This is a genomic window from Streptomyces sp. GESEQ-4, from assembly GCF_017948455.1.
Lineage (GTDB): Bacteria > Actinomycetota > Actinomycetes > Streptomycetales > Streptomycetaceae > Streptomyces.
In genome coordinates this window covers 113,746-171,416 of sequence record NZ_JAFFSU010000012.1, presented here as the reverse complement: position 1 = coordinate 171,416, position 57,671 = coordinate 113,746, and the positions used below count along the sequence as shown (strand labels likewise).

Genomic DNA, 57,671 nt, shown 5'->3' with positions numbered 1-57,671 from the left:
TCGGCGGATGTCGTCGAGGTGGCCCCCGCGTACGATCACGCCGAGATCACGTCGGTGGCCGCGTCCCACACGGCGTACGAACTGACCACGATCATGTCCCGCCAGATTGCAGAGGCCCGCGCGCAGTGACTCACGACCACGACCTGGTGCTCCGTCCGACCGAGGCGCAGATCTCGGCCGCGCTGAATCCTCCCCCCGGCCGCAACGGCGGAGACCTGGTCGTGGAGACGCTGGCGGCGCTCGGCACGACGACGGTGTTCGGGCTGCCCGGCCAGCACGCGCTCGGCATGTTCGACGCGCTGCGGCGCAGCGACCTGCGGTACATCGGGCTGCGGGTGGAGAACAACGCCGGGTTCGCGGCCGACGCGTACGGCCGGATCACGGGCGAGGCGGCACCGCTGCTGCTGTCGACGGGACCGGGCGCGCTGACGTCACTGGCGGCGCTCCAGGAGGCGGCGGCGGCCTCGGCCCCCGTCCTCGCGATCAGCAGCCAGATCCCGACGGCGGGGCTGGGCGGCGGTCGCCACGGCTATCTGCATGAACTCCCGGACCAGGCCGCCTCGTTCAGGGGCGTGGTCAAGTCCGTCCACACCGTCCGTACGCAGTCACAGATCCCGTCCGCGATCGAGGCGGCCTGGAAGTCGGCACTGACGGCACCGCACGGCCCGGTGTGGGTGGAGATCCCGCAGGACGTGCTGCTGGCCGAGACCTCGATCCCGGTGGTGACGGGCGGCGACGCCTTCCCCGACGAACTGCCGCCGCGCCCCGAACTGACGGCGGTGGCAGCCGACTTGCTGTCGAAGGCGGCCCGCCCGGCGATCATCGCGGGCGGGGGAGTCGTACGGGCGGACGCGAGCGGCAAGCTGAGGCGGCTCGCGGAGCTGCTCCAGGCCCCGGTGGTCACCACGCCCGGCGGCAAGGGCGCGTTCCCCTGGAAGCACCCGCTGTCGCTCCAGTCGTGGATCGAGGACCGGCACACCACGGACTTCCTGGAGGACGCGGACGTCCTGCTGGTGGTCGGCTCGGGTCTGGGCGAAGTGTCGTCCAACTACCACACGTTCAAGCCGCGCGGCCGGGTCGTCCAGATCGAGGCCGACCTCGGCAAGCTGGAGTCCAACCACCCGGCACTGGGCATCCACGCGGACGCGCGACTCGCGTTGCAGGCGCTGCTGGAGACGGTGGAGGAGCGGCCGGACCCGTCGGCGCCGAAGCGGGTGCGGGCGGTGTTGGAGAAGGTTTCAGAGCGCATCACTGCCCAGGAACTCACCCTGGAGCAGCAGGTGTTGGCGTCGGTGCGGGCGGCGCTCCCCGCCGACTCCCCGTCCTTCTGGGACATGACGATCCTCGCCTACTGGGCCTGGTCCGCCTTCGACGCCAAGGGCCCCAACCTCCTGCACTCCGCCCAGGGCGCCGGCGGCCTCGGCTACGGCTTCCCGGCGGCACTGGGCGCCGCGGCGGCGGACCCTTCGCGTCCGGTGCTGGCGGTGTCGGGCGACGGAGGCGCGCTCTACTCCATCGCCGAGCTGGCCACGGCCAAGCAGTACGACCTGCCGGTCACCTGGCTCATCGTCGACGACGGCGGCTACGGCATCCTGCGCGAATACATGAACGACGCCTTCGGGGAGGCGACGGCGACGGAACTGACCCGGCCGGACTATGTGGCGCTGGCGGAGTCCTTCGGGGTGCCGGGGGTTCGCACGTCCCCCGAGACCCTGGAGGCGGACCTGGCGAAGGCGTTGGGGGCGCCGGGGCCCTCGGTGGTCGTACTTCCGGCTGTGCTGCGGATGTTCGCGCCTACGCATCTGGGCTGACGGCCGTCGGTCATGCCGATGTCCAGAACCCGACGCGCCCCGAACTCCCCCGCCATGCGGACGTAGGCGTCGAGGTCGGAGCGGTCGGGGTCGAGCAGGTCGTAGATCGCGGCGAGCGGAGTTTCCATGGCCCCACTCGGCGTGACGGGATTTACCAGATCGCCTCGACCCACTCCGGGTGGTCGATGAACGGGTTGCGGTTCTTCTGGTAGGTGTCGTAGATGACCTGGTTGCGGCGCTCCTCGAAGGCGTCCGGCGGGTCCTCGTCGTTCCAGGCCTTCAGGACCGAGAGGCGGCCGTGGAGGGGGACGCTGCCGTTCGTGACGGCGTCGTTGGGCTCCAGGTCGGGCCAGCTGTCGTCGCCCTCGTAGCGGACGGCCATGTAGAGGATCATGCGGGCGACGTCGCCCTTGACGGCGTCGCGGGGCTCGAAGGAGTTCGAGTCGGTGAGGCTGCCCCCGGAGTTGGTGAAGCTGCTGCCGCCGTTGTCGAAGTCCTTGTTGCCGCGGATGCTGTTGACCTGGACGTCCTCGGGGCGCAGGTGGTGCAGGTCGGTGCCGGGGCCGGCCGAGGTGCCGAAGTCGCCGTGGGACTGGGCCCAGGTGTGCTCGCGGTTCCAGTTGCCGGTGTTGCCGCCGTTCAGCGTCTTGCTGCGGGAGATGCCGGAGTAGAGCAGCTTGACGTTGCTCGTGTTGTTCGGGTCCTGGTCGGTGACCTTCAGGGCTTCCCAGACGGCCGAGTACGACAGCTTGGTCTGGGGGGTGATGATCGTGTGGAGCGAGTCCTTCAGCGCCGTGCCGGTCTTGCCGATCGCGTCGGCGTAGTACGTGTCGTCGTACGCCGTGGTCGTGGCCGCGGCGGGGGTCGCGGTCAGCGTCGGGGCGGTGAGGCCGACCAGGACGGCCGCGGTAGTCAGAGCCACGGGCTTCCAGTGCCGGATGCGTGTCGCCAGCATGAGGGGGGTCCCATCTACGCGGGTTGAATGGAGGCGGCAAGTGGGAGAGTGACATGGACATGTGGCGGTGTAAATGGACCCCGCGTGTCCATCCGGTGACCTGAAGCGGCAAATCGACGCTTGTCTACGCGAGTTGACGCGCGAAGGCGGCCCCTGGCGGGAAAGCCAGGGGCCGTTGGGTCGGATCGTCAGCCGTTCCTCAGTCGGCCGGTGTCATCGCTGACGATCAGCGCTGACGAACACCAGCCCCAGCGCGAGAACCGCCAGCCCGCACCAGGAGGCGGCCGGCAGGCGTTCGCTTAGGACGGTGACGCCCAGGACCGCGGCGACGGCGGGCTCGGCCAGGGTCAGTGACGTGGCCGTCGAGGCGGGGGTGTGGCGCAGCCCGTAGCCGAAGAGCCGGTAGGCGAGAGCGACGGTGAACAGGGCGAGGTAGCCGGCCACCGCCGCGCCGCGTGTCGTGGTCAGCCACTGCATGTCCATGAGCAGTACGAGCGGCAGGACGAGCAGTCCGGCCGCGCCGAACAGCACGCCCATCACCGCGTCGGAGGCGTGGCCGCGCGTGATGAGCCGGCCGCCGATCAGCGAGTAGACGGCGTACGACAGTCCGGCGCCCGCGGCGAGCGCGACGCCGGTCACGTCCATCGGCGTGGCGTGGCCGGTGAGTTCGGGGCCCAGCACCAGGAGGGTGCAGCCCAGGACGGCCGCCGCCGTGGCGAGCGTCCAGCGTGCGGTGGGACGGGACTGCCCGGTCATCCAGGACAGCAGTCCGGCGAAGACCGGCGCGCTGCCGAGCGCGATCACCGTCGTCACCGCGACGCCGGTGCGGGCCACCGCCGGATAGAAGGTGAGCGGATATCCGGCCACCGCCAGCGCGCCCAGCACCAGCAGCCACCGCTCACGGCGCGTGCAGACGGCGTGCAGGGAGCGGGCGCCGCGGGAGGTCAGGAACAGCAGGATGCCGCCGAGCGTGAGACCGGCGGAGCCGATCGCCGCCGCCGGGGCGCCGGCCGGGGCCAGGGAGGAGGCGGTGCCGGTCGTGCCCCACAGCACGGCCGAGATGAGGATGGGCGCGGGGCCGGTGAGGAGGCGCGCGTCCGGGCGCGCGGGAAGCAGAGTGGTGGTGCGGTTCGGCACGGTCGTGGTCTTCCGTCGTCGATGCGTCTGGGACTGGGTCCGAAACGGGCGCACGACGGGGCCGGGGAAATCAGGAATCAAACCCTCAGCGTCTGCGCCCGGTCAGGCGCAGGGAGGGGGCGTGACGGCGTGCCAGTAGGTACTCACTCGGGGATCGTATCTCGTAGTACAGCCTGGACTTTACGTCCATTCGCTGGACGTTTGCTATAGTTGGTGTTCCGGGTTGGGAGTGACTGAGGGATGGTGCGATGGCCGACGACAGCGCGGACGCGATCCTGGCGGCGTTGCTGCCGGTCATCGAGGGGCTGGCGGAGACGTTCGGGCCGACGTGTGAGGTCGTGCTGCACGACTACCGGCGGGGTGAGCAGTCGGTCGCGGCGGTCTCGGGTGCGGTGACCGGCCGCAAGGTCGGCGGTGCGCTGAGCGAGATCGGGCTGGGCGTGCTGGCGCAGGGGGACGCGGCGACGAACGACATCAACTATGTGACGCGCACGGGGGACGGGCGGATCGTCAAGTCGTCGACCATGCCGTTGCGCGACGGTGCGGGCCATGTGTTCGGGGCGTTGTGCGTCAATGTCGACGTCACCGCTCTGCGGCAGGCCGGCGACCTGCTGACGGCGTTGGCGGGGACGCGGCCCGTACAGGTCACGGACACCACGTTCAGCAACGACTTCGACGACGTGGTCGACGCGCTGATCCGGGCCGAGGAGGTGTCCCGCGGCAAGCCGGTGAGCAGTCTGACCCGGGTGGAGCGGCTGGCCCTCCTCCACGTCCTGGACCGGCGCGGTGTCTTCACGGTTCGGAATGCGGTGCCGCGGATCGCCGAACGGCTCGGGGTGTCCCGTTCGGCGATCTACGCGGATCTCAACGAGTGCCGCAGCGGCGACGCTTCATGAGCCGGTCTCCCCTCCGTCACCGGCCCGTCCTACGGTGGCGCCCATGCGTCTGAGAACCGTACTCGCGACCGCCACCGCCGGCCTGGCGGCGGCCACCTGCCTCACCGTCGCAGGGCCCGCCAACGCGGGCGAGAATCACGCCTGTTCACCCTCCGTCGCCATCCAGGGCTTCTCCGACGCCCTGGACAAGACGACGTACCAGGGCACCTTTGTCGGCAACTTCTCCGCGCTCGCCGTGGACCGGAACGGCGACCTCGCCGCGCTCAGCGACCGCTCGTCGCTGTTCACGCTGGACCGCAGGACCCTCCAGCCGAAGTCCGTCGTCCAGCTCGCCGACGAGAGCGGCACCGCGCTGGACTCCGAGGGCCTCGTGGTGGAACGGGACGGCACCCGGCTCATCAGCTCCGAGACCGAGCCGTCCGTACGCCGCTACTCCCGCGACGGCAAGATCCTCGACCGTCTGCCGGTACCGGCCTCCCTCCAGGTCGCCCCGGCCGGGCGGGCCGTCGCCAACGGCACCTTCGAGGGCCTGACGATGCTCCCCGGCGGGCGCACCCTGCTCGCGTCGATGGAGTACGCGCTGTCCGGCGACACCGCCGGCATCGTCCGCTGGCAGACCTGGAAGCGGCACCACGGCACCTTCGGGCTCGGCGCCCAGTACGCCTACCGGGCCGACACCGGCCTCGGCGTCCCCGAGGTCACCGCGCTGCCCGACGGCCGGTTCCTCGTCCTGGAGCGCGGCTTCACCTCCGGTGTCGGCAACACCGTCCGCCTCTACCTCGCCGACCCGCGCCGCGCGACCGACACCGGCGGCATCGACACGCTGACCGGCCAGGACGGCGTACGGCTGGTCAAGAAGACCCTCCTCGCCGACCTCGTGAACTGCCCGTCACTCGGCGCGACCGCCAAGCAGCCCCAGCCCAACCCCCTCCTCGACAACATCGAGGCCATGACGATCACCGGCTGGACCAAGGGCCACCTGAAGGTACTGCTGGCCAGCGACGACAACCAGAACGCGGCACAGACGACGCGCTTCTACGATCTCCGGGTAAGCACAGCGCCCCGTTAGGGGCGCGGGGAACTGCGCGCTCAGCCCCCACGGCGCCGCACCCGAAGTAGCGACGGAGGGATGAAATCCGCTCGCCGCGGCGTTGGTGCCTTCCGTAGATCCAACAGACGGGGAGGCACCGACGTGGCAGCGCGGCAGGGGCAAGGCTGGGCGCGAAGGCTGTGGGCGTACGCCTGGCGTTACCCCAAGGACGTCGTCCTGGCCCTCGGCGCCTCGCTCGTCGGCATGGCCGTCATGGCGCTGGCCCCGCTGATCACGAAGGTGATCATCGACGACGTGATCGTCGATCACAGCCGGTCCATGGCGGTCTGGGCGGGCGCCCTGATCGGCGCCGCGCTCCTCGTCTACGTCCTCACCTACATCCGCCGCTACTACGGCGGCCGTCTCGCCCTCGACGTCCAGCACGACCTGCGGACCGAGATGTACGGCACGATCACCCGCCTCGACGGCCGCCGGCAGGACGAGCTGTCCACCGGTCAGGTCGTCGGCCGGGCGACCAGCGACCTCCAGCTGATCCAGGGCCTGCTCTTCATGCTCCCGATGACCATCGGGAACTTCATGCTCTTCCTGATCTCCCTGGTCATCATGGCGTGGCTGTCGCTCCCGCTCACGCTGGTCGCCCTCGCGGTCGCGCCCGCGATCTGGTTCATCGCCAAGCGCAGCCGCACCAAGCTGCACCCCGCCACCTGGTACGCCCAGGCTCAGGCGGCGGCCGTCGCGGGCGTCGTCGACGGCGCCGTCAGCGGCGTACGCGTGGTGAAGGGGTTCGGGCAGGAGGACCAGGAGACCGGGAAGCTGCGGGAGGTCGGCCGCAGGCTCTTCGCGGGGCGGCTGCGCACGATCCGGTTCAACTCGAAGTACACCCCCGCCCTCCAGGCCGTCCCCGCCCTCGGCCAGGTCGCGATGCTCGCGCTCGGCGGCTGGCTCGCCGTGCGCGGTCACATCACGCTGGGCACGTTCGTCGCCTTCTCCACCTACCTCGCCCAGCTCGTCGGCCCGGTCCGGATGCTCGCCATGGTCCTCACGTTCGGCCAGCAGGCCCGCGCCGGCACGGAGCGCGTCCTGGAGCTGATCGACACCGAGCCGGCGCTCGAGGACGGCCACAAGACGCTGCCCGCCGACGCGCCCGCCACCGTCGAGTTCGACGACGTCTCCTTCGGATACGAGGATGACCGCCCTGTTCTCGACGGGCTGAGCTTCGAGATCCACCCCGGCGAGACCCTCGCCGTCGTCGGCTCCTCCGGCTCCGGCAAGTCGACGGTCTCGCTGCTGCTGCCCCGGTTCTACGACGTCACCCACGGCGCCGTCCTCATCGGCGGCCACGACGTCCGCGAGCTGACCCTCGACTCGCTGAGGGCCGCGATCGGGCTGGTCCCCGAGGACTCCTTCCTCTTCTCGGAAACGGTCCGCAGCAACATCGCGTACGGCCGTCCCGACGCGACGGACGACGAGATCGAGGCCGCCGCCCGCGCCGCCCAGGCGGACCGGTTCATCAGGGACCTCCCCGACGGCTACGACACCAAGGTCGGCGAGCACGGCCTCACCCTCTCCGGCGGCCAGCGCCAGCGCGTCGCCCTCGCCCGCGCGATCCTCACCGACCCGCGGCTGCTCGTCCTCGACGACGCCACCTCCGCCGTGGACGCCCGCGTCGAGCACGAGATCCACGAGGCCCTGAAGCACGTCATGGAGGGCCGCACCACCCTCCTCATCGCCCACCGCCGCTCCACCCTCAACCTCGCCGACCGCATCGCCGTCCTCGAAAACGGGCGCCTTGCCGACATCGGCACCCATGACGAACTCCAGCAGCGGTCCGCTCTCTACCGCCGGCTCCTCACCGACCCGGACGAACTCGGCGGCGTCTCGCCCGGCCACGCCCAGCCCGCCTGTCCGCAGGAGGACACCTCCGTACGGGACGAACTGGACGCCGAGTTCGACGCCGAGCGCGGCATCACGCCCCGGCTGTGGGCGGGCGAGCGCACCCCGCGCGACCTCGCGATGGACGGCACCCCGGCCACGCCCGAACTCCTCGCCCAGGTCGACGCGTTGCCCCCGGCGACCGACATCCCGGAGATCGACGAGGCACGTGCCGTGCGAGCCGAGGAGAGCTACGGGCTGCGCAGGCTGCTGCGCGGCTTCGGACTGCCCCTCCTCGTCAGCCTCTCCCTCGTCGCCGTGGACGCGGGTATGGGCCTCCTCCTGCCCGTCCTGATCCGGCACGGCATCGACAGCGGTGTCTCGGAGATGGCCCTCGGCGCGGTCTGGGCGGCCTCGCTGCTCGGACTGCTCACCGTGGTGGTCCAGTGGGCGGCGCAGGTCGGCGAGACCCGGATGACCGGGCGCACCGGCGAGCGCGTGCTGTACTCCCTCCGCCTGAAGATCTTCGCCCAGCTCCAGCGGCTCGGACTCGACTACTATGAGCGGGAGTTGACCGGCCGGATCATGACGAGGATGACGACGGACGTCGACGCGTTGTCGACATTCCTCCAGACCGGCCTGGTCACGGCGTTCGTCTCGGTCGTCACGTTCTTCGGCATCATGGTCGCCCTGCTGGTGATCGACGTACAGCTGGCGCTGCTCGTCTTCGCCACCCTCCCGCCGCTGATCCTCGCCACGGTCTTCTTCCGCCGGGCGAGCGTGAAGGCGTACGAACTGGCCCGGGAACGCGTGTCGGTGGTCAACGGCGACCTCCAGGAGTCGGTGTCCGGGCTGCGGATCGTGCAGGCGTTCCGGCGCGAGCGGGACGGCGGACGGCGGTTCGCGGAGCGGAGCGACAGCTACCGGCAGGCCCGTATCCGGGGTCAGTGGCTGATCTCGGTGTACTTCCCCGGCGTGCAACTGCTGTCGTCGGTCGCCGCGGCGGCCGTGCTGATCGTGGGTGCCGGGCGGGTCGACAACGGCACGCTCACCACCGGCGCGCTGGTGGCGTACCTCCTCTACATCGACCTGTTCTTCGCCCCCGTCCAGCAGCTCTCCCAGGTCTTCGACGGCTACCAGCAGGCGACGGTCTCACTGGGCCGCATCCAGGAGCTGCTCCAGGAGCCGACGTCGACGAAGAGCGCCGACGAGCCGCTCGACGTGCTCTCGCTGCGCGGCGAAGTCGCCTTCGAGGACGTGCACTTCGCGTACGGCGGCGAGGAGGAGGCCCTCACCGGGATCAGCCTCGCCATCCCCGCCGGCCAGACCGTCGCCTTCGTCGGCGAGACCGGCGCCGGCAAGTCGACCCTCGTCAAACTGGTGGCCCGCTTCTACGACCCCACCGGGGGCCGCGTCACCGTCGACGGCACCGACCTGCGCGCCCTCGACCTCACGTCGTACCGGCACCGCCTGGGCGTCGTCCCGCAGGAGGCGTACCTCTTCCAGGGCACCGTCCGCGACGCCATCGCCTACGGCCGCCCCGACGCCACCGACGCCGAGGTGGAGGCGGCGGCCCGGGCGGTCGGCGCGCACGACATGATCGCCACGCTCGAGGGCGGCTACCTCCACGAGGTCGCCGAGCGCGGCCGCAACCTCTCCGCCGGCCAACGGCAGCTGATCGCCCTGGCCCGCGCCGAGCTGGTCGACCCGGACATCCTCCTCCTCGACGAGGCGACAGCCGCCCTGGACCTGGCCTCCGAGGCCCTGGTCAACCAGGCCACCGACCGCCTCGCAGGCCGCCGTACGACCCTCGTGGTCGCCCACCGCCTGACCACCGCGGCCCGCGCGGACCGCGTGGTCGTCATGTCCGACGGCCGCGTCGCCGAGGACGGCACCCACGAGGAACTCCTTGCGCGGGGCGGGCAGTACGCGGAGCTGTGGCGGACGTTCGTCGGACAGTCCGAGCCGGAGGAGCCGGTCGGCGCGTCGCGCTGACGGTCGCGCAACCATCCGACGTACGTCCTGCGTCCGTACACCCGTACGCTCTTGGATGGGGTACGGGAGGGACGACTGTGGACCGAGGTGCGATACGCCGGGGGCTGGCGCTCGGCATTGCCGTGCTCACCACCTCCGGGCTGCTCGGGCTGGCGGCACCGGCCGAGGCGCACGCGGCTGCCAAGCCCTGCGCCGGCCGCAAGGTCAGGACACTCACGTTCTCGACCGGCATCGTGCGCGTCTACAAGCAGGACCGCGAGATCTGTGCCGTCACGATCGCCAAGAACCCCGGCCCCGTGCGGACGATGAAGGTCAGCGTGCAGGTGCGGGGCCATCGCCCGGTCGCCTTCACGGACAAGCGCGTCCGCCGCATCAGCACGCCGCTGGTCTACATGGGCCACCGCAGCGTGCGCGTGAAGGGCGCGGTCGGCGGGGGATCGGTCAGCACGGGCTGGGTCCGGTACTGATCCACAGGTCCACAAGTCCACAGGTTTTCTACAGGGTTTTCCCGATCAACCGTCATCTCCCCTGGTGCTCAGGTGACTTGCTCCGCTAGCTTCCGGCGCACATCTGTATTCACCGGGAGGGTGCATGCGCAAGGCGCTCAGATGGTTGCTGGCGCTCACCGTGCTCATAGGCACGCTGAGTACGGCGGGGGCGGCCACCGCCTCCCCCACGCTCGAACCGACTCGCGCGGGGGGACCCCCACCGCCGGAGGCCACCGCCACCACTGACATCAAGGAGAAGCTGCTCTCGGTTCCGGGCATGAGCCTGGTCGAGGAGAAGCCGTACACCGGCTATCGCTTCTTCGTCCTCAACTACACCCAGCCGGTCGACCACCGGCGCCCGTCCAAGGGCACGTTCCAGCAGCGCATCACCCTGCTGCACAAGGACGAGGCCCGCCCGACGGTCTTCTTCACCAGCGGCTACAACGTCTCCACCACGCCCCGCCGCAGCGAGCCGACCCAGATCGTGGACGGCAACCAGATCTCCATGGAGTACCGCTTCTTCACCCCGTCCCGGCCCGACCCGGCCGACTGGACCAAGCTGGACATCTGGCAGGCCGCCAGCGACCAGCACCGCATCTTCAAGGCGCTCAAGCCGATCTACGACCGGAAGTGGCTCTCCACGGGCGGCTCAAAGGGCGGCATGACCGCCACGTACTACGAGCGCTTCTACCCGCGCGACATGGACGGCGTCGTCGCCTACGTCGCCCCCAACGACGTGGTGAACAAGGAGGACTCCGCCTACGACGAGTTCTTCGCCACCGTCGGCACCGAGGAGTGCCGCGACCGGCTGAACGGCGTGCAGCGCGAGGCGCTGGTGCGCCGGGAGCCGATGGAGAAGCGGTACGAGGCCTACGCGGCCGACAACGGCTACACCTTCAACACCATCGGCAGCCTCGACAAGGCCTACGAGGCCACCGTCCTCGACTACGTCTGGGGCTTCTGGCAGTACAGCCTGCTGTCCGACTGCGACACGATCCCGGCGGACGCCAAGAACGCCAGCGACGACGCCATCTGGAACACGCTCGACACCATCGCCGGGTTCTCCTTCTACACGGACCAGGGCCTGGAGCCGTACACGCCGTACTTCTACCAGGCGGGCACCCAGCTGGGCGCGCCGACGATCGTCTTCCCGCACATCGAGAAGAAGTACATCCGCTACGGCTACCTGCCGCCGCGCAACTTCGTGCCGCGTTCGATCCCGATGAAGTTCCAGCCGTACGTCATGAAGGACGTCGACACCTGGGTCCGCCACAACGCGCGGCAGATGCTCTTCGTCTACGGCGAGAACGACCCGTGGGGCGCCGAGCCGTTCCACCTCGGCAAGAAGGCGCGTGACAGTTACGTCTTCACCGCGCCGGGCCTCAACCACGGCGCCAATGTCGCGGGCCTCGTCCCCGACGAGAAGTCCCTCGCCACGGCACGCATCCTGAAGTGGGCGGGCGTCGCGTCCAGCGCCGTCCAGTCGAACCCCGCGGTCGCCAAGCCGCTGGCCAAGTTCGACCGCAAGCTGGACAAGCGCGACATCGAGCGCGAGCCGGCCTTGCGTCCGTAACGCACGAGGAACGCACTAGGAACGCGTGATCAACGCGTGAGATGCGCCCGGCCGTTGCCTCACAGCGGCCGGGCGCATGACGTATGTGTGCTACGTCCGGTACGACAGCCCATGTCCGACCGGATACAGCACCCGCGCCGGATCGTCGGCCCGCTGTACCGGCACCGGTAGCTTCCCGCGCGGCCGCACCCGCCCGGCGATCACCCGGGCCGCGGCGCGCAGCTCGACGTCCGTCCAGGAGTACGACGCCAAGTAGGCCTGGACGTCGGGCAGTTGGGCCACGTCGTAGGGATTGCGGGTGGCGACGGCGACCACCGGCTTCCCGGTCGCCAGCAGCTCCTGGACCAGCGTTTTCTGCGTGCTGCTCGCCGTGACGTTGTACGTCCCGACCACGACGGCGTCCGCCTCGCCCGCCGCGGCGACGGCGGCGCTTATGGCCGCCGAGGTCGGTGCCGTACCGGTCGACAACCTCGTGGCCGAGAAGCCGAGTTCGGTGAGGGCGGCGGCGAGGACGGCGGTGGGCGGTCCGGTGGTGCCGGACGGGGAGGCGGGGTCGGCGCCGACGACGAGGAGCCTCGGGTGCTCGCCGGCGGACAGCGGCAGCAGCCCGCCCTCGTTGACGAGGAGCGTGGTCGTCCGCTCGGCGATGCGGTCGGCGGCGGCGAGGTGGGCCGGGGTGCCGACGTTCCGGTCGACGCCGCCCGGGCTGACGTAGGGCGCGTCGAACAGTCCGAGCTTCGCCTTCAGCCGCAGGATGCGCAGCACCGACTCGTCGAGCCGCGCCTCCGTGAGTTCCCCGTCCTCCACGGCCTGGATGACGGCGTTCCACGCGACGTCCAGCTTCGGCGGGTTGAGGAGCTGGTCCACACCGGCCTTGAGCGCGAGCACCGGCACGCGGTCGTCGCCGTACTTGGTGCGCACGCCTTCCATTCCGAGGGAGTCGGTCACCACGACCCCGTCGTAACCGAGTTCCTCCCGCAGGATGCCGGTGAGGATCGGGCGGGAGAGGGTGGCCGGGTCGCCGGAGTCGTCGAGGGCCGGGAACTGGATGTGCGCGGTCATGATGGAGTCGATGCCCGCGCGGATCGCGGCCCGGAAGGGCCCGGCGTCCAGCTCTTCCCATTCCTCGCGGCTGTGCGTGATGACGGGGAAACCGGTGTGGCTGTCGACGGTGGTGTCCCCGTGCCCCGGGAAGTGCTTGGCGGTCGCCGCGACGCCCGACCGCTGGTACCCGGTGACCTCCGCGGCCACCAGAGCGGCCACCGCACCGGGTTCGGAACCGAAGGAGCGGACGCCGATGACCGGGTTGGCGGGGTTGACGTTGACGTCGGCGACGGGGGAGTAGTTCTGCCGGACGCCGATGGCGCGCAGCTCCTGCCCGGCGATACGGCCGAGGGACCGTGCGTCGGTGCGCGACCCGCCCGCGCCGATGGCCATGGCGCCCGGGAAGAGGGTGGCGGGCTCGCCGACTCGGCACACTATCCCGTGCTCCTGGTCGGTGGAGACGAGGACGGGCAGCCCGCGCGGCTGCCGCAGCGAGGCGCGCTGGATGCCGTTGGACAGGTCGGCGATCTGCTGGGGATCGCGCGTGTTGTGCGCCCAGGTGAAGTAGATGATGCCGCCGACGCGGTACTCGGCGATGAGCTCGGCGGCGTTGCGGACGCCGATCTCCTTGAGGTTGGCGTCGATGTCGGCCTGGTCGGGGGCGGTGGCGGAGTGGCCGTAGACCCGCATGACGAAGAGCTGCCCGACCTTCTCGGGCAGTGTCATACGGGAGATGAGAGAGCGGAGCTTCTTGTCGTCCGCGTAGGCGGGTCCGCCCACGGCGAGAGTGGCGGCGACGCCTGCGGTGGCGGCCAGAACGGTGCGTCTGGAGGGCACGTGCGCTCCTTCCGGAGGTGATCCGCTGAAGGAAACTTCCGAGGAGTCACCAATATCCGGGAAGTTATTGCCAGTCAAGGGACCGCACGCTAAGCGCCCCATAGGGGCGCGGGGCTGTATCAATTTGCGGCTCCGCCGCGCGGGCGCGACCCCAGCCCCCACCGGGCCCGCGGACAAATGATCTTGGGCGATGTTCCGTGGTCCATCCCGTGGACGTGACGGCACCGGAGACGGGGGCCGGGGGACCATGGGGTATGGCTGTTGTCGACATCCCCGGTTCCAAGTCCATCACCGCCCGCGCCCTCTTCCTGGCGGCGGCCGCCGACGGGGTCACCACCCTCGTCCGCCCGCTCCGCTCCGACGACACGGAAGGCTTCGCGGAAGGCCTGGCCCGCCTCGGCTACCGCGTGGGCAGGACCCCGGACACCTGGCAGATCGACGGCCGCCCCGAGGGCCCTTCCGTGGCCGAGGTGGACGTGTACTGCCGCGACGGCGCGACGACGGCCCGCTTCCTGCCGGCCCTGGCGGCGACCGGGCGCGGGACCTACCGCTTCGACGCCTCCGCACAGATGCGCCGCCGCCCCCTGCTGCCCCTGTCCCGCGCCCTGCGCGACCTGGGCGTCGACCTCCGGCACGAGGAGACGGAGGGCCATCACCCTTTGACCGTCCGGGCGTCGGGAGTCGAGGGCGGTGACGTGACGCTGGACGCCGGCCAGTCCTCGCAGTACCTGACGGCCCTGCTGCTGCTCGGCCCGCTCACCCGCAAGGGCCTGCGGATCAAGGTCACGGACCTGGTCTCGGCGCCGTACGTGGAGATCACCCTCGCGATGATGCGGGCGTTCGGCGTCGACGTCGGGCGGGACGGCGACGTCTTCGTGGTCCCGCCGGGCGGCTACCGGGCCACGACCTACGCGATCGAACCGGACGCCTCGACCGCGAGCTACTTCTTCGCCGCGGCGGCCGTCACGGGCGGCGAGGTGACGGTCCCCGGGCTGGGCGCCGGGGCCCTCCAGGGCGACCTGGACTTCGTGGACGTACTGGGCCGGATGGGCGCGCAGGTGACGGTCGGTGCGGAGAGCACGACGGTCAGAGGGACCGGCGCGCTCCGTGGCCTGACGGTCAACATGCGGGACGTCTCGGACACCATGCCGACCCTGGCCGCGATCGCCCCGTTCGCCTCCGGTCCGGTGCGGATCGAGGACGTGGCGAACACGCGGGTGAAGGAGTGCGACCGGCTGGAGGCCTGCGCGGAGAATCTGCGGCGGCTGGGGGTGGAGGTCGAGACCGGCCCGGACTGGATCGGGATTCAGCCGGGGCCGGATATGTCGGGCGCGGAGATCAAGTCGTACGGCGACCACCGCGTCGTCATGTCCTTCGCGGTGACGGGGTTGCGGGTGCCGGGCATTTCGTTCGACGACCCCGGGTGTGTACGGAAGACGTTCCCCGGGTTCCACGAGGCGTTCGCCCTGGGGTTCTCCCCGAGGCGCACCCCGAGGCGCGGTGGTCCGTACCGTCCCTAATGTCTCCGGCGAGGGATGCGGAGCATGCCCGGCAGGGGGCCGGACGGCACGCTTCCCGTACGAGGGAGATGATCGCTGTGGGACCGAACGACGTTGAGATCGTCCGGGTGTTCGCCCGGAACACGACCAGCCCGAGCGCCGACCCGACCCTGAACCCCAAGGAGACGGCCGAGGTCGCGGTGGAGGTCGAGGCGGGGGACGCCATCTTCCGGATCGGGGCGCCGTACGAGGTCGAGGTCACCGTCAAGGACCTCGTCAGCGGCACGAACATCCCGACGACGACGGCCAACCTGGTCAGCGGGCTGCTCAGCCAGGCCCCCTGGGACAAGCAGCAGAGCGTGTTCGTGTTCGGCATCACCGCCGCCGAGCTGAACAAGCACAAGGGGCACCAGTGCGAGGTCTACGCCTCGGTGTACATGGGGCTGCAGGACCCGGACGCGAGCTTCGCGACCAGCCCGCGCTTCCTCATCCAGCGCTGACGCGTCATCGGGTGGCGACCGGGCCGGGCGGCAGTCGCGTCACCAGCCCGACCCGGGAGGAGATGCCGAGCTTCGTGTAGGCATGGCCCAGGTGGTACTCGACCGTCTTCACGCTGAGCAGCAGTTCCCGGGCGACTTGGCGGTTGGTGAGACCGGAGGCGGCGAGCCGGGCGACGGCCAGTTCCTGCGGGGTCAGCACAGGGGCGCGGTCGGGTGACGACGGGGGACACCCGGCCGCGCGGGCCGTTCCGCAGGCGGCGAGTTCGCGGGCGCAGCGCTCCAGGAGGGGAAGCGCGCCCAGTCCCGTCAGGGTCTCGTGCGCGGCCTGTAACGCCTGCGCGGCGGCGGTCCTGCGACCGGTCCGGCGCAGCAGTTCGCCCAACGCGAGCTGGAGCCGGGCCCGTTCGTACGGCGCGGTGCCCCGGGCGGCGTGCGCGAGTCCGGTACCGAACATCTCCTCGGCGGCCCCGGGCTGGTGCCGGGCCGCGAACAGCTCGCCCCGGATCCGGCAGCCGGTGGCCAAGGCGGCCGCGTGACCACGAGCGGTGGCCAGCGCCTCGAAGGCGGTCAGCGCGTGGTCCGCCTCGTCGAGGCGTCCGAGCCCGATGAGCGCCTCGGCCAGCAGATCGCGCCACGGTGTGGACATCGGCTCGCACAGTCCCTCGGCGGCGCCCGCTGCCAGGAGCGGCAGCAGTTCGGCCGCGGCGGTGTCCGGCCGGCCCCGCAGAAGCGCGAGAACGGCGCGCGCCCGCCGGGACTCGGTCATGACGGTCCCCGGCACGACCGGTATGCCGGGCACCTGACTCAGATGCCACTCGGCGCGGTCGTGGTCCCCGTGGGCGGCGAGCACCCACGCGGCCGCCGAGTGCACCGTCGGGTGCAGTTCGTTGCCGGTGTCGTCGGTGAGGGACGCGGCGGAGTCCAGGAGCCGTACGGCCTCCTCCCAGGCGCCCAGCGCGTACTGCGTGAGGCCCAGCTGGAACATCGCGATGATCCGCAGCATCATCGGCCCGTCCCGGCAGATGAACACCGCTTCCCGTAAGTCCCGTTCGGCGTCCGCCAGTTCGCCCGACCACAGCCGCAGCAGACCGCGGCCGCAGAGCAGATCCACGTCGGCGGCGGTGACGAGCGAGGGGTCCGGCAGCTCCGCGGCCACGGCGAGCCCGCGCTCGATGTCACCGCTGAGGCCGTAACCGGTCATCCGGACGTAGCGCAGCATGGTGCTGGAGGCCCGCCGCGCGGACAGCCGCAGGGACCGCTCGGCCCATTCGGCGGCGTCCAGGCCCTGGTTGAGGGACAGCGCCATGAAACTGAGCATTCCGGCGACGCACGCGGCCAGCTCCGGGTCCGTCGTGGGGTCGCAGTTGTTCCAGGCCTCGCGCAGCAGGGGCTCGGCGTGCGTGAGGTCGCCGTCGAAGGGCAGCAGCAGCGCCTGCGCGTACCGATGGGCGGCCGAGCGGCCGTCCCCCGGCAGCTCGTCGAAGACCGCCTGCGCCTCATCGCGCCGGCCCTCCCACAGCAGTGCTTCCATCGCCTCGACGCCGTACCGCTCACGGTCCCGCTCCGTACGGGCCAGCCGGGCGGCGTCGCGCAGCAGCGGGGCGGCGCTGCCCCAGCGCCGGGCGGCGGCCTCGGTGTGGGCTGCGTCCGCGAGCTGTCCGGCCAAGGTGTCGTCCGGGCCCTGCGCGGCATGCACCAGGTGCTGGAGACGGCCGTACGCCGAGTCCGCCTGCCCGGCGGCGGCCCGGTGCAGCGCGTGCCGCAGCACGGGGCCGAGCCTTCGGTAGACGGTGGCGCGCAGCATGGGATGGGGAAAGGACACGCGGGGGCCGCCCGGCTCCGGCGTCTCGTCGAGCAGTCCGGCACCGACCGCCTCCTCGAGGGCGGGCAGCGGATCCTTCAGCTCCGCGAGCCGGGCGGCCCGGTGCAGCGGGCAGGACATGCCGAGCACGCTTGCGGCGGCGGCCAGGGCCTGAGCCTCGGCGGTGCAGTCCGCCAGCCGCTGTTCGATCAGCCGGGCGTACTCCAGCGGCGCGGGCAGCGGGAAGGCCGTCGACATCAGGCGGGCCGGGGGCACCTGTTCGAGCAGCGCCTTCACGTGCAGCGGGTTGCCGTCGGTGTGGTCCAGCAGCCGTACGACGGCGGTCGGCGGCAGCGCACCGCTGCGGGCAGCGGCGAGCTCGCCGACCTCACCCGCGCTCAGTCCGGTCAGCGACAGCCGCAGCGTCCCCTCCCCGGCGAGCAGCCGCCGCAGCCCCTCGGGCAGCGCCGGATCATCGGCCTCCCGTACGACGACGACCGTGAGGACCCGGTCCGCGCGCAGCCGGCGCAGGGCGAAGGCCAGCGCCTGAAGGGACGAGAAGTCCGCCCAGTGCGCATCGTCCACGACGAGGATCAACGGCCTGGCGGTACGGGTCTGGAGTTCGCCGAGTACGTCGAGCAGCCGGGCGCCGGCGGTCGGCGCGTCGGCAGCCGGCGCCCGGGGCGGGACCTGTTCGTGGTGCTCGTCGTGTGCGGCAGGGGAGAGCAACTGGTCGAGCAGCCCGAGCGGAAGTCCGGTCTCGTTCTCCTCCCCGCACGCCTTCAGCACCTCGGCGTCCGGATGCCCGCCGACGAAACGCCCGATCAGCGCGGTCTTCCCGATCCCGGCGGGCCCGTCGACCAACACGGTCCGGGACGCCCCGGCGACCACGTGCGCCAACTGCCCGTCCAGAGCCAAGAGATGACGCCCCCGCCCGACGAACGGCTCGCCCTGATCCCCCATACCGCCCACTCCCCCCACTTCCCCCCGCGGGCCCCGTCGCCCCTGTCACCCTCGCGCACGGGGGAGCACCGCGATAGGGGCCACCTGGACCAATCCGGGGTACCGGGACATGGAGGAGACGGTCGGGCAGCAGGCGTACGTCACCCGGTTCCGCCGGGAAACTCCTTCGACGGATTTGGGTGCGCACGGGAGACTTCCCCCAGATCTTCAATGCCGAATGACCGTCGGTGGATTCGCGAGGGAGCGTGGGGAGTTGGGCTTCCAGCTGGAGGGGCCGGTCCTGGAGGGCGCCCACGTGCGCCTGGAACCGCTGGACCACAGCCACGCGGCCGACTTGGCGGTGGCGGCGGAGGAGGACCGGGGTTCGTACGAGTTCACGTGGGTGCCGAGGGCGGACGAGGTCGGCGCGTACATCGACGCGCAGCTGGCCCGGGCGGCGACGGGCCTCCTGGCACCGTACGCCCAGGTGTCGGTCGCCTCGGGACGCGCGCTCGGTACGACGTCGTACTGGGAGCCACGCTCCTGGCTCTCCGACGACCGCTTGGACGCCATCGAGGTCGGCTTCACCTGGCTGGCGGCGTCGGCCCAGGGCACGGGCGTGAACACGGAGGCCAAGCTCCTCCTCTTCCGGCATGCCTTTGAGGAGTGGAACGTGTCCCGGCTGGACCTGAAAACCGACGCCCGCAACAGCCGCTCCCGCGCGGCGATCGCAGCAACCGGCGCCCACTTCGAGGGCGTACTCAGGAACTGGTCCCGCTCCTGGGCGCCGGGTGAGGATGGCCGCTTGCGCGACTCCGCGATCTATTCGATTACGGCGACGGAGTGGCCGACGTGCAGGGCACGGCTGGAGGGGCGGCTGGCCAGGGTGTCGGCGGTCACTTCTCCGCGATCGTGAGGAAAAGTCGGCCGAGGCACCTTATGCAACGCCCTCCCAGGCGTCGGCTCCGAAGGCGCCCTTCACGTCGGAGGCGATGGTCGTGGGATCCACGGTGGCCTGTAGGGCGTAGACCGTGGTCTTGCGAGCGCCTCGGACGGTGAGATGTACGGGGCTGGCGCCCGGGTGGTCCGCGAGGATGCGCTTGAGTTCCTTCACGGACTGTTCGGTGATGCGGTGGGCGGGGAGCGCGAGCCGAACGGGAGGCCTGCTGCCGTGTTCGGCGGAGGACACGTCCAGTACGGCGAGTTCCCTCCCGAAGATGTTCACCGTTCCGTCCCGGTCTTCGATCTTGCCCTTGACGGAGATCACGTTGTCTTCAACCAGTGCCTGCTGTACGAGCTGGTAGGCGGCGGGGAAGAACAGGACCTCGATGCCGGCGTCACGGTCCGCGAGGTTGACGACGGCCCAGGCGTTGCCTTGTTTGGTCATCTTGAGCTGGATGCCGGTGATCAGTCCGGAGAGCTGGACGTCCCCGGAGGTGCGGCCGGAGGCGAGCAGTTCGGCGATGGAACAGTCCCGCGCCCTGGAGAGGACGTGCTCGGCGCCGTCCAGCGGGTGGGCGGAGACGTAAAGGCCGAGCATTTCGCGTTCGGTCGCCAGGAGCTGTCTGCGGGGCCACTCCGTGTCGTCGATGGGGAAGTCGAGGCCGAAGGCCGGTTCGCCGCCTGCCGCGCCGCCCAGGTCGGCGAAGAGATCGTCCTGCCCGAAGCTTGCCGCCTTCTTCACGGGGATGATCGCGTCGATGGCGTCCTCGTGGATGGCGGTGAGGCCCTTGCGGGAGTGCCGCAGGGAGTCGAAGGTGCCGGCCTTGATCAGGGACTCCACGGCCCGCTTGTTCAGTGCCGGCAGGTCGGCTTTGCCGAGGAAGTCGGAGAACGAAGTGAACTTCCCCTTCCGGCGACGTGCGTCGACGATGGCCTCGATGACGTTGTCACCGACGTTGCGTACGGACTTCAGCCCGAACCGTACGTCGTCGCCGACGGCGGTGAACTCGGAGACGGACTCGTTCACGTCGGGCTGGAGGACGCGGACGCCGTTCTTGCGGGCATCGGCGAGGTAGATCGCGGCCTTGTCCTTGTCGTCGCCGACCGAGGTGAGCAGGGCGGCCATGTACTCGGCCGGGTAGTTGGCCTTGAGGTAGGCGGTCCAGTACGAGACCAGGCCGTAGCCGGCGGTGTGGGACTTGTTGAACGCGTAGCCGGAGAACGGGAGCATGACGTCCCACAGGGCCTTGATGGCTTCGTCGCTGAATCCGTTGCCGCGCATGCCGTCGTGGAACTTGTCCCACTCCGCGGCCAGCACCTCCGGTTTCTTCTTGCCCATCGCACGGCGCAGCAGGTCGGCGCCGCCGAGGGTGTAGCCGGCCAGTTCCCGGGCGATCGCCATGATCTGCTCCTGGTAGACGAGCAGATGGAAGGTGTTGCCGAGGATCGGCTCCAGGGCGTCGCGCAGCTCGGGGTGGATCGGGGTGATTTCCTGGCGGCCGGTCTTGCGGTGCGCGTAGTTGGTGTGCGCGTTGGCCGCCATCGGGCCTGGCCGGTAGAGGGCGTTGACCGCGGCGATGTCCTCGAACCGGGTGGGTTCCATCTGCTTGAGCAGGACGCGCATGCCGCCGCCGTCGAGTTGGAAGACACCGAACGTGTTCCCCTCGGCCAGCAGCCGGTACGTCTTGGTGTCGTCCAGAGGGATCACGACGGTGGACGGGTCACCGTCCAGGGGATCCACGGTGGCCAGGCTGATGCCCCGGTTCCCGCGGATGTTCTCGATGGCCTGGTCGATGACACCCAGGTTCCGCAGCCCGAGGAAGTCCATCTTGATCAGGCCCATGGCTTCGCAGGACGGGTAGTCGAAGCCGGTGATCTTCACGCCGTCCGAGGCGCGCATGTGCAGCGGGATGCGGTCGGTGAGCTTCGTCTTGGAAAGGATCACCGCGGCGGCGTGCACGCCGGTGCCGCGGGTGAGGCCCTCCACCCCGCGGGCGGTGTCGATGACCCGCTTCACGTCCGGCTCGTTGTCGTACATCTGGCGGATCTCGCCGGCCTCGCCGTACCGCTCGTGGGAGGGGTCGAAGAGGGCGGCCAGTGGGGCGGGCTTGCCGTTCTGGTCCGGCGGGAGCGCCTTGGTGATCCGCTCGCCGTGGGCGTAGGGGTAGCCCAGGATGCGCGAGGAGTCCTTGATCGCGTTCTTGGCCTTGATCTTGCCGAACGTGTTCACCATGGCGGTGTACTCCCCGCCGTACTTCTCGGTGACGTAGCGAACCATCCGGTCGCGCTGACGGTCGTCGAAGTCGAGGTCTACGTCCGGCGGGTTGATGCGCTCGGGGTTCAGGAACCGCTCGAAGAGAAGGCCGTGCTCCAGGGGGCACAGTTCGGTGATGCGGGTGGCGTAGGCGACGATCGAGCCGGTGCACGAACCCCGGCCCGGACCGAGGGAGATCTTGTTGTCCCGGGCGTGGCGGCAGATGTCCGCCACGACGAGGAAGTAGGAGCTGAACCCCATCGGGCCGATGACCGACATCTCGGTCTCGAAGCGGTCCAGGACGTGCTGGGGGATCGGGTCCCCGTAGCGCATCGCCAAGCCCTTGAGGACTTCCTTGCGCAGCCAGGACTCCTGGGTCTCGCCTTCGGGCACGTCCGGGAACCGCGGCATCTCGTCGACGTAGTCGAAGACCTCGTCGTAGGACTCGATGCGCTCGGCGATCAGCAGGGTGTTGTCGCAGGCTTCCGGCAGCTCCGAGAACAGGCCGCGCATCTCGGCGGCGCTCTTGAGGTAGTAGCCGGAGCCGTTGAAACGGAAGCGGTTCGGGTCGTCCTTGTTCTTGCCGACCCCGATGCACAGCAGGCTGTCGTGGGCGTCGGCCTGGTCCTCGGTGACGTAGTGCGCGTCATTGGTGGCCAGGAGCGGAATGTTCAGTTCCTTGGCCAGGCGCAACAGGCCTTCACGGACCTCACGTTCGATGTCCAGGCCATGGTCCATCAGCTCCAGGAAGTAGTTCTCACGGCCGAAGATCTCCTGGTAGGCCGCGGCGGCGGCCTTCGCCTCGTCGTACTGGTTCAGCCGCAGGCGGGTCTGGATCTCGCCGGAGGGGCAGCCGGTGGTGGCGATGACGCCTTCCGGCCGTTCAGCGATCAACTCGCGGTCCATACGCGGCTTTCCGGCCGGGAACTGACCTTCATAACTGGCCTGCGTACTGAGCCAGAACAGGTTCCGCAGGCCCTGGCTGTCACGCGCCCACATGGTCATGTGGGTGAAGCGGCCGCCACCGGAGACATCCTTCGACCCCTCACCGTCCGCGCTCATGGCGCGACGGCCACCGGGCCCCCAGAACTCCTGTTTCCGGACGAACCGGGAGGAGGGTGCCACGTACGCCTCGATGCCGATGATCGGCTTGATGCCCTCGGAGTCCTTGGCGACCTGTGCGAACTCGTAGGCACCGAACATGTTGCCGTGATCGCTCATGGCGATCGCGGGCATCCGCTGCCGTGCCACCTCGGTGAACAGCGGCCGGAGCTTCTGCGCGCCGTCCAGCATCGAGTACTCGGTGTGGTTGTGCAGATGGACAAAGGAATCCGGCACGGGCGAGTGACCTCCGCTCAACGTCACGTTGACTCGGAGCATCAAAGCGAGAGGTAAATGCCCAGATCAAACAACTTACACACTGCGAGTGCACAACCAGAGGTTGTATCTCTAGGCTGGGCGGCATGGATCTCAACGCCGTCCGCACCTTCGTCGTCGCCGTCGACGCGGGACAGTTCCAGAAGGCCGCCGCCGACCTCTCGCTCACCCAGCAGGCGGTGTCCAAGCGCGTCGCGGCGCTGGAGGCGGAACTCGGCGTACGGCTGTTCACCCGCACCGCACGCGGCGCCGAGCTCACCATCGACGGGCAGGCCTTCCTGCCCCACGCCCGCACGCTCCTGCGAGCCGCCGAGCGGGCAGCCGCCTCCGTACGGCCCGGCAGCCGCGCGCTGCGCGTCGACGTGGTCGGCCGCCGCGTCGCGACGGGAGGCCTGGTGCGCGACTTCCACCGGGCGTATCCGGACATCGAGCTGGACGTGGTGACCCTGTTCGGCGCGGACCGGGCCATCGACGCCGTCGAGTCCGGCACGATCGACGCGACCCTCCGCGCCGTGCTCATGCCCGGACGGAGCCTCCCCGACGACATCGAGGCCGTGCCGGTCCTCGACGAGCCCCTCCAACTGGTCACCGGCCCCGCCCACGCGCTCGCCGGCGAGCAGTCGGTCACGCCCGTACAGCTCGCGGGCTGCCGGATCTGGATGCCCGGCAACGACCCCGGCACGGAGTGGGCGGCGTACTACGACGAGCTTGCGGCCGCCTTCGGTTTCACCATCGAGGCGACAGGCCCCAACTTCGGCGTCGAGGACCTGCTCGACACCATCGGCGGCTCCTCGACCCTGGCGACGTTCCTCAGCGAGCGGACCCCTCTGGTCTGGCCCGCGGGCTATGACCTGCGCCGCATCCCGATGCGCGACCCGACCCCCGTCTACCCGCACTCACTGCTCTGGCGCACCGACAATCCCCACCCCGGGCTTGCCGTACTCCACCACCACCTCACCTCCGCCTACCCCGGCCGCCCCGCCACCGGAGTCTGGACACCGGAATGGGTACGGCCTACGCCGACTCGTTGAGCAGCCGGGCCAGGTGCTCGCGCCCCGCCCCCAGCAGCTCGGGAAGCGGTGCGGCGGCCTCGTACCAGCGCTTCTCGTACTCCCAGCAGAGCCAGCCGTCCCAGCCGTGGCGGGAGAGGACCTCGACGCACTCGGTGAGGGGGAGGACGCCCGTGCCCAGGGGGAGGGGGGTGGTGTCGGTGGCGGAGGCGATGTCCTTGACCTGGACGTAGCCGAGGTAGGGGGAGAGGGCGGCGTAGGTCTCGTGGGGCTGTTCGCCGCCGAGCCAGGTGTGCATGACGTCCCAGAGGGAGCCGACCTGGCGGTGGCCGACCAGGCCGAGGACGCGGATCGCGGCGGCGCCGGTGCGGTGGGAGTCGTGGGTCTCGAGGAGGATGCGTACGCCGAGGTCGCCCGCGTACTCCGCGGCCGTGCCCAGGCGTCGCGCGGCCGTCGCGTCGGCCTCCTCGGCGGACTGGTCGGTGCCGGCGCCGGGGAAGACCCGGATGAAGCCGGCGCCCAGGTCGCGGGCGAGGTCCAGGAGGCGGTGGATCTCCTCGATCACCGGCTCGTCGGGGCCCGGGGCGGCCACGCGCGCGTAGCCCGCCACGCCCAGCACCTCCACCCCCGCCGCCTTGAACTCGGCGACCACGTCGGCCCGTTCGGCGAGCCCGATGCCGGGGTGTACCGGCTCCTCAGGATGTGCGCGCAACTCGACGCCGTGATAGCCGTGCGTGGCCGCGAGGCGCAGCACGTCCGCGATGGGGAGGCCAGGGACGCCGAGGGTGGAGAACGCCAGCTTCATGGTCATCGACCCTACTCGTCACTCACCCGTCCGTGCAGATCCAGGCGCCAGTCCTGGCCGACGAGATCCTTGCCGAAGGAGCGGTGCGGTTTCTCGGCGACCAGGACGAAGCCGTGACGCTGGTAGATGCGGCGGGCGGCGGCCAGGACGTCGTTGGTCCACAGGACGAGTTCCCGGTAGCCGACGCCGCGGGCGAAGTCGATCACGGCGCGTACGAGGCGGTCGCCGATGCCGAGGCCGCGGGTGTCGGGCTCGACCAGCAGTAGTCGTAGGCGGGCCGTGGCCGGCGCGTCGTCCCGTACGCACATCACACAGCCCACCGGACGGCCGTCCAGCTCCGCGATCCACACCCGCTCCAGGTGGGGGTCGTGATCCTCCGCGAAGTCGGCGACGATACGTGCCACCAGGCCCTCGTAGTCGGCGTTCCAGCCGTACTCGGCGGCGTACAGCGCGGCGTTGCGCTGCACGATCCAGCCGAGGTCGCCGGGGCCGGGGTCGCGCAGGACGACGTCCTCGGCGCGGGGTGGGCGGGCGGTGGAGAGGATCGTACGGACCGTCCGCATCGCCTCGGTCAGACGGGGGCGGTCGGCGGGCGGGACGGTGGACAGCAGTGCGCCGACGGATTCGTCCGCCCGCTCGGCGAGCAGCGCGGCGGTCTCCCGGCCGCGGGCGGTGAGGGTGACGTTGCGGCGGCGCGGGTCGCGGCGGGAGGGGGTGCGCTCGATCAGGCCGTCCTGCTCGAACTTGTTGAGGATTCGGCTCAAGTAGCCCGCGTCCAGGGAGAGTTCGGTCCGGAGGTCGGCCGCGTCCGTACGGGGGGAGTGTGCGAGTTCGTACAGGACGCGGGACTCGGTGAGGGTGTACGGCGCGTAGAGGTGGCGGCTGTAGTCGAGGGCGCCGATCACGTTCGTGTAGAAGCGGTTGAAGGCGCGGATGTCCTGGACGGTCATGGTCGTCGACCCCCGGATAGTTGACTCAGTCAGAGATACCGTCGGGTCGAGCGTAGGACGCGGGGTGCCGTCAGTCCAGTCGCAGTAAAGAAACGCTTGCGTTTCGATCGAGGCTGTCGTAGGTTATCTGTACGAAACCGTTTCGTATCGACGGAAGAGATGGAACGCCGGCATGACGATCCTTCAGCTGAAGCCCCGGAGCACCGTCGTACGCGCGGCCGGACTGGTGGACGTACCCGCCGTGGTGCGCCTGCTCGCCCCGGCCGCGACCGCGTCCCGTCCGGCGCTTGCGGTGCCGGAAGGTCCCGCCGTGGACTGGGAGCAGGCGCAGCGCGCCATGCGTCTGATGCTGGCCCACTACGCTCTCGAAGAGGGCGAGGTGTGGGTGGCCGAGCGCGCGGACGGCCGGCTCCTCGCGGCCGCCGTGTGGCTGCCGCCCGGCGCCGGGACCGAGCCTCACCACACCCGCTTCGGCAGCCTCCTCGCCCGTGAACTCGACACCTGCGTTCCGAAAGAGCCGGTCCTGCCGGCGGCACCGGCACTGCAGGCGGCGGGCCTCGACGGGCCGTACTGGACGGTGGTCGCGGTCTGCGCGCCGGACGACACCGAGGCCTGGGACCGCAGCGTGGTCGCCGAGTTGCTGGCCCCGGGCCTGCGCGCCGTCGACGGCGAGGGCGTCGGCGCCGTCGCGGCCACGATCTCCCCACGCCACATGGACCAGTTGCGCCCCCTCGGATTCCGCCACCCTCGCGCGGCCCGTCTCGCACCAGGGGTCGGAGTATGGCTGGCACCCCGCGACCCGATCAGCCGCTTGGCCGCCTGACACCAGACGCTCCGCTGGTCACGCCGTACGGAAACCCAGCGCTCCGCGCAGCCGGTCACCCGCGGAGACGCCGCATCCTGCGGAGCCGGTCACCTGCGGAGACGCCGCACCCTCGGAGCTTGCCGTTCGGAAACCCAGCGCTCCGCGAAGCCGGTCACCCGCGGAGACGCCGCATCCTGCGGAGCCGGTCACCTGCGGAGACGCCGCACCCTCGGAGCTTGCCGTTCGGAAACCCAGCGCTCCGCGAAGCCGGTCACCCGCGAAGGCGCCGCACCCTCCGCAGCCGGTCACCCGTGGAGACGCCGCACCCCCGGAGCTTGCCGGTTCGGATACCCGGCCCCCAGCGCCGCCGGTCACCCGCGAAGGCGCCGCACCCTCAGCCTCGCGGGAAACCCTGCCCTCCGCGCAGCCGGTCACCCCCGGGATGCGCCGCATCCCGGAGCTTGCCGTTCGGAAACCTGCCCCAGTGCAGCCCGTCACCCCCGAAGCCGCCGCCCCTCAGCCCCGCGGCACCCCAGAAGACCCCCGCACCATCAGCTCCCCCCGAACCGTCGCGATCCCCCCGGGCGGCGGCTCCTCGCGCCCCATGGCGATGCGGCCCGCCCGCGCCCCGGCCTCCGCGAGCGGCAGTCGGACCGTCGTCAGCGCAGGCACCGCGTCGATGCTGAACGGCAGGTCGTCGAAGCCGGCGACGGAGACGTCGTCCGGGATGCGTAGGCCGGAGTCGCGGAGGGCCGCGCACGCGCCCAGTGCGACGGAGTCGTTGGCGGCGACCACGGCTGTCAGTGACGGGTCCCGGCGGAGCAGTTCCAGCGTCGCCTCGTAGCCCGACCGGCGGTCGTAGCGGCCGTGCACCGTCCAGCGAGGGTCCTCCTCGATGCCGTGCGCGGCCAGCGCCTCGCGGTGGCCCTCGAGACGGTGCCGGGTCGTCGTGCGTTCCTCGGGTCCCGCGATGTAGCCCAGCCGCCGGTGTCCGAGGCCGATGAGGTGCTCGGTGAGTTCGCGTCCGCCGCCGCGGTTGTCGAAGGTCAGCGCGATCGCCTCGGTGTCCGGCGCCGGCGGCCGGCCGCACAGGACGACCCGCGTCCCCGCGTCGCCCAGCCTCCGCAGCTTCGCGGCCACCGCCGCCGCGTGCGGCTGGTTCTCCATGGCACCGCCGGTCAGCACCACGGCCGCCGCCCGCTGCCGCTGCAGCAGGGTCAGGTACGTCAGCTCGCGCTCCGGTGAACCCCCCGTGTTGCAGACGACGGCGAGCCGCTCACCCCCGGCGCGCCCCCCCGGCCCCCCGATCTCCGACTGGATCGCGCCCGCCATGATCCCGAAGAAGGGGTCGGCGATGTCGTTGACGAGAATCCCCACCAGGTCAGACGTCGCCGCCGCGAGCGCGCTCGCCGGGCCGTTCAGCACATAGTCCAGCTCGTCCACGGCCCGCAGCACCCGCTCACGGGTGGAGGCTGCCACGGGATAGTTCCCGTTCAGCACGCGCGACACCGTCGCGGGCGAGACCTGCGCGCGGGCCGCCACGTCCGCCAGGGTCACCGTCATCTCGTCGTCCTCCGGTCGCGCATCTCGTCGTACCTCTTCGCACTCGTCAGGCTTCGGCATACGTCGTCGTAGACAGGCCGGTCGAGGCCACGGTTCCCCACATGCCGAGCAGACCTTAAGGCCATCGACCCCTGTTGTTCGCCCCCTCGAACAACTCGACCTCGTTACGGTCTTGTCCAGACCCCTGGTCAGAGGCTAGCTTCTCCCTATATAGAAAGCGCTTGCTGTACGGCTCACCTCGCTCGCCTGTGACGCGAGGGGCGTACGCGGCGCACCACCGCGTACAAGGCCCACGAAGGGAATGACGTGACACGCAAGACGGTGCGTATCGCCATGAACGGCGTGACCGGGCGCATGGGTTACCGCCAGCACCTGGTCCGCTCGATCCTGGCCCTCCGTGAACAGGGCGGCCTCGACCTCGGCGACGGCACCGTGCTGTGGCCGGAGCCGATCCTGGTCGGCCGCCGTGAGCACGCGCTCAGGGCGCTCGCCGAGCAGCACGGCCTGGATCCGGAATCCATCTCGACCGACGTCGACACGGTCCTCGCCGACCCGACCGTCGACATCTACTTCGACGCCCAGGTGACCTCCGCCCGTGAGGAGGCGCTCAAGAAGGCCATCGCCGCGGGCAAGCACATCTACACCGAGAAGCCGACCGCCACCGGGCTGGAAGGCGCCCTGGAGTTGGCCAAACTCGCCGCCGACGCCGGCATCAAGCACGGTGTCGTCCAGGACAAGCTCTTCCTGCCCGGCCTGCTCAAGCTGAAGCGGCTCATCGACGGCGGCTTCTTCGGCCGGATCCTCTCCATCCGCGGCGAGTTCGGCTACTGGGTCTTCGAGGGCGACTGGCAGGCGGCCCAGCGCCCCTCCTGGAACTACCGTGCGGAGGACGGCGGCGGCATCGTCGTCGACATGTTCCCGCACTGGGAGTACGTCCTGCACGAGCTGTTCGGCCGCGTGAAGTCCGTCCAGGCCATCGCCACCACCCACATCCCGCAGCGCTGGGACGAGAACGACAAGCCCTACGATGCCACCGCCGACGACGCCGCCTACGGCATCTTCGAGCTGGACGGCGGCGCGATCGCCCAGATCAACTCCTCGTGGGCCGTCCGCGTCAACCGCGACGAGCTGGTGGAGTTCCAGGTCGACGGCACGGAGGGCTCGGCGGTCGCCGGTCTGCGCAACTGCCGCGTCCAGCACCGGTCCGCCACCCCCAAGCCCGTGTGGAACCCGGACATCCCCGCCACCGAGGTCTTCCGCGACCAGTGGCAGGAGGTCCCCGACAACGCCGAGTTCGACAACGGCTTCAAGGCCCAGTGGGAGCTCTTCCTCAGGCACGTCTACGCCGACGCCCCCTACCACTGGGACCTCCTCGCCGGCGCCCGCGGCGTCCAGCTCGCCGAACTGGGCCTGAAGTCCTCGGCCGAGGGCGTCCGTCTCGACGTACCGGAGATCTCGCTGTGACCATCCGACTCCCGGACGCCGAAGGCGGGTTGAGGGCGTACGAGCCCCGCCCCGAACCCCTCGCCGTCAACCCCGGCGCCCCCTTCACCTCTCGTACGGTCTTCTCGGCGGCCCATGTCGTCGCCGACCCGTTCGCCGACGTCACCCCCGACTCGCCCGCCGCCGTCGACTGGGACGCCACCCTCGCCTTCCGCCGCCACCTCTGGTCCCACGGGCTCGGTGTCGCCGAGGCGATGGACACCGCCCAGCGGGGGATGGGGCTGGGCTGGGCGGAGGCGGAGGAGCTGATCCGACGCAGCGCCGCCGAGGCGAAGGCGGTCGGCGGCCTCATCGCCTGCGGCGTGGGCACCGACCAGCTCCCTGTCACCGAGATCGGCTACCCGTACAACCTGGACGAGATCCGGACCGCGTACGAGGAGCAACTCGCGGTCGTCGAGGAGGCCGGCGCGCAGGCCATCCTGATGGCCTCCCGGGCCATGGCCGCCGTCGCCAAGAGCCGCGAGGACTACCTGGAGGTCTACGGGCACCTGCTGCGTCAGGCCGCCGAGCCGGTGATCCTGCACTGGCTCGGCCCGATGTTCGACCCGGCCCTGGAGGGCTACTGGGGCTCGACCGATCTGGACGCGGCGACGGCCACCTTCCTGGAGGTCATCGCCGCTCACCCCGACAAGGTCGACGGCGTCAAGATCTCCCTGCTGGACGCCGAGCGCGAGATCGACGTGCGCCGCAAGCTTCCCGACGGCGTCCGCTGCTACACCGGCGACGACTTCAACTACCCCGAGCTGATCGCGGGCGACGAGCAGGGCTTCAGCCACGCCCTGCTCGGCATCTTCGACCCGCTGGGGCCGCTGGCGGCAGAGGCGGTGCGGGCGCTGGACACCGGGGACGCGGCCGGCTTCCGGGCGCTGCTCGACCCCACCGTCGAGCTGTCCCGCCATCTCTTCCAGACCCCGACCCGCTTCTACAAGACGGGCGTGGTCTTCCTGGCCTGGCTCGCGGGCCACCAGTCCCACTTCACGATGGTCGGCGGCCTGCAGTCGGCCCGCTCCCTCCCGCACTTCGCCCGCGCCTACGAACTCGCCGACCAACTGGGCCTGTTCCCCGACCCGAAGCTGGCTCAGGAGCGGATGAAGAACCTGCTGAGCCTGTACGGAGTGAACCAGTGACCGGCCTCGAACGCTTCAGCATCAACCAGATGACGGTGAAGCAGCTGAGCCTGCCCGAACTGGCCGACGCCTGCGGCCGGTTGGGCATCCGCAACGTCGGCCTGTGGCGCGAGCCGGTCCAGTCGTACGGCCTGGAGGCGACCGCCAAGCTGGTCCGTGAGGCGGGCCTGACGGTGACGACCCTGTGCCGCGGCGGCTTCTTCACGGCGATCGACCCGGGGGAGCGGGCCGAGGCCCTCGACGACAACCGCCGTGCGATCGACGAGGCGGCCACGCTCGGCACGGACACGCTGGTCCTGGTCTCCGGCGGCCTTCCGGCCGGTTCGAAGGACCTGCACGGCGCGCGGGAGCGGATCGCCGACGCGCTGGGCGAGTTGGGGCCGTATGCCGAATCCCACGGCGTACGGCTGGCTATCGAGCCGCTGCACCCGATGTACGCGGCGGACCGCTGCGTGGTCTCCACCCTCACCCAGGCCCTCGACCTCGCGGAACGCTTCCCCGCGCAGCAGGTCGGCGTCACGGTGGACACGTACCACATCTGGTGGGACGACAACGCGCCCGCGCAGATCGCCCGCGCGGGCGCCGGCGGCCGTATCCACACCTTCCAACTGGCTGACTGGACCACCCCGTTGCCGGAGGGCGTGCTCAACGGCCGCGGTCAGATCGGGGACGGTGCGATCGACATGCGGGAGTGGCAGGGGTACGTCGAGGCGGCCGGGTACACCGGGCCCATCGAGGTCGAGCTGTTCAACGACGCGCTGTGGGCCCGGGACGGGCGGGAGGTGCTGGCGGAGACGGCGGCGCGGTTCGTGGCGCACACGGCCGGGTGACAGGCGGGCGCTGTGTACGGTGCTCACTGCCGCGCCGACTCCGGCAGTGAGCGACCGTACCCCCGTACCCCCGTACCCCCGTGACCCGTGCTTCCCCCGCGGTGCGACGGGTTCTCCCCCGGGGCAACAGGATGTCAAAGCGGAGCGCCCGGATCCTTGGCCGGACGTGCACGAATCTTGGCGATTCCTGCACGCTTCTGTGCGATGAGCGGCGGGTCGGTCAGGTGTGGTGGCGGTAGTCCCGGGGCGCCATTCCGTACTCCCGCCTAAAGACCCGGCTGAACGCCGCCGGGTCGGTGAAGCCCCAACGGGCCGCCACCGTCTGGATGGAGCGGGCGCGCAGGCGGGGATCGGCGAGGTCGCGGCGGCAGCGTTCCAGGCGGCGGTGGCGGATCCAGGCGGCCGGCGTCGCGCCCTCCTCGGCGAACAGCTGGTGGAGGTGGCGCACCGAGATGCCGTGGGCTGCCGCGACGCCCGCCGGGGAGAGCGAGGGATCGCCGAGGTTCTGGTCGATGAAGTCCCGGATCCGGGTGTGCAGGGCGCGGCGGCGGGCCTCGGGCGTCAGCGCGTCCTCGGCGTCCAGACAGTCGCCGAACACGGACGCGAGCAGATCCGTGGTCACCGAGGCGAGCGTCGGCACATCGGCCTCGGTGAACTCGTCGGCGCGGGCCGCGATGTCGGCCAGCCAGCGGAACAGCACCCCGCCCAGGCCCCGGTCCAGCGGAATCGGCTGGGCCAGCAGCCGCCGTACCGTCCGCGGCGGCAGCGGCAGCACCGCGCGCGGCATCGCGACGAGCACCGTCGACGCGGTCTGAGACGACATGCAGTGCCAGGACTCGTACGGCAGGCTGCTGTCGATGAGCAGCAGGTCCCCGGCGTGGAAGGCCCGTTCGTGCCCGTCCTGTGCGACGACTCCCTTGCCGTGGAGCTGGCAGTTGAACAGGTAGACCTCGGGATCGAAGCGCCGGATGAGCCGGGTCGTGCGGACGGACACCAGATGCTCGAAGGCCACCGAGGAGATCCGCACATCACCGAGCGGCAGCGAGCGCAGCGTGGCGCGGAAGTCGTCCCGGCAGTCGGTGCGCAGCAGATGGGGCATGTACGTGCGCGCGCTGATGTCCTGCCACAGGTCGAAGCGCTCAGCGGCAGGCACCACCTCGGTCGTGAGCTCCTGCATCAGCATCGGCGTGCACCCCCACCCGCACCGCACGGGAACCTCTGGGCCATCGTCCTTCGGGCCATCGTAGGGACCCGGCCCGCGGACGGTCCGAAAAATTGTGGAGAGACCGTGCAACCCTTCCGGCAGTCCGCGGGTCGTACTTGGCATCAGGACTTCTGGGGGGAGATCTGGGGGGATCGCGGGGGTTCTGATGCGGAGGGGAAACCATGAGGGGGCCCGGTCGATGACCGGGCCCCTTCAATTCTGTTTCCTCTTCAATTCTGTCTCCTCTTCACACGGCGTCCACCTCAGCCGCCGTGGGAAACGACTCCTGCGCGCCCGGCTTCGTGACGGCCGCCGCCCCGACGCGGGCCGCGTACGCCGCCGCCTCGACCAGGGACGCGCCCGCGCTCAGCTTCCAGGCCAGCGCGCCGGTGAACGCGTCGCCCGCGCCCGTCGTGTCCACGGCGTTCACCTTCACGGACGGGACCCGGGTGACACCCTCCTTGGAGGCCACCAGCGCACCGTCCGCGCCCAGGGTCACAACGACCGACCGCGGGCCCTTCGCGAGCAGGATCCGCGCCCAGTCCTCGGGGGAATCCCCTACGGCGGCCTCGCCCAGGATCACCTTCGCCTCGTGCTCGTTCACGATCAACGGATCACAGGCGGCGAGGAGTTCGGACGGCAGGGGGCGCGGCGGGGACGGGTTCAGTACGAAGCGGCTGCCGTCCACGACGTTCCTCGCCACCTCCACGACCGTCTCCAGCGGGATCTCCAGCTGCGCCGAGACCACCCGGGACGCCTGGAAGAGGCTGGCCGCGATCCGTACGTCCGGTGGTGTCAGACGGGCGTTGGCGCCCGGCGAGACCACGATGCTGTTGTCCCCGGACGGGTCCACGGTGATCAGCGCCACCCCGGTCGGCGCCCCGCCGACCAGGACGCCCACCGTGTCGACGCCGGCCGCCCGCTGCGAGTCGAGCAGTAGCCGGCCGTGGTCGTCGTCGCCGACCCGGGCCAGCAGCACCGTGCGGGCCCCGAGCCGGGCGGCCGCGACCGCCTGGTTGGCGCCCTTGCCGCCGGGGTGGACGGTCAGGTCGGAGCCGAGCACCGTCTCCCCGGCGGCGGGCCTCCGTTCGACGCCGATCACCAGGTCGGCGTTGGCGGACCCCACGACCAGGAGGTCGTAGTCGTACATGGAATGTCTCCCCGGTTCGCCCAGCACCACATCATCTCGAACATGGTCGCTCGCATCGTAGGGAGTCCCCGAGGCCGCGGGGCTCGTCACCGCGGTCTGTCGGTGCCTGCCGGTACCGTCGGATCATGGCCAGTCAGGCGAGTTCTACGGGCGAGCGGCATCTCGCCGTACTTGAAGGCGTCCTGGAGCGGATCACGTATGCCAACGAGGAGAACGGCTACACGGTCGCCCGGGTCGACACCGGCCGCGGCGGCGGGGATCTGCTGACCGTCGTCGGTGCGCTGCTCGGGGCCCAGGTCGGGGAGTCGCTGCGGCTGGAGGGCCGCTGGGGCTCGCATCCGCAGTACGGCAAGCAGTTCACCGTCGAGAACTACACGACGGTCCTCCCGGCCACCGTCCAGGGCATCCGCCGCTATCTCGGCTCCGGTCTTGTCAAGGGCATCGGGCCGGTCTTCGCCGACCGGATCACCCAGCACTTCGGCCTGGACACCCTGCAGATCATCGAGGAGGAGCCCAAGCGGCTCATCGAGGTCCCCGGGCTCGGTCCCAAGCGGACCAAGAAGATCGCCGACGCCTGGGAGGAGCAGAAGGCGATCAAGGAGGTCATGCTCTTTCTGCAGACGGTGGAGGTGTCCACGTCCATCGCCGTCCGCATCTACAAGAAGTACGGCGACGCCTCGATCTCCGTGGTGAAGAACCAGCCCTATCGCCTCGCCTCCGACGTCTGGGGCATCGGCTTCCTCACCGCCGACAAGATCGCCCAGTCCGTCGGCATTCCGCACGACAGCCCGGAGCGGGTCAAGGCGGGCCTGCAGTACGCGCTGTCGCAGGGCACCGACCAGGGCAACTGCTACCTCCCCGAGGAGCAGCTGATCGCCGACGCGGTGAAGCTGCTGCAGGTCGACACCGGCCTGGTCATCGAGTGCCTGGCCGAGCTGGCCCAGCCGGACGAGGAATCCGGCGAGCCCGGCGTCGTACGGGAGAAGGTGCCGGGCTCGGACGGTGGAGCCGTCACCGCCGTGTACCTCGTCCCCTTCCACCGCGCCGAACTCTCCCTCGCCGCCCAACTGTTGCGCCTCCTGCGCACCGACGAAGACCGGATGCCCGGCTTCCATGACGTGGCCTGGGACAAGGCGCTCGGCTGGCTGAAGGGGCGTACGGGCGCCGAGCTCGCCCCCGAGCAGGAGGCCGCCGTCAAGCTGGCACTGACGAAGAAGGTCGCGGTGCTCACCGGCGGGCCCGGCTGCGGCAAGTCCTTCACGGTCCGCTCGATCGTCGAACTGGCCCGCGCCAAGAAGGCGAAGGTCGTCCTCGCCGCTCCCACCGGCCGCGCCGCCAAACGCCTCGCCGAACTCACCGGCGCCGAGGCCTCCACCGTCCACCGCCTGCTGGAGCTGAAGCCCGGCGGGGACGCCGCTTACGACAAGGACCGGCCGCTGGACGCCGACCTGGTGGTCGTGGACGAGGCCTCCATGCTGGACCTCCTGCTCGCCAACAAGCTGGTGAAGGCGGTGCCTCCGGGGGCTCACCTGCTGTTCGTCGGGGACGTCGACCAACTGCCCAGCGTCGGCGCCGGCGAGGTGCTGCGCGATCTGCTGGCCGAGGGCAGCCCGATCCCCGCCGTCCGCCTCACGCGCGTGTTCCGCCAGGCCCAGCAGTCGGGCGTGGTGACGAACGCGCACCGGATCAACTCCGGTCAGCACCCGGTCACCGACGGCATGAAGGACTTCTTCCTCTTCGTCGAGGACGACACGGAGGAGGCCGGCCGGCTCACGGTGGACGTGGCGGCACGGCGTATTCCGGCCAAGTTCGGGCTCGACCCACGCCGCGACGTCCAGGTGCTCGCCCCCATGCACCGGGGGCCCGCGGGCGCCGGCAACCTCAACGGCCTGCTCCAGCAGGCGATCACCCCCGGCCGCCCCGACCTGTCGGAGAGGCGGTTCGGCGGCCGTGTCTTCCGGGTCGGCGACAAGGTCACGCAGATTCGCAACAATTACGAGAAGGGCAAGAACGGGGTCTTCAACGGCACCGTGGGCGTGGTCACCGCGCTCGACCCGGTCGACCAGCGCCTGACGGTCCTGACGGACGAGGACGAGGAGGTGCCGTACGAATTCGACGAGCTGGACGAACTTGCCCATGCCTACGCGGTGACGATTCACCGCTCGCAGGGGAGTGAATATCCGGCGGTGGTGATCCCCGTCACCACCGGGGCGTGGATGATGCTCCAGCGGAATCTGCTGTACACCGCGGTGACCCGGGCCAAGCAGCTGGTCGTCCTCGTCGGTTCACGCAAGGCGATCGGACAGGCGGTGCGCACGGTGTCGGCGGGACGCCGCTGCACGGCACTCGACTTCAGGCTCTCGCCGCGGCCTCTGAGCGGCTGACGAGAGGCCTGATGGGGGTCGCAGCAAAAATGATCGATCAAATGAGTCGTTTGGGTCACACAGCACTAGCAGACGGGGAACAAGAAGGGGCAGGATGAACAGTTGGCGGCACTCAGTGCCGCCAATAGGCCCAATGATCGACCCCGAGTGCACTCACCTGCGCCAAATGGGGGATGGTAGAGACAGTCAGGGCAACCTCGAAGATGAGGCACAACGTCGGTGAGGGAAGACGTGAGCGACAACTCTGTAGTACTGCGGTACGGCGACGGCGAGTACACCTACCCGGTGATCGACAGCACCGTCGGTGACAAGGGCTTCGACATCGGCAAGCTCCGCGCCCAGACCGGTCTGGTGACGCTGGACAGCGGGTACGGCAACACCGCCGCGTACAAATCCGCCATTACCTATCTGGACGGCGAATCGGGCATTCTGCGGTACCGCGGCTACCCGATCGAGCAGCTGGCCGAGCGCTCCACCTTCCTGGAGGTCGCCTATCTGCTGATCAACGGCGAGCTGCCGACCGTCGACCAGCTCACCGCGTTCAAGAACGACATCACGCAGCACACCCTGCTGCACGAGGACGTCAAGAACTTCTACAAGGGCTTCCCGCGCGACGCCCACCCGATGGCGATGCTGTCGTCGGTCGTCTCGGCGCTGTCGACCTTCTACCAGGACAGCCACAACCCGTTCGACGAGACGCAGCGCAACCTCTCCACGATCCGTCTGCTCGCCAAGCTCCCGACGATCGCGGCGTACGCGTACAAGAAGTCGATCGGCCACCCCTTCGTCTACCCGCGCAACGACCTCGGGTACGTCGAGAACTTCCTGCGCATGACCTTCTCGGTGCCTGCTCAGGAGTACGACCTGGACCCGGTCGTGGTCGCCGCCCTCGACAAGCTGCTGATCCTGCACGCGGACCACGAGCAGAACTGCTCGACCTCCACGGTGCGTCTGGTCGGCTCCTCGCAGGCGAACATGTTCGCCTCGATCTCCGCCGGCATCTCCGCGCTGTGGGGTCCGCTGCACGGCGGTGCCAACCAGTCCGTCCTGGAGATGCTCGAGGGCATCCAGGCCTCGGGTGGCGACGTCGACTCCTTCATCCGCAAGGTGAAGAACAAGGAGGACGGCGTCCGGCTGATGGGCTTCGGCCACCGGGTCTACAAGAACTTCGACCCGCGCGCGAAGATCATCAAGGCGGCGGCGCACGATGTCCTGTCGGCCCTCGGCAAGTCCGACGAGCTGCTGGACATCGCGCTGAAGCTGGAGGAGCACGCGCTCTCCGACGACTACTTCGTCTCGCGCAGCCTCTACCCGAACGTCGACTTCTACACCGGCCTGATCTACCGCGCCATGGGCTTCCCGACCGAGATGTTCACGGTCCTCTTCGCCCTCGGCCGCCTCCCGGGCTGGATCGCCCAGTGGCACGAAATGATCAAGGAACCCGGCTCCCGAATCGGCCGCCCGCGCCAGATCTACACGGGCGTGGTCGAACGCGACTTCGTACCGGTCGAGGCGCGTTAGTTCTTGCCTGCCGGCACGCTGGCCGTTCACTGCAACAGGCCCGGCGAGTGAGCCGAAGGGGCGCGTCGGTGTCGAGAGGTCGAGCGCGCGGAGGCGCGAAGCGCTGAGCACGGTCGACCTCTCGACACCGACTTTGGCGCCCCGGAGGCGAACCGAGCCCCAAAAAAGAAGGAAGGCGCCCTGCGCCGGTCCCCCCACGGGCCGACGATCAGGGCGCCTTCCCATGTCCCGGTGCGGATTCCCCCCACGGGATCCGGCCGGGCGTCTGTGAGAAACCAGCGCCTGAAATCGCTGTCGAGCAAACTGCCGAGGCAGCCTTTGAGTAAAACGAGCGAACTCGTCGTACTCCTTGGGGTGTGCGGTCTGCCGGGACAGCGCACGATCGGGAGGGCCGCTCAAAGCTTCCCGTCTGTACGTGCCCCGGCAACGCAGCTCCGAGGAAGTCCCCCAAGACATCCTCAGATGTCAGTCGGCGCCCCCCAAGACGCTTCCCGACATCGTCAACTTAGACCTTCGAACCCCTTCGATGGTTACCTTCACATCACTGTGATCTGCGTCTCTTGCATATGTCCGTTAGATGCGCAAGAGCCCCGATTCGGTGATCGGGGCCCTATCGTAAGGAAGATGCGCGAGCCTTGTGAAGAGCTTATGTGAGGCTCGTCGCGGACTCCAGAGGGTCTCTCACCTCTACTTGCGCGTAACCAGCGGTAACTTCAGCGGAACGTCCGCAGCCGAAGGCTGTTCGTCACCACGAACACGGACGAGAAGGCCATCGCCGCCCCGGCGATCATCGGGTTCAGCAGCCCCGCCGCGGCCAGCGGCAGCGCGGCCACGTTGTACCCGAACGCCCACACAAGATTTCCCCTGATCGTGGACAGCGTCTTCCGGGACAGCCGGATCGCGTCCGCGGCCACCCGCAGATCCCCGCGCACCAGCGTCAGATCGCTCGCCTCGATCGCCGCGTCCGTCCCCGTGCCCATCGCCAGCCCGAGATCGGCGGTGGCAAGCGCCGCCGCGTCGTTGACGCCGTCACCGACCATGGCGACCGTACGTCCCTCGCGCCGCAGCCGCCGTACGACCTCGACCTTGTCCTCGGGCAGCACCTCGGCGATCACCTCGTCGATCCCGACGGCCCGCGCGACCGCCTGAGCGACCGCCCGGTTGTCGCCGGTCAGCAGCACCGGCGTCAGCCCCAGCGCGCGCAGCTCGCGCACCGCCTGAGCGCTGGTCTCCTTGACGGCGTCCGCGACAGCGACGACACCGCGTGCCACGCCGTCCCAGCCGACGACGACGGCCGTACGACCGCTGCTCTCGGCCTCGTCCTTCGCCCGGGCCAGCTCCTCGGGGAGAGCGTCATAGAGGCGCCCCACGGCCACCTCACGGCCCTCCACGCGCCCTCGCACACCCCTCCCGGGTACGTTCTCGAATCCCTCGGCCGACGGCAGCGGTCCGACGCGCTCCTCGGCGCCCACGGCGACCGCGCGGGCGACGGGATGCTCGGAGGCGTGTTCCAGGGCGCCGGCGAGACGCAGCAGCTCCCGCTCGTCGACGCCTTCGGCGACGTACACCTTCTGGAGGGTCATCCGGCCGGTGGTGACCGTTCCGGTCTTGTCCAGGACGACCGTGTCCACGCGGCGGGTGGACTCCAGGACCTCGGGGCCCTTGATGATGATGCCGAGCTGGGCGCCGCGGCCGGTGCCGACCATGAGGGCGGTCGGGGTGGCCAGGCCCAGCGCGCACGGGCAGGCGATGATCAGGACCGCGACGGCCGCGGTGAACGCGGCGACGGTGTCGCCGGTTAGGCCGAGCCAGGCGCCGAACGTGGCGACCGCGATGAGGATGACGACCGGTACGAAGACCCCGGAGATCCGGTCGGCGAGCCGCTGCACCTCGGCCTTGCCGTTCTGCGCGTCCTCCACCAGCCGCGCCATCTGGGCGAGTCGGGTGCCGGCGCCGACCCGGACGGCCTCGACGACCAGCCGCCCGCCCGCGTTGACCGTGGCGCCCGTGACCGCGTCCCCGACCGTCACATCCACCGGCACGGACTCGCCGGTCAGCATGGAGGCGTCGACGGCGGAGGAGCCCTCCACCACCGTCCCGTCGGTGGCGACCTTCTCGCCGGGCCGTACGACGAACCGGTCACCGACCGCCAGCCTCGCCACCGGAATCCGCACTTCCCGCCCGTCACGGAGTACGGCGACATCCTTCGCGCCCATCTCCATGAGCGCCCGCAGAGCGGCACCCGCGCGGCGCTTGGAGCGGGCCTCCAGATAGCGGCCCAGCAGGATGAACGCGACGACTCCGGAGGCCACTTCGAGGTAGATCGTCGACGCGCCGTCCATGCCGCCGACGGTCAGCCGGAAGCTGTCCCGCATGCCCGGCATGCCCGCGTCGCCGAAGAACAGCGCCCACAGGGACCAGCCGAACGCGGCCAGCGTGCCGAGCGACACCAGCGTGTCCATGGTGGCGGCGCCGTGCCTGAGGTTCGTCCAGGCGGCCTTGTGGAAGGGCCAGCCGCCCCAGACGACGGCGGGCGCGGCGAGGGTGAGCGCCAGCCACTGCCAGTAGTCGAACTGGAGGGGCGGGACCATCGACAGCAGAATGACCGGGATCGCGAGCAGCACGGAGACGGTGAAGCGGTGCCGGTAGGACGTGAGTTCGGGGTCCTCGGGCGGCGTCGCCTCGATGACGGGTGCCGGTTCCTCGGCCGTATAGCCGGTCTTGACGACCGTGGCGATCAGGTCGGCGACCTGGAGGCCGGCGGGGTAGCTGACCTTGGCCTTCTCCGTCGCGAAGTTCACCGTGGCCGTGACGCCGTCCATGCGGTTGAGCTTCTTCTCGACGCGGGCCGCGCAGGCGGCGCAGGTCATCCCGCCGATGCGTAGCTCGACCTCGGAGGTGGCGGCTATCGACGCGGGAGCGGTGGATTTGGTGGTGACGGTGACGCCGGTCATGTGCGCTCTCGGGGTGTCTCAGACCGTGCCGACGAGCTCGAAACCGGCCTCGTCGACGGCGGCGCGCACGGCCTCTGCGTCCAACGCGGCCTCCGAGGTGACGGTGACCTCGCCGGTCGAGGCGACGGCCTTCACCGAGCTGACGCCGGGGAGTTCGGAGATCTCGCCGGAGACGGCGCCCTCGCAGTGTCCGCAGCTCATCCCGCTGACCTTGTACGTGGCGGTGACGCTCATGTCGTAACTCCTCGTGGAGGCATGTGGGGCTGAGGGGGCCCAGGGGAGAGCCCCATACCCACAGAGTGTACCCCTAGGGGGTATGGGTCCAAGAGGGGGACCGGTCGAGCCGGTCGCCGACCATCGGGTCCAGGTAGCGGATCAGGACGTTCTTCAATTCCTGGATGTACGCGTCGCGTTCGGCGCCCTCGTGGGCGAGTACCAGCTCCAGGCCGGCCATGTACATCCCCAGGACGACATGCGCGATGCGGGTGATGCCGGTGGCGGGGGTGTCCGGCAGGAGCGAGGCGAGCAGGCCCTCCACCCGGGAGAGCAGGGTCGCGTGCAGCGCGTCGTGGTCCTCGGCGATCCGGCCGGGGACGTCGGGGCCGTGCATCAGCGCGAAGAACACGGGGTGTTCGCAGTTGAAGGCGATGAAGCGGTCGACGGCCGCGCCGACGGCCTCCTCCAGCGGGGTCGCGGGGTCGACCGGCGCGAGCGCCTCGCCGTACGCCTCCCGCATCTCGCGCATGAGCCGGTCGCCCAGCTCGATCGCGATCGCTTCCTTGTTCGGGAAGAACTGGTACAGCGTGCCCGGCGAGACGCCCGCCTCGCGGGCGATGGCGTTGGCGCTGGCCGCCGTGTAGCCGGTCGTGCAGAAGACGTTGGCCGCGGCCTCCAGCAGCTGGGCGATGCGGCGCTCGCCGCGGGCCTGGCGCCGGCGCGGCTGGTCCTTCTTCTCCTGCTGCTCCTGGTTGTCGGGCACGCGGTTATCCCCAGCTCTCCGAACATCATTGACAAACACGAGTGACCGCTCGCATTCTTGAGTCGGAACGCGAGCGATGTCTCGTGTTTTCCAGTCTATGGTTTCCACGGTGAAGGGGACACCGCACCATGACCGAAGTCAACAGCCCACCTCGGGTCGGAGCCTGGACCCGCTTCGTCACCGCACGACCCCGGTTGTCGCTGCTCGCGGCCCTGGTGCTGACAGCCTTAGCCGTACTGGCCGGCAGCGGTGTGGCCGACCGGCTGGGGAGCGGCGGCTGGGAGGACCCGGCCGCCGAGTCGACCTACGCGACCAGGGCACTGGAGCGTGAATTCCCCGACTCCCAGCCCAACTTCCTGCTGCTCGTCGACGCGGGCCGCGCCTCGGTCGACGATCCGGCGGTCGCCGCCGAGGCCGAGCGTCTCGCCGAGCGGCTGGCAAGGGAGAAGGGCGTCATAGGTGTCGGCTCCTACTGGCAGGCCGAGCCCTCGGCGGCTGCCGCCCTGCGCGCCGAGGACGGACACGAGGCGCTGATCGCCGCCCGCCTCACCGGCGACGAGACGGCGATGGGCGAGACCCTGGACCGCATCGTGCCCTCGTTCCGCGGCACGCACGGCCCGGTGGAGGTGAAGGTCGGCGGCATGGTCGCCGTGCGGCACGAGATGCAGGCGATCATCCAGGAGGACCTGACCCGCGCCGAGGTGATCGCCCTGCCGGTGACCCTCGTCCTGCTGGTGATGGTCTTCGGCAGCGCGGTCGCGGCCCTGCTGCCGCTCGGCATCGGCATCGTCGCGATCCTGGGGACGAACGCGATCCTGCGCGGCCTCACCGAGTTCACCGACGTCTCCATCTTCGCGATCAACCTGACCACGGCCCTGGGCCTGGGACTGGCCGTCGACTACGCCCTGTTCATCGTCCGCCGCTACCGCGAAGAACTCTCCACGGGAGCCGAGCCGTTGACGGCGGTCGGCACCACACTGCGCACGGCGGGCCGCACCGTCCTCTTCTCCGCCCTCACGGTCGCGGTGTCGCTGGCGGCGATGCTGCTCTTCCCGCAGTACTTCCTGCGGTCCTTCGCCTACGCCGGCATCGCCGTGGTGCTGCTGGCCGCGGCGGCGGCGCTGATCCTGCTCCCGGCGGCGCTGGTGCTGCTGGGCCACCGGGTGAACGCACTGGATCTGCGGAAGCTGTTCCGACGCGGGAGGCCGTCCAAGGCGACCGTCGCCCCCGACACCTCTGACGAAGAAGGTTCGGCCTGGGCGCGCACCGCGTCCCTCGTCATGCGTCGCGCCCCGTTCTTCGCCCTGGGCACCACCGCCGTGCTGGTCCTGCTGGGCCTGCCGTTCCTGGGCGTGAAGTTCGGCACGGCGGACGACCGCCAGCTGCCGGCCGACGCCGAGTCCCACGTCGTGCAGCAACACATCCGCGAAGGCTTCCCGGGCAGCCCCGGCGGCGGCCTGGAAGTGCTGGCCGAGGGAGGGGCGACCGAGGCGCAGTACGCCGCCTACAAACAGCGGATCGCCGCCCTCCCCGACGTGCTGCGGGTCGAGGGCCCGCTGGTGAAGGGCGACTCGGCCTACTTCACCGTGCAGCCCGAGGGCGAGCCGGTCGACGACCAGGCCCAGCGACTCGTCGGCGAACTACGGCAAACCGACGCCCCCTTCGACACCAAGGTGACCGGCACCGCGGCCGTCCTGGTCGACTCCAAGGACGCCATCGCCGAGCAACTGCCCTGGGCGGCGGCCTTCATCGCCATAGTCACCCTGCTCCTGGTCTTCCTCCTCACCGGCAGCGTGCTCATCCCCATCCAGGCGGTGGTACTCAACGCGCTCAGCCTGACGGCGATGTTCGGCGCGGTGGTCTGGGTCTTCCAGGACGGCCACCTCTCCGGCCTGCTCGGCTTCACCAGCCCCGGCTCCATCGAGACCACCCTCCCGGTCCTGATGTTCTGCGTGGCCTTCGGACTCTCCATGGACTACGGCGTGTTCCTGCTCTCCCGCATCAAGGAGGAGTACGACCACACAGGCGACCACGAGCAGGCAGTCCGGCACGGCCTGCAACGCACCGGCGGCCTGATCACCGCCGCCGCCGTCATCCTGGCCGTGGTGATGGTCGCCATAGGCACCTCCCGAGTAACCAACACCAAGATGCTCGGCCTGGGCATCGCCCTAGCGGTCCTCATGGACGCCATGATCATCCGCAGCCTCCTGGTCCCAGCGGTCATGCGCCTCACAGGCAGGGCGACGTGGTGGGCACCGGGTCCGTTGCGCCGCCTGCATCAGCGGTTCGGCTTGAGCGAGGGGGATGGGGCCGGAACGGCGCAGCCGGACGTAAGGGGGGCAGGGGAGGAGACGAGGGACAAGGTGACAGCCCAGGGTTGAGCAACGCCGTTTAAGGGGCGCGGGGAACTGCGCGACCAGCCACGATGGTGCAGCAGACGACAACCGACACATCGCGGCACCCACCCCGGAGGCCAAGGCACATGCGCGCAGTGATGTTCGAGCGGTACGGACAACCCCCCGAGGTCAGAGACGACGCCCCCGACCCCACCCCCGCCCCCCACGGAGTGACCGTAAGGGTCGAAGCAACCGGCCTCTGCCGCAGCGACTGGCACGGCTGGCAAGGCCACGACGAGGACATCACGCTCCCGCACGTCCCGGGCCATGAACTCGCCGGTGTCATCGAGGCGGTGGGCGACCGGGTGACCGCATGGCGGCCCGGCGACCGAGTGACCGTCCCCTTCGTGTGCGCCTGCGGCACCTGCGCATCCTGCGCGGCGGGCGACCAGCAGGTGTGCGAGCGCCAGACCCAGCCCGGCTTCACTCACTGGGGCTCGTTCGCCGAGTACGTCGCGCTGGACCACGCCGACGTCAACCTCGTCGCCGTGCCCGACGGCATGTCGTTCGCGACGGCGGCCTCGCTGGGCTGCCGGTTCGCGACGGCGTTCCGGGCGGTGGTGCAGCAGGGCAGGGTCGCGGCGGGGGAGTGGGTCGCGGTGCACGGCTGCGGGGGTGTGGGCCTGTCGGCGGTGATGATCGCGGCGGCGTCCGGGGCGAGGGTGATCGCCGTCGACGTATCCGCCGGGGCCCTGGACCTGGCAAGGAAGTTCGGGGCGGCGGAGTGCGTGGACGGGACGGGGACGCCGGACACGGCGGCGGCGGTCCGCGACCTCACGGGCGGCGGCGCCCACCTCTCCCTGGACGCCCTCGGCGCCCCCGCGACCTGCGCCGCCTCCGTGAACGGCCTGCGCCGCCGGGGCCGGCACGTCCAGGTAGGTCTGCTCCCGTCGCCCACGGGCACCACCCCGGTCCCGATGGCCCGAGCGATCGCCCTGGAACTGGAACTCCTCGGCAGCCACGGCATGGCGGCGCACACCTACCCGCCCATGCTGGAGCTGGTCCGGACCGGCGTCCTGCGCCCCGACCTCCTGGTCACCTCCACCATCACGCTGGACGCGACACCGTCGGCCCTCGCCGCGATGGGTACGGCACCGGGAGCGGGGGTGACGGTCATCGAGCCGTGGAGCTGAACGCGCCGCGCCTTCCGGGCAGGCGCGGGCCGTTCAGTCCTCTCTGCGGGCGCGGTTGCCCGGGCGGGAGGCGACCCACGCCCGGACGGTGTCCGCGTACCAGTAGGGTTTGCCGCCCTCCACATGGTCGGGTGGCGGCAGCAGCCCGTGCTTGCGGTAGGACCGCACGGTGTCCGGCTGCACCCGGATGTGCGCCGCGATCTCCTTGTAGGACCAAAGCCGTCGGTCGGTCATGAGGTGCACCTCCCTGCGCGCACCGCGGCGGCAGCCGGGAACGGCCGTCGGGGGTACCGGGCGCTGCGCTGGCGATCACAAAGCCTGTGTCCGGTGAACGACGCAGAGTGAGCGCGGGTCAGGGCCTGTGTACGGGGTGTGACGGATGACTCGCGAACATGGGACATGTGTGACACGAGAGGGGTATTTGTGACAGGAGGGTTGCTTGCCGCGAGCCGGTGGGGGCTGGTCGCGCAGTTCCCCGCGCCCCTAAGGACGTTGCAGTACAGCGCCCCGATAGGGGCGCGGGGAACTGCGCGAACAACCCCCACAACCCGCAGTCGCCCAATCCCGCAACCCGGCACACCAATAGGCGCCCCTACGCCCCGCAAGACCTCAAAAACGCCCGCGTCCGCACCGCAATAGGCAACGGCACATCCGCCGCACACGGATACATGTCCTGCTCCACGATCGCGAACAGATCCACATCCAGCCGCTGCGCAGCCTCCAGCACAGGCCCCAACGCCGGCACCCCGGAGGGCGGTTCGCACATCACACCCCGCGCCACCGCGGGCCCGAACGGCGTCCCCTCCGCCCGCACCTGCGCCAGGATCTCCGGATCCACCTGCTTGAGATGCAGATACCCGATCCGCGAACCGTACGTCTCGATGAGCTTGACGCTGTCCCCACCGCAGTACGCGTAGTGCCCGGTGTCCAGGCACAGCGACACCAGGTCGGAGTCGGTCGCGTCGAGGAAGCGGACGACGTTCTCCTCGGAGTCGATGTGCGTGTCGGCGTGCGGGTGGACGACGATCCGCAGGCCGTACTCCTCCCGCACCCGACGCCCCAGCCGCTCGGTCAGCGAGGCGAGGTTCCGCCACTGCTCGGCCGTCAGAGAACTCGGCTCCAGGACCTCACCGGTCTTGTCGTCCCGCCAGAAGGACGGGATGACGACCAGATGCTTCGCCCCCATGGCCTGCGCGAGCACCGCGTTGTCCGCGACATGCGCCCACGTCTTGTCCCACACGGCCTCACCGTGATGCAGCCCCGTGAAGACCGTCCCGGCCGACACCTTGAGGCCACGCCTCGCGGTCTCCTGGGTGAGCACGGCGGGGTCGGTCGGCAGATAGCCGTACGGGCCGAGCTCGATCCACTCGTAGCCGGACTGCGCGACCTCGTCCAGGAAGCGCTGCCAGGGAACCTGCTGCGGGTCATCGGGGAACCACACACCCCAGGAGTCGGGCGCCGACCCGACCCGGATGCGGGACAGTGAGGACTGTGGTGACAACGAAGTCATGGCCGCCAGCTTCCGGTCGCACGGCGGGGCCTGTCAAGGTCTGGTCCGAATGTCTGGACAAAACATTGACAGGGCTCGCCATCGGGGTCTAGAAAGCCGGAGAGAGCCGATACGAAGGGAACGCGATGGCGTACGACCTGATCACCATGGGGCGGATCGGCGTGGACCTCTATCCGCTGCAGACGGGTGTCCCGCTGCCGCAGGTGACGTCCTTCGGCAAGTTCCTCGGCGGCTCGGCGACGAACGTCGCGGTCGCCGCGGCCCGCCTCGGCCGCCGTACCGCCGTGATCACCCGTACCGGCGACGACCCGTTCGGCACCTACCTCCACGAGGCGTTGCGGGACTTCGGCGTCGACGACCGCTGGGTCACCCCGGTCGCCGGACTGCCCACCCCCGTCACCTTCTGCGAGGTCTTCCCGCCGGACGACTTCCCGCTGTACTTCTACCGCCGCCCCAAGGCCCCGGACCTGGAGATCGACGCCCATGAGCTCGACCTCGACGCGATCCGCGACGCGAGCGTCTTCTGGGTGACCGGCACGGGCCTGAGCGAGGAGCCGAGCCGTACGGCGACCCTCGCGGCCCTCGCCCACCGCGCCAAGGCCGGTACGACGGTCTTCGACCTCGACTGGCGCCCCATGTTCTGGGCCGACCCGGCCGAAGCCCGCCCCTTCTACACCGAGGCCCTGCGCCACACCACCGTCGCGGTCGGCAACCTCGACGAGGTGGAGGTAGCCACCGGCGTCCGCGAACCGCACGCAGCCGCCCGCGCCCTCCTGGACGCGGGCGTCGAACTGGCCGTCGTCAAGCAGGGCCCCAAGGGCGTCCTCGCCGTCAACAGCAAGGGCGAGAGCGCCGAAGTCCCGCCCCTTCCCGTGACCGTCCTCAACGGCCTCGGCGCCGGCGATGCCTTCGGCGGGTCCCTCTGCCACGGCCTCCTCGAAGGCTGGGACCTGGAGAAGATCATGCGGCACGCCAACGCCGCCGGTGCCATCGTCGCCTCCCGACTGGAGTGCTCGTCCGCCATGCCGACCCCCGCCGAAGTGGAAGCCGCCCTCACCGCGGGAGCCGTTCTGTGACCGTCGACATCGAGGCGCTGGTCCGCACCCGCAGCCGCCACCCCGAGGCGATCGCCGAAGCGGCCGCCCGCCGCATCCGCCGGCCGCTGATGAGCGACTCGGGCCGGCTGATGATCGTCGCCGCCGATCACCCCGCCCGCGGCGCGCTCAGCGTCGGCGACCGCAAGTTCGCCATGGCCAACCGCGCCGATCTGCTGGAACGCCTCTGCCTGGCCCTCGCCAGACCTGGCGTCGACGGCGTCCTCGCGACCGCCGACATCCTGGACGACCTGCTGCTGCTCGGCGCCCTGGACGGCAAGGTCGTCATGGGCTCGATGAACCGCGGCGGCCTCCAGGGCGCCTCCTTCGAACTCGACGACCGCTTCACCGGCCACCGCCCCGAGGACATCGAGCGCCTCGGTTTCGACGCGGGCAAGCTGCTCCTGCGGATCGACTTCGACGACCCGGGCTCCCTCACCACCCTGGAGTCCACGGCCCGCGCGATCGACGACATGGCGGCCCGCGGGCTCCCCGTGTTCGTCGAGCCGTTCATCAGCCGTCGGACGCCCGAGGGAAAGCTCCGCAACGATCTCTCCGCCGACGCCGTCACCAAGTCGATCGCCATCGCCTCCGGCCTGGGCGGCACCTCGGCGTACACCTGGCTGAAGGTCCCCGTCACCGACAACCCGGACGACATGGCCCGGGTCATGGAGACCTCCACCCTCCCGGCCGTGCTGCTGGGCGGCGATGTTGGGGACGATCAGGACGGCGCGTACGAGAAATGGCGCGGCGCCCTCCAACTGCCCACCGTCCAGGGCCTGGTGGTCGGCCGTTCGCTGCTGTATCCGGCGGACGGCGATGTGGCCGCCGCCGTGGACACCGCCGTAGGACTGCTGTGAGGGCCGCATGAGCAACGAGTTGTACGTCCCGAAGGGCGCCACCGCCGACCCGCACTACGCGCTCGACATCGACCCCAAGCTGGCCGGCTGGACCCACTCCAGTCTGCGGATCGTCGAGCTGGAGGCGGGTGGTTCGCACACCTTCACCACCGGTGACAGCGAGTGGATCGTGGTGCCGCTGAGCGGTGGCTGTACGGTGCAAGTGGAGGACGAGGTATTCCAACTCCTGGGCAGGGAGAGCGTGTTCGCGTCGGTCACCGACTTCGCGTACGCGCCCCGAGACGCCCGGGTACAGATCGCCTCCGGCGCGGGAGGCCGCTTCGCCCTGGCAGGAGCGAAGTGCGAGCGACGACTCCCCGCCCGCTACGGCCCCGCGCCGGAGGTTCCCGTCGAGCAGCGCGGCAGCGGCAACCGCACACGCCATGTGCGCAACTTCGCCTCCGCCGACGCGTTCGAATGCGACAAGCTCATCGCGGTCGAGGTGATCACACCCGGCGGCAACTGGTCCTCGTATCCGCCGCACAAGCACGATGAGAACCGGCCCGGCGAGGAAGCGGAGCTCGAGGAGATCTACTACTTCGAGATCGACGGCCCGAACGGCTTCGGCTATCAGCGCGTATTCCCCTCCCGTGAGGGCGGATCCGACGTCCTCGCGGAGGTCCGCTCCGGAGACGCCGTCCTCGTCCCCGACGGATGGCACGGCCCGTCGATCGCCCAGCCCGGCCACGACATGTACTACCTGAACGTCATGGCGGGGCCCGGCGAGACTCGGGAGTGGCGGATCTGCTTCCACCCGGACCACACGGAGGGTTACCGATGACCTCAACGACGAGGCTGACGGTCGCGCAGGCGCTGGTGCGCTTCCTGTCCGTCCAGTACACGGAGCGGGACGGCATACGGCACCGGCTCATCGACGCCACCTGGGGCATCTTCGGCCACGGCAACGTCGCCGGGCTCGGCCAGGCGCTGCTCGAGTACGCCGATGACATGCCGTACCACCAGGGCCGCAACGAGCAGTCCATGGTGCACGCGGCGATCGGTTACGCCCGCCAGTCCAACCGCCTGTCCACGCACGCGGTGACGACCTCCATCGGCCCGGGCGCGACCAACCTGGTCACGGGCGCCGCCCTCGCCACCATCAACCACCTTCCGGTGCTGCTCCTCCCCGGCGACATCTTCGCCACCCGCCCCGCCGACCCGGTCCTCCAGCAGCTCGAAGTGCCGTACGCGGGCGACATCTCGGTCAACGACAGCCTCCGCCCGGTGTCGAGGTACTTCGACCGGATCCACCGCCCCGAGGCCCTGATCCCGGCGGCCCTGCAGGCGATGCGCGTGCTCACCGACCCGGTGGAGACCGGCGCGGTGACCCTCGCGATGCCCCAGGACGTCCAGGCCGAGGCCTATGACTGGCCGGACGAGTTCTTCGCCGAGCGCACCTGGGTCGTACGACGGCCGGGCGCCGATCCGACCGAACTCGCCGAGGCCGTGAACGCGATCCGCGCCGCCCGGCGGCCCCTCGTCGTCGCGGGCGGCGGTGTCCACCACAGCCGTGCCGAGGAGGCGCTGGAGGAGTTCGCCCGCACCACCGGCATCCCGGTCGCCTCCACCCAGGCGGGCAAGGGCTCCCTGCGCTTCGACCACCCGCAGGACGTCGGCGCCGTCGGCCACACCGGCACCGCCACCGCCGACGAACTCGCCCGCACCGCCGACCTGGTGATCGGCGTCGGCACCCGCTACACCGACTTCACCACGGCCTCCGGCACCCTCTTCACCGGCGAGAACGTCCGCTTCCTCAACCTCAACATCGCCCCGTACGACGGCCACAAGCTCTCCGGTCTGCCGCTGATCGCGGACGCCCGCAGCGGCCTCCAGGAACTCACCCAGTCCCTGGGCATGCACGGCCACCGGGTCCCCGACGGGTACGTCACCGAGTACAGCGAGGACAAGGAGCGCTGGGAGCAGCGCGTCGACGCCTGCTTCGAGGCCGACGAGCCCGATGTCCGGCCGACGCAGCCGCAGGTCATCGGCGCGCTGGACGCCATCGTCGACGAGTCGGACATCATCATCAACGCGGCCGGCTCGCTCCCGGGCGACCTGCACAAGCTGTGGCGGGCGCGGTCGGCGGACCAGTACCACCTGGAGTACGGCTACTCCTGCATGGGCTACGAGATCCCGGCCGCGATCGGCGTGAAGCTGGCGGCGCCCGACCGTCCCGTATGGGCGCTGGTCGGCGACGGCACCTACCTGATGATGCCGACGGAGATCGTCACGGCCGTACAGGAGGGCGTCGCGATCAAGATGGTGCTCTTGCAGAACCACGGGTACGCGTCCATCGGCGGCCTGTCGGAGGAGACCGGCGCCGAGCGGTTCGGCACCGCCTACCGCTTCCGCGCCGGCGACGGGACGTTCTCCGGCGCCCCGCTGCCGGTGGATCTCGCCGCCAACGCGGCCAGCCTCGGCATGCGCGTGCTGCGCGCGAAGACCGTCGCCGACCTGCACGAGGCGCTCGCCGAGGCGCGCGCCGCCGACACTCCCACATGTGTCTACGTCGAGACCGAAACGGCATACACAGTGTCGGGCCCGCCTCCGGCGCAGGCCTGGTGGGATGTACCTGTGGCCGAGACCGCGACCCGTTCGTCGGCCGTGAAGGCCCGCGAGGAGTACGACCGGCACGTCAACGCCCGACGCCGCCATCTGTGAAGGAATGACTGGAGCTCCGCCATGACGAAGATCGTCAACCACTGGATCGGCGGCAAGACCGTCGACGGCGCGTCGGGTACGTACGGGCCGGTCACCGACCCTGCCACCGGCGCGGTCACCACGAAGGTCGCGTTCGCCTCGGTCGACGAGGTGGACGCGGCGGTGCAGGCCGCCAAGGAGGCCTACGTGACCTGGGGCCAGTCCTCGCTGGCCCAGCGCACCAACATCCTGTTCAAGTTCCGGGCGCTGCTCGACGCCAATCGGGACGCGATCGCCGAGCTGATCACCGCCGAGCACGGCAAGGTGCACTCCGACGCGCTCGGCGAGGTCGCGCGCGGCCTGGAGATCGTCGACCTGGCCTGCGGCATCAACGTGCAGCTGAAGGGCGAGCTGTCGACGCAGGTCGCCAGCCGCGTGGACGTCGCCTCCATCCGCCAGCCGCTGGGCGTCGTCGCGGGCATCACGCCGTTCAACTTCCCGGCGATGGTCCCGATGTGGATGTTCCCGATGGCCATCGCGTGCGGCAACACCTTCGTGCTGAAGCCGTCCGAGAAGGACCCGTCGGCGTCGATGAAGCTCGCCGAGCTGCTGGCGGAAGCCGGGCTGCCCGACGGCGTCTTCAACGTCGTCCACGGCGACAAGGTGGCCGTGGACCGCCTGCTGGAGCACCCCGACGTCAAGGCGATCTCCTTCGTCGGCTCCACCCCCATCGCCCGCTACATCCACACCACCGCCTCCGCCAACCACAAGCGCGTCCAGGCGCTCGGCGGCGCCAAGAACCACATGCTCGTCCTGCCGGACGCCGACCTGGACGCGGCGGCGGACGCGGCGGTGTCGGCGGCGTACGGCTCCGCGGGCGAGCGCTGCATGGCGATCTCCGCGGTCGTGGCCGTCGGCGCGATCGGCGACGAGCTGGTGGAGAAGATCCGCGAGCGCGCCGAGAAGATCAAGATCGGCCCCGGCAACGACCCCACCTCCGAGATGGGCCCGCTGATCACGAAGGCCCACCGCGACAAGGTGGCGTCGTATGTGAAGGGCGCCCCGGCGCAGTACGCGAAGGTCGTGCTCGACGGCACCGACTTCACGGTCGAGGGCTATGAGGACGGTCACTGGATCGGCATCTCGCTGCTCGACAAGGTGCCGCCGGGCTCGGACGCGTACCGGGACGAGATCTTCGGCCCGGTGCTGTGCGTCCTGCGCGTGGACACCTACGAGCAGGGCGTGGAGCTGATCAACAACTCGCCCTTCGGCAACGGCACCGCGATCTTCACCCGGGACGGCGGCGCCGCCCGCCGCTTCCAGCTGGAGATCGAGGCCGGCATGGTCGGCGTGAACGTCCCGATCCCGGTCCCCGTCGGCTACCACAGCTTCGGCGGCTGGAAGGACTCGCTCTTCGGCGACCACCACATCTACGGCAACGACGGCACGCACTTCTACACCCGCGGCAAGGTCGTCACCACCCGCTGGCCCGACCCGGCCGACGCCCCGGCCGGCGTGGACCTGGGCTTCCCGCGCAACCACTGAGTCACATACCTGAGCTCGGGCACGTGCGGTGCCCGGGCTCAGTCATGTCACCGGCCGCCCGCCCGCGGCACCGACCGGATCAGGTCCCGCAGCCGCTCGACGTACAACCGCATGTTCTTGTGCGCGACGTCGGTGTCCGGATAGCGGCTCGCGAACCACAGGCCCTCGTGGAGCCGGTTGATCCAGACGCACACCTGGTCGCCGTAGGACACCCGCAGCAGTCCGTACGCCGCCAGCTCGGACCAGTCCGCGGAGCGGGGCAGGTCCCGGCCGTCGACGAAGGAGACGATGGAGTACAGGTCGGGCGAGGTCGGACGGAAGTCGGAGCCGAGCAGCCGCAGCACCCGGGCGATGGGCATGCGGGCCAGGAAGCGGTTGGCGTGCATCTCGGCGCGTACGGCCTTCAGGGCGGCCGGGAAGTCCAGGTCCGGCGTCAGGGACACCTCGATCGGGGCGCCGCCCACGAACCAGCCCACGGTGTCCGACCAGTGGGACTTCACCCGGGTGTGGAAGGGCACGACCGTGCGGTAGACGGACTGACCGCCGAGCTCCCGGACGATGAGGCCGGTGGCGGCCAGGACGCCGACGAGGCTGCCGCCGTAGGGCCGGCAGTACGCCTCGAAGGCGGCGGCGTCGTCCGCGTCCACGAGCGACTCCCGCATCAGCTTCTGGGTGGGCAGCCCGGCGTCGGGGTCCAGGCCGAGATCGACGGGGAAGTTCGGCAGCCTGCCGTCGCAGCGGCGGATGAACTCCCGCCAGCGGGCGACGACTTCGTGGCTCTCGTCGATCCGGTCGGCGTCCGCCCGCTCGATCTCGCAGAAGTCGACGTAGCTGCTGACCGGGTCCCGCGGAGCCGGACCGCCCTCGACGCCGGTCGTGTACAGCTCGTGGATCTCGGCGGGGATGCGCTGGATCGAGTAGGAGTCGACGTTGCTGTGGTCGAAGGCCATGTACACGCTGGTGGAGTCGGAGCGGACGACCGCCGCGTACATGAGGTTCGGCCAGCGCAGCGCGTCCGCCGTCGTGTCGAAGCGGTCCTGGAGGTGCTGGACCAGTCCGGCCGCGTCGGGGAAGTCGCCGACGTCCTCGCGGTGCAGGGACACGGCACCCGGGGCGAGGGTGAAGCGCCGCAGCGCGTCGCCGTCCGGCCTGAAGCCGCTGCGCAGCGTCTCGTGCCTCAGGGTCCAGCCCCGCAGCGCGTCCTGCAGCGCGTCCAGGTCGACCCGGCCCGGGATGTCGAAGGCCGTACCGAGCCAGGTCGGCACGAACAGGCCGTCCTCCCGCACGCTTCGCGCCGTTTTGATGTGCGACTCCTGGATGTACGCCGGCCGCCGGGCGTCGTCCGGCAGGCCCGCCGCCGCCTCCACGGTCGCCGGACTGAGCGTCCACTCGACGAGTCGTCCGGGCCGGACCTCGCAGCGCTGGATGTCAGTGATGCGCACAGGGCGTCTCCGTTCGCGAAGGGGGCAGACCTTCAAGGATCTGCCGGGGCGCCCCCGGAAACCCGCCGTGTCGTGATCTTTCAATGGATCGAGTGGTGCTTCGAACAGCGGTTCTTGTAGCACGGTGCGCGTACCACGGGCGCGGTATACGGGACGGTGCGTGTACGCCCCTGGGAGGTCAGGGGGTTCCGCCCAGAAGCTGTCGGGGGCCGACAGGTTGGCCGCGTACCGTTGACGCATGGATCTTCGACTGCCCGGACTGCGTGGGCCAGGGCGGCCGCGGCGGATTCTTGCCGCCGCGGCCGCCGTTGTCGTCCTCGCCGGCGCCGGTACGTGGACGGCCGTCGCCTCCGACGACGCGCCCGCGGTGCACCGCGCCGACCGGGTCATGGCCGTGGGTGACGGGGTGCGCATCGACACCTCGTACTTCACCTCCGGCGCGGACGGCCGCCGCCCCGCCGTTCTGCTGGCGCACGGCTTCGGCGGCAGCAAGGACGACGTACGCGGGCAGGCCGAGGACCTCGCCGCCGACGGCTACGCGGTGCTGACCTGGTCGGCCCGCAGCTTCGGCAAGTCGACGGGCAAGGTCGGCCTGAACGACCCGAAGGCCGAGGTCGCCGACGTCTCCCGGCTGATCGACTGGCTGGCGAAGCAGCCGCAGGTCCAGCTCGACAAGACCGGTGACCCGCGCGTGGGCATGGCGGGAGCCTCGTACGGCGGCGCGATCTCGCTCCTCGGCGCCGGGTACGACGACCGGGTGGACGCCATCGCCCCGGCGATCACCTACTGGAACCTCGCGGACGCCCTGTTCCCGAACGGCGTCTTCAAGAAGCTGTGGGCGGGCGTCTTCTTCAACACGGCGGGCGGCTGCGACAAGTTCGAGACGCGGCTCTGCGAGATGTACGACCGGGTCGCCGAGTCCGGCACCCCGGACACCGAGGCACGGCAGCTGCTTGAGGAGCGCTCACCGTCGGCTGTCGGCGACCGCATCAAGGTGCCCACGCTGCTGATGCAGGGCCAGACGGACTCCCTCTTCCCGCTCGGCCAGGCCGACGCGGCGGCGAAGGCCATCCGCGCCAATGGCGCCCCCGTCGACGTCGACTGGATCTCCGGCGGCCACGACGGCGGCGACCTGGAGGCGAGCCGGCTCAACGCGCGCGTGAACTCCTGGTTCGACCGCTACCTCAAGGACGACAAGAGCGCCGACACCGGCCCCGCCTTCCGCGTCACCCGCACCGGCGGCGTCGACTCCACCGACGGCGAGGCCACACTGCGCGGCGCGAGCGCCGACACCTACCCGGGCCTGGAGAGCGGCCAGAAGTCCGTCGCCCTGACCGGCCGCGAGCAGACCTTCGACAACCCGGCCGGCGCCAACCCGCCCGCCATCTCCGCCCTGCCCGGCCTCAGCGGCGGCGGACTCGCCCAGCTCTCCTCGCTCGGCGTCGGCATCTCGCTGGACTTCCCCGGCCAGTACGCCGCCTTCCAGTCGGCCCCCGTCGGCGACGACCTCCGCATCACCGGCTCGCCGACGGCCACCGTCCACGTCAAGTCCACCAGCGACGACGCCGTCCTCTTCGGCAAGGTGTACGACGTCGGCCCCGACGGCACCCAGCAGGTACTGCCGTCCCAGCTGGTGACGCCCCTGAGGGTGACGGACGCCAAGGCCGGCAAGGACGTCACGATCACGCTGCCCGCCATCGACCACAACGTCGACAAGGGCCACCGTCTGCGCCTGGTCCTCTCCTCCACGGACCTCGGCTACGCCTCACCGGCGGCCCCGGCGACGTACACCGTCTCCCTGAAGGGTGACCTGTCGGTGCCGACGGCCTCCGGCGTGAGCACGGCCGCGGCCCCGCTGCCGTCCTGGGTGTGGTGGCTGCCGATCGCGGGCGCCGTCATCGCCCTGGCCCTGCTGCTGACCGCCCGCCGCCGCACCGCGTCCGCGCCGCCGGACCCCGCACTCGCCGAAGTACCGCTCCAGATCACGGACTTGAGCAAGCGGTACTCGAAGTCGTCCGACCGTTACGCGGTCAAGGACCTGTCCTTCCGCGTTGAGAAGGGCCAGGTGCTGGGCCTTCTCGGACCGAACGGCGCGGGCAAGACCACGACCCTGCGCATGCTGATGGGCCTGATCACCCCGGACGGCGGCGAGATCCGGGTCTTCGGCCACGCCATCCGGCCGGGCTCCCCGGTGCTGTCCCGGGTCGGCGCCTTCGTCGAGGGCGCGGGCTTCCTGCCGCATCTGTCCGGCCGGGAGAACCTGGAGCTGTACTGGGCCGCGACCGGCCGCCCCGCCGGGGACGCGCACATCGAGGAGGCCCTGGAGATCGCGGGCCTCGGCGACGCCCTCGCCCGCGCGGTGCGCACCTACTCGCAGGGCATGCGCCAGCGCCTCGCCATCGCCCAGGCCATGCTCGGCCTGCCGGACCTGCTCATCCTCGACGAGCCGACCAACGGCCTCGACCCGCCGCAGATCCGCGAGATGCGCGAGGTGCTGATCCGGTACGCCGCGGCCGGACGCACGGTGATCGTCTCCAGCCATCTGCTGGCGGAGGTCGAGCAGTCCTGCACCCACCTCGTGGTCATGGACCGGGGCCGACTCGTGCAGGCGGGCCAGGTCGGGGAGATCATCGGCTCCGGCGACACCCTCCTCGTCGGCACCACTACGCCCGTGGAGGGGCCCGTCGTGGAGAAGGTCGCGGCGCTGCCGGGCGTCACCTCGGCCGTGGCCACCGACGACGGCCTGCTGATCAGGCTCGACGGTGGCGGCACAGCACAGCGCCTGGTCGCCGAACTCGTCCGCCTCGACATCCCCGTCCACTCGGTCGGCCCGCACCGCCGCCTCGAAGACGCCTTCCTCACCCTGATCGGAGGCTCCGCATGAGCACGCTCACCGAGGGAACCGGCCGCTCCGAAGAGACCGGCCGCCCCGAGCCGCTCGTCGAGCGCGCCGAAACGGCGTCCGGCTACCGCCCGGGCCGCACCCTGCCGCTCCGCGTCGAGCTGCTCCGCCAGCTCAAGCGGCGCCGCACGCTGGTGATGTTCGCGATCCTCGCCGCCCTGCCGTTCGTGCTGGTCGTCGCCTTCGCGATCGGCGGCGAGCCGGACAGCGGCGGCGGCGAGCGGATCACGCTGCTGGACACGGCCACCCGGTCCGCCGCCAACTTCGCCGCGGTGAACCTGTTCGTCTCCGCGGGCTTCCTGCTGGTGATCCCGGTCGCCCTGTTCTGCGGGGACACGGTCGCCTCGGAGG

42 protein-coding genes and 1 pseudogene (2 of these 43 only partly in view) are annotated in these 57,671 nt (G+C 70.5%); 26 read left to right on the top strand and 17 right to left on the bottom strand.

Annotated elements, in window-relative coordinates:
- Together speB and KCH48_RS23690 are read left to right on the top strand one after the other, a co-directional pair.
- Positions 1-129 carry the end of an agmatinase gene (gene speB / locus KCH48_RS23695; protein WP_210576708.1) on the top strand. It extends 840 nt beyond the left edge of the window, so only the last 129 of its 969 coding nucleotides appear in the window; its start codon lies beyond the left edge, outside the window; it ends in the stop codon at positions 127-129.
- A complete protein-coding gene (locus KCH48_RS23690) occupies positions 126-1,811 on the top strand; it encodes a thiamine pyrophosphate-binding protein (RefSeq protein WP_210576707.1) in 1,686 nt (561 codons plus the stop codon). The genes speB and KCH48_RS23690 overlap by 4 nt, the downstream gene beginning before the upstream one ends.
- A 2-nt stretch (positions 1,812-1,813) precedes the next feature.
- On the opposite strand, the pseudogene KCH48_RS43455 reads toward KCH48_RS23690, so the two are convergent.
- The 3 genes and pseudogenes from KCH48_RS43455 to KCH48_RS23680 form a co-directional block, all read right to left on the bottom strand.
- Positions 1,814-1,939: pseudogene (locus KCH48_RS43455) on the bottom strand (SAM-dependent methyltransferase); the annotation flags it as partial.
- 23 nt (positions 1,940-1,962) lie between these two features.
- Positions 1,963-2,766: an endonuclease I family protein gene (locus KCH48_RS23685; RefSeq protein ID WP_210576706.1), complete on the bottom strand. Its 804-nt coding sequence runs from the start codon at positions 2,764-2,766 to the stop codon at positions 1,963-1,965.
- Positions 2,767-2,979: 213 nt separating this feature from the next.
- Positions 2,980-3,903 carry a DMT family transporter gene (locus KCH48_RS23680; protein WP_210576705.1) on the bottom strand — a complete coding sequence of 308 codons (924 nt, stop codon included), beginning with the start codon at positions 3,901-3,903 and terminating at the stop codon, positions 2,980-2,982.
- 248 nt (positions 3,904-4,151) lie between these two features.
- On the opposite strand from KCH48_RS23680, the gene KCH48_RS23675 reads away from it, so the two are divergent.
- From KCH48_RS23675 to KCH48_RS23655, 5 genes are all read left to right on the top strand, one after another.
- Entirely contained in the window at positions 4,152-4,799 is a 648-nt protein-coding gene (locus tag KCH48_RS23675) for a transcriptional regulator (RefSeq protein ID WP_210576704.1), read from the top strand.
- A 43-nt stretch (positions 4,800-4,842) separates the two neighbouring features.
- The gene (locus KCH48_RS23670) at positions 4,843-5,868 is read left to right on the top strand and encodes an esterase-like activity of phytase family protein (RefSeq protein WP_210576703.1); all 1,026 of its coding nucleotides are present in this window, start codon (positions 4,843-4,845) and stop codon (positions 5,866-5,868) included.
- Positions 5,869-5,991: 123 nt separating this feature from the next.
- On the top strand, positions 5,992-9,717 hold the full coding sequence (locus KCH48_RS23665) for an ABC transporter ATP-binding protein (protein WP_210576702.1): 3,726 nt from the start codon (positions 5,992-5,994) through the stop codon (positions 9,715-9,717).
- 77 nt (positions 9,718-9,794) lie between these two features.
- Positions 9,795-10,184, top strand: a complete 390-nt coding sequence (locus KCH48_RS23660) for a hypothetical protein (RefSeq protein ID WP_210576701.1) — start codon at positions 9,795-9,797, stop codon at positions 10,182-10,184.
- Between the two features lie 124 nt (positions 10,185-10,308).
- The gene (locus KCH48_RS23655; RefSeq protein ID WP_210576700.1) at positions 10,309-11,778 is read left to right on the top strand and encodes a S28 family serine protease; all 1,470 of its coding nucleotides are present in this window, start codon (positions 10,309-10,311) and stop codon (positions 11,776-11,778) included.
- Between the two features lie 90 nt (positions 11,779-11,868).
- Here the strand turns inward: KCH48_RS23655 and KCH48_RS23650 are convergent, their stop codons facing one another.
- Positions 11,869-13,659 (bottom strand): glycoside hydrolase family 3 protein, encoded by a 1,791-nt coding sequence (locus KCH48_RS23650; protein ID WP_307840924.1) that lies wholly within the window; start codon positions 13,657-13,659, stop codon positions 11,869-11,871.
- A 254-nt stretch (positions 13,660-13,913) separates the two neighbouring features.
- On the opposite strand from KCH48_RS23650, the gene aroA reads away from it, so the two are divergent.
- Together aroA and KCH48_RS23640 are read left to right on the top strand one after the other, a co-directional pair.
- Positions 13,914-15,179 carry a 3-phosphoshikimate 1-carboxyvinyltransferase gene (gene aroA / locus KCH48_RS23645; RefSeq protein ID WP_210576698.1) on the top strand — a complete coding sequence of 422 codons (1,266 nt, stop codon included), beginning with the start codon at positions 13,914-13,916 and terminating at the stop codon, positions 15,177-15,179.
- A gap of 77 nt (positions 15,180-15,256) precedes the next feature.
- The gene (locus tag KCH48_RS23640; protein WP_210576697.1) at positions 15,257-15,658 is read left to right on the top strand and encodes a hypothetical protein; all 402 of its coding nucleotides are present in this window, start codon (positions 15,257-15,259) and stop codon (positions 15,656-15,658) included.
- A 4-nt stretch (positions 15,659-15,662) separates the two neighbouring features.
- On the opposite strand, the gene KCH48_RS23635 is transcribed toward KCH48_RS23640, so the two are convergent.
- Complete coding sequence (locus KCH48_RS23635) at positions 15,663-18,422, bottom strand: AAA family ATPase (RefSeq protein WP_210576696.1); 2,760 nt, start codon at positions 18,420-18,422, stop codon at positions 15,663-15,665.
- A 253-nt stretch (positions 18,423-18,675) separates the two neighbouring features.
- Between KCH48_RS23635 and KCH48_RS23630 the strand changes: the two genes are divergently transcribed.
- On the top strand, positions 18,676-19,317 hold the full coding sequence (locus tag KCH48_RS23630) for a GNAT family N-acetyltransferase (protein WP_210576799.1): 642 nt from the start codon (positions 18,676-18,678) through the stop codon (positions 19,315-19,317).
- A 21-nt stretch (positions 19,318-19,338) separates the two neighbouring features.
- On the opposite strand, the gene dnaE is transcribed toward KCH48_RS23630, so the two are convergent.
- Complete coding sequence (dnaE, locus tag KCH48_RS23625) at positions 19,339-22,935, bottom strand: DNA polymerase III subunit alpha (protein WP_210576695.1); 3,597 nt, start codon at positions 22,933-22,935, stop codon at positions 19,339-19,341.
- 125 nt (positions 22,936-23,060) lie between these two features.
- On the opposite strand from dnaE, the gene KCH48_RS23620 reads away from it, so the two are divergent.
- Complete coding sequence (locus KCH48_RS23620; protein ID WP_210576694.1) at positions 23,061-24,005, top strand: LysR family transcriptional regulator; 945 nt, start codon at positions 23,061-23,063, stop codon at positions 24,003-24,005.
- On the opposite strand, the gene KCH48_RS23615 is transcribed toward KCH48_RS23620, so the two are convergent.
- Both KCH48_RS23615 and KCH48_RS23610 read right to left on the bottom strand, forming a co-directional pair.
- Positions 23,989-24,789 carry a sugar phosphate isomerase/epimerase gene (locus KCH48_RS23615; protein ID WP_210576798.1) on the bottom strand — a complete coding sequence of 267 codons (801 nt, stop codon included), beginning with the start codon at positions 24,787-24,789 and terminating at the stop codon, positions 23,989-23,991. The two genes, KCH48_RS23620 and KCH48_RS23615, sit on opposite strands and share 17 nt — an antisense overlap.
- A gap of 11 nt (positions 24,790-24,800) precedes the next feature.
- A complete protein-coding gene (locus tag KCH48_RS23610) occupies positions 24,801-25,739 on the bottom strand; it encodes a bifunctional helix-turn-helix transcriptional regulator/GNAT family N-acetyltransferase (protein ID WP_210576693.1) in 939 nt (312 codons plus the stop codon).
- 172 nt (positions 25,740-25,911) lie between these two features.
- Here KCH48_RS23610 and KCH48_RS23605 point away from each other — a divergent pair, with 172 nt between their 5' ends.
- Positions 25,912-26,562, top strand: a complete 651-nt coding sequence (locus KCH48_RS23605) for a hypothetical protein (RefSeq protein WP_210576692.1) — start codon at positions 25,912-25,914, stop codon at positions 26,560-26,562.
- Between the two features lie 498 nt (positions 26,563-27,060).
- On the opposite strand, the gene KCH48_RS23600 is transcribed toward KCH48_RS23605, so the two are convergent.
- Complete coding sequence (locus KCH48_RS23600) at positions 27,061-28,107, bottom strand: LacI family DNA-binding transcriptional regulator (RefSeq protein ID WP_210576691.1); 1,047 nt, start codon at positions 28,105-28,107, stop codon at positions 27,061-27,063.
- Positions 28,108-28,413: 306 nt separating this feature from the next.
- Here KCH48_RS23600 and KCH48_RS23595 point away from each other — a divergent pair, with 306 nt between their 5' ends.
- The 3 genes from KCH48_RS23595 to KCH48_RS23585 are packed head-to-tail and all read left to right on the top strand — an operon-like array spanning position 28,414 to position 31,567.
- Complete coding sequence (locus KCH48_RS23595; protein WP_210576690.1) at positions 28,414-29,571, top strand: Gfo/Idh/MocA family protein; 1,158 nt, start codon at positions 28,414-28,416, stop codon at positions 29,569-29,571.
- Positions 29,568-30,737 carry a dihydrodipicolinate synthase family protein gene (locus KCH48_RS23590; protein WP_210576689.1) on the top strand — a complete coding sequence of 390 codons (1,170 nt, stop codon included), beginning with the start codon at positions 29,568-29,570 and terminating at the stop codon, positions 30,735-30,737. The genes KCH48_RS23595 and KCH48_RS23590 overlap by 4 nt, the downstream gene beginning before the upstream one ends.
- The gene (locus KCH48_RS23585; protein ID WP_307840923.1) at positions 30,734-31,567 is read left to right on the top strand and encodes a sugar phosphate isomerase/epimerase family protein; all 834 of its coding nucleotides are present in this window, start codon (positions 30,734-30,736) and stop codon (positions 31,565-31,567) included. The genes KCH48_RS23590 and KCH48_RS23585 overlap by 4 nt, the downstream gene beginning before the upstream one ends.
- Before the next feature lie 220 nt (positions 31,568-31,787).
- Here KCH48_RS23585 and KCH48_RS23580 read toward each other — a convergent pair whose 3' ends face one another.
- Together KCH48_RS23580 and KCH48_RS23575 are read right to left on the bottom strand one after the other, a co-directional pair.
- Positions 31,788-32,750: a helix-turn-helix domain-containing protein gene (locus KCH48_RS23580; RefSeq protein WP_210576688.1), complete on the bottom strand. Its 963-nt coding sequence runs from the start codon at positions 32,748-32,750 to the stop codon at positions 31,788-31,790.
- Between the two features lie 268 nt (positions 32,751-33,018).
- Entirely contained in the window at positions 33,019-33,921 is a 903-nt protein-coding gene (locus tag KCH48_RS23575; protein ID WP_210576687.1) for a ribokinase, read from the bottom strand.
- 125 nt (positions 33,922-34,046) lie between these two features.
- Between KCH48_RS23575 and KCH48_RS23570 the strand changes: the two genes are divergently transcribed.
- Both KCH48_RS23570 and KCH48_RS23565 read left to right on the top strand, forming a co-directional pair.
- A complete protein-coding gene (locus KCH48_RS23570; RefSeq protein ID WP_210576686.1) occupies positions 34,047-36,305 on the top strand; it encodes an ATP-dependent RecD-like DNA helicase in 2,259 nt (752 codons plus the stop codon).
- Between the two features lie 231 nt (positions 36,306-36,536).
- Positions 36,537-37,826, top strand: a complete 1,290-nt coding sequence (locus tag KCH48_RS23565) for a citrate synthase (RefSeq protein WP_210576685.1) — start codon at positions 36,537-36,539, stop codon at positions 37,824-37,826.
- A gap of 713 nt (positions 37,827-38,539) precedes the next feature.
- Here the strand turns inward: KCH48_RS23565 and KCH48_RS23560 are convergent.
- From KCH48_RS23560 to KCH48_RS23550, 3 genes are all read right to left on the bottom strand, one after another.
- Entirely contained in the window at positions 38,540-40,780 is a 2,241-nt protein-coding gene (locus KCH48_RS23560) for a cation-translocating P-type ATPase (protein WP_210576684.1), read from the bottom strand.
- 18 nt (positions 40,781-40,798) lie between these two features.
- A complete protein-coding gene (locus KCH48_RS23555) occupies positions 40,799-41,014 on the bottom strand; it encodes a heavy-metal-associated domain-containing protein (RefSeq protein WP_210576683.1) in 216 nt (71 codons plus the stop codon).
- A gap of 73 nt (positions 41,015-41,087) precedes the next feature.
- The gene (locus KCH48_RS23550) at positions 41,088-41,759 is read right to left on the bottom strand and encodes a TetR/AcrR family transcriptional regulator (protein ID WP_210576682.1); all 672 of its coding nucleotides are present in this window, start codon (positions 41,757-41,759) and stop codon (positions 41,088-41,090) included.
- Between the two features lie 128 nt (positions 41,760-41,887).
- Here KCH48_RS23550 and KCH48_RS23545 point away from each other — a divergent pair, with 128 nt between their 5' ends.
- Both KCH48_RS23545 and KCH48_RS23540 read left to right on the top strand, forming a co-directional pair.
- Entirely contained in the window at positions 41,888-44,140 is a 2,253-nt protein-coding gene (locus KCH48_RS23545) for an MMPL family transporter (protein WP_210576681.1), read from the top strand.
- A gap of 101 nt (positions 44,141-44,241) precedes the next feature.
- Complete coding sequence (locus KCH48_RS23540; RefSeq protein WP_210576680.1) at positions 44,242-45,288, top strand: zinc-dependent alcohol dehydrogenase family protein; 1,047 nt, start codon at positions 44,242-44,244, stop codon at positions 45,286-45,288.
- Positions 45,289-45,321: 33 nt separating this feature from the next.
- Here KCH48_RS23540 and KCH48_RS23535 read toward each other — a convergent pair whose 3' ends face one another.
- Together KCH48_RS23535 and KCH48_RS23530 are read right to left on the bottom strand one after the other, a co-directional pair.
- Positions 45,322-45,522: an AlpA family transcriptional regulator gene (locus KCH48_RS23535; protein WP_210576679.1), complete on the bottom strand. Its 201-nt coding sequence runs from the start codon at positions 45,520-45,522 to the stop codon at positions 45,322-45,324.
- Between the two features lie 358 nt (positions 45,523-45,880).
- A complete protein-coding gene (locus KCH48_RS23530; RefSeq protein WP_210576678.1) occupies positions 45,881-46,798 on the bottom strand; it encodes a sugar phosphate isomerase/epimerase in 918 nt (305 codons plus the stop codon).
- 125 nt (positions 46,799-46,923) lie between these two features.
- On the opposite strand from KCH48_RS23530, the gene iolC reads away from it, so the two are divergent.
- From iolC to mmsA, 5 genes are read left to right on the top strand one after another with little or no spacing between them, the layout of a single operon-like run.
- A complete protein-coding gene (gene iolC, locus KCH48_RS23525) occupies positions 46,924-47,874 on the top strand; it encodes a 5-dehydro-2-deoxygluconokinase (RefSeq protein WP_210576677.1) in 951 nt (316 codons plus the stop codon).
- The gene (locus tag KCH48_RS23520; RefSeq protein WP_210576676.1) at positions 47,871-48,752 is read left to right on the top strand and encodes a deoxyribose-phosphate aldolase; all 882 of its coding nucleotides are present in this window, start codon (positions 47,871-47,873) and stop codon (positions 48,750-48,752) included. The genes iolC and KCH48_RS23520 overlap by 4 nt, the downstream gene beginning before the upstream one ends.
- Positions 48,753-48,759: 7 nt before the next feature.
- Positions 48,760-49,572, top strand: a complete 813-nt coding sequence (gene iolB / locus KCH48_RS23515; RefSeq protein WP_210576675.1) for a 5-deoxy-glucuronate isomerase — start codon at positions 48,760-48,762, stop codon at positions 49,570-49,572.
- Positions 49,569-51,452 carry a 3D-(3,5/4)-trihydroxycyclohexane-1,2-dione acylhydrolase (decyclizing) gene (gene iolD / locus KCH48_RS23510; RefSeq protein ID WP_210576674.1) on the top strand — a complete coding sequence of 628 codons (1,884 nt, stop codon included), beginning with the start codon at positions 49,569-49,571 and terminating at the stop codon, positions 51,450-51,452. The genes iolB and iolD overlap by 4 nt, the downstream gene beginning before the upstream one ends.
- A gap of 21 nt (positions 51,453-51,473) precedes the next feature.
- Positions 51,474-52,976, top strand: coding sequence for a CoA-acylating methylmalonate-semialdehyde dehydrogenase (mmsA, locus tag KCH48_RS23505; protein WP_210576673.1), 1,503 nt, complete (start codon positions 51,474-51,476; stop codon positions 52,974-52,976).
- Between the two features lie 47 nt (positions 52,977-53,023).
- On the opposite strand, the gene KCH48_RS23500 is transcribed toward mmsA, so the two are convergent.
- Positions 53,024-54,418: a condensation domain-containing protein gene (locus KCH48_RS23500; protein ID WP_210576672.1), complete on the bottom strand. Its 1,395-nt coding sequence runs from the start codon at positions 54,416-54,418 to the stop codon at positions 53,024-53,026.
- Between the two features lie 238 nt (positions 54,419-54,656).
- Here KCH48_RS23500 and KCH48_RS23495 point away from each other — a divergent pair, with 238 nt between their 5' ends.
- Positions 54,657-57,302, top strand: a complete 2,646-nt coding sequence (locus tag KCH48_RS23495; RefSeq protein ID WP_210576671.1) for an alpha/beta fold hydrolase — start codon at positions 54,657-54,659, stop codon at positions 57,300-57,302.
- Positions 57,299-57,671, top strand: the 5' end (the start) of a protein-coding gene (locus KCH48_RS23490) for an ABC transporter permease (protein ID WP_210576670.1). 542 nt of this gene lie beyond the right edge of the window; only the first 373 of its 915 coding nucleotides appear in the window; the start codon lies at positions 57,299-57,301; its stop codon lies beyond the right edge, outside the window. The genes KCH48_RS23495 and KCH48_RS23490 overlap by 4 nt, the downstream gene beginning before the upstream one ends.

Excerpts from the sequence above, each read along its gene's own strand:
- KCH48_RS23600 (WP_210576691.1), bottom strand. The coding sequence starts at position 28,107 with ATGACGGTGACCCTGGCGGACGTGGCGGCCCGCGCGCAGGTCTCGCCC.
- aroA (WP_210576698.1), top strand. The coding sequence starts at position 13,914 with ATGGCTGTTGTCGACATCCCCGGTTCCAAGTCCATCACCGCCCGCGCC.
- iolC (WP_210576677.1), top strand. The coding sequence starts at position 46,924 with ATGGCGTACGACCTGATCACCATGGGGCGGATCGGCGTGGACCTCTAT.
- KCH48_RS23670 (WP_210576703.1), top strand. The coding sequence starts at position 4,843 with ATGCGTCTGAGAACCGTACTCGCGACCGCCACCGCCGGCCTGGCGGCG.
- KCH48_RS23575 (WP_210576687.1), bottom strand. The coding sequence starts at position 33,921 with ATGTACGACTACGACCTCCTGGTCGTGGGGTCCGCCAACGCCGACCTG.
- KCH48_RS23540 (WP_210576680.1), top strand. The coding sequence starts at position 44,242 with ATGCGCGCAGTGATGTTCGAGCGGTACGGACAACCCCCCGAGGTCAGA.
- KCH48_RS23685 (WP_210576706.1), bottom strand. The coding sequence starts at position 2,766 with ATGCTGGCGACACGCATCCGGCACTGGAAGCCCGTGGCTCTGACTACC.
- KCH48_RS23675 (WP_210576704.1), top strand. The coding sequence starts at position 4,152 with ATGGCCGACGACAGCGCGGACGCGATCCTGGCGGCGTTGCTGCCGGTC.
- KCH48_RS23610 (WP_210576693.1), bottom strand. The coding sequence starts at position 25,739 with ATGACCGTCCAGGACATCCGCGCCTTCAACCGCTTCTACACGAACGTG.
- KCH48_RS23570 (WP_210576686.1), top strand. The coding sequence starts at position 34,047 with ATGGCCAGTCAGGCGAGTTCTACGGGCGAGCGGCATCTCGCCGTACTT.
- KCH48_RS23580 (WP_210576688.1), bottom strand. The coding sequence starts at position 32,750 with ATGCTGATGCAGGAGCTCACGACCGAGGTGGTGCCTGCCGCTGAGCGC.
- KCH48_RS23535 (WP_210576679.1), bottom strand. The coding sequence starts at position 45,522 with ATGACCGACCGACGGCTTTGGTCCTACAAGGAGATCGCGGCGCACATC.
- KCH48_RS23615 (WP_210576798.1), bottom strand. The coding sequence starts at position 24,789 with ATGAAGCTGGCGTTCTCCACCCTCGGCGTCCCTGGCCTCCCCATCGCG.
- KCH48_RS23620 (WP_210576694.1), top strand. The coding sequence starts at position 23,061 with ATGGATCTCAACGCCGTCCGCACCTTCGTCGTCGCCGTCGACGCGGGA.
- KCH48_RS23605 (WP_210576692.1), top strand. The coding sequence starts at position 25,912 with ATGACGATCCTTCAGCTGAAGCCCCGGAGCACCGTCGTACGCGCGGCC.
- mmsA (WP_210576673.1), top strand. The coding sequence starts at position 51,474 with ATGACGAAGATCGTCAACCACTGGATCGGCGGCAAGACCGTCGACGGC.
- iolB (WP_210576675.1), top strand. The coding sequence starts at position 48,760 with ATGAGCAACGAGTTGTACGTCCCGAAGGGCGCCACCGCCGACCCGCAC.
- KCH48_RS23530 (WP_210576678.1), bottom strand. The coding sequence starts at position 46,798 with ATGACTTCGTTGTCACCACAGTCCTCACTGTCCCGCATCCGGGTCGGG.
- KCH48_RS23495 (WP_210576671.1), top strand. The coding sequence starts at position 54,657 with ATGGATCTTCGACTGCCCGGACTGCGTGGGCCAGGGCGGCCGCGGCGG.
- KCH48_RS23560 (WP_210576684.1), bottom strand. The coding sequence starts at position 40,780 with ATGACCGGCGTCACCGTCACCACCAAATCCACCGCTCCCGCGTCGATA.
- KCH48_RS23555 (WP_210576683.1), bottom strand. The coding sequence starts at position 41,014 with ATGAGCGTCACCGCCACGTACAAGGTCAGCGGGATGAGCTGCGGACAC.
- KCH48_RS23545 (WP_210576681.1), top strand. The coding sequence starts at position 41,888 with ATGACCGAAGTCAACAGCCCACCTCGGGTCGGAGCCTGGACCCGCTTC.
- KCH48_RS23635 (WP_210576696.1), bottom strand. The coding sequence starts at position 18,422 with ATGGGGGATCAGGGCGAGCCGTTCGTCGGGCGGGGGCGTCATCTCTTG.
- iolD (WP_210576674.1), top strand. The coding sequence starts at position 49,569 with ATGACCTCAACGACGAGGCTGACGGTCGCGCAGGCGCTGGTGCGCTTC.
- KCH48_RS23655 (WP_210576700.1), top strand. The coding sequence starts at position 10,309 with ATGCGCAAGGCGCTCAGATGGTTGCTGGCGCTCACCGTGCTCATAGGC.